The organism is Curtobacterium sp. LFS084 (genome assembly GCF_047977705.1).
Lineage (GTDB): Bacteria > Actinomycetota > Actinomycetes > Actinomycetales > Microbacteriaceae > Curtobacterium.
Map to the genome: position 1 here is coordinate 1 of NZ_JBFPFM010000024.1, position 50,772 is coordinate 50,772.

General features: G+C 73.1%; 60 protein-coding genes and 1 pseudogene. 29 read left to right on the plus strand and 32 right to left on the minus strand.

The genetic code is table 11. The features are described from left to right. A pseudogene (locus ACNQOV_RS12565) lies at window positions 1–452 on the minus strand (hypothetical protein); the annotation flags it as partial. A 111-nt stretch (window positions 453–563) separates the two neighbouring features. On the opposite strand from ACNQOV_RS12565, the gene ACNQOV_RS12570 reads away from it, so the two are divergent. Then, on the plus strand, window positions 564–995 hold the full coding sequence (locus ACNQOV_RS12570) for a GNAT family N-acetyltransferase (RefSeq protein WP_022908232.1): 432 nt from the start codon (window positions 564–566) through the stop codon (window positions 993–995). Between the two features lie 25 nt (window positions 996–1,020). On the opposite strand, the gene ACNQOV_RS12575 is transcribed toward ACNQOV_RS12570, so the two are convergent. Next, window positions 1,021–1,548: an Lrp/AsnC family transcriptional regulator gene (locus ACNQOV_RS12575; protein WP_022908233.1), complete on the minus strand. Its 528-nt coding sequence runs from the start codon at window positions 1,546–1,548 to the stop codon at window positions 1,021–1,023. Between the two features lie 317 nt (window positions 1,549–1,865). Between ACNQOV_RS12575 and ACNQOV_RS12580 the strand changes: the two genes are divergently transcribed. After that, the gene (locus ACNQOV_RS12580) at window positions 1,866–2,276 is read left to right on the plus strand and encodes a phage holin family protein (RefSeq protein ID WP_402269207.1); all 411 of its coding nucleotides are present in this window, start codon (window positions 1,866–1,868) and stop codon (window positions 2,274–2,276) included. 9 nt (window positions 2,277–2,285) lie between these two features. Here ACNQOV_RS12580 and ACNQOV_RS12585 read toward each other — a convergent pair whose 3' ends face one another. After that, window positions 2,286–2,792 carry a hypothetical protein gene (locus ACNQOV_RS12585; RefSeq protein ID WP_022908235.1) on the minus strand — a complete coding sequence of 169 codons (507 nt, stop codon included), beginning with the start codon at window positions 2,790–2,792 and terminating at the stop codon, window positions 2,286–2,288. 37 nt (window positions 2,793–2,829) lie between these two features. Further along, a complete protein-coding gene (locus ACNQOV_RS12590) occupies window positions 2,830–3,219 on the minus strand; it encodes a DUF5997 family protein (protein WP_022908236.1) in 390 nt (129 codons plus the stop codon). Window positions 3,220–3,252: 33 nt separating this feature from the next. On the opposite strand from ACNQOV_RS12590, the gene ACNQOV_RS12595 reads away from it, so the two are divergent. Further along, window positions 3,253–4,014 (plus strand): LysR family transcriptional regulator substrate-binding protein, encoded by a 762-nt coding sequence (locus ACNQOV_RS12595; protein ID WP_416394819.1) that lies wholly within the window; start codon window positions 3,253–3,255, stop codon window positions 4,012–4,014. After that, a complete protein-coding gene (locus ACNQOV_RS12600; protein ID WP_416394821.1) occupies window positions 4,011–4,481 on the plus strand; it encodes a GNAT family N-acetyltransferase in 471 nt (156 codons plus the stop codon). The genes ACNQOV_RS12595 and ACNQOV_RS12600 overlap by 4 nt, the downstream gene beginning before the upstream one ends. Window position 4,482: 1 nt before the next feature. Here the strand turns inward: ACNQOV_RS12600 and ACNQOV_RS12605 are convergent, their stop codons facing one another. From ACNQOV_RS12605 to ACNQOV_RS12625, 5 genes are all read right to left on the minus strand, one after another. After that, the gene (locus ACNQOV_RS12605) at window positions 4,483–5,292 is read right to left on the minus strand and encodes a DJ-1/PfpI family protein (protein ID WP_083858046.1); all 810 of its coding nucleotides are present in this window, start codon (window positions 5,290–5,292) and stop codon (window positions 4,483–4,485) included. A 38-nt stretch (window positions 5,293–5,330) separates the two neighbouring features. Continuing rightward, window positions 5,331–5,948 carry a DNA-3-methyladenine glycosylase I gene (locus ACNQOV_RS12610; protein ID WP_022908239.1) on the minus strand — a complete coding sequence of 206 codons (618 nt, stop codon included), beginning with the start codon at window positions 5,946–5,948 and terminating at the stop codon, window positions 5,331–5,333. 40 nt (window positions 5,949–5,988) lie between these two features. Continuing rightward, a complete protein-coding gene (locus ACNQOV_RS12615) occupies window positions 5,989–6,396 on the minus strand; it encodes a VOC family protein (protein WP_416394892.1) in 408 nt (135 codons plus the stop codon). A gap of 183 nt (window positions 6,397–6,579) precedes the next feature. Further along, window positions 6,580–6,906: a hypothetical protein gene (locus ACNQOV_RS12620; protein WP_022908241.1), complete on the minus strand. Its 327-nt coding sequence runs from the start codon at window positions 6,904–6,906 to the stop codon at window positions 6,580–6,582. A 30-nt stretch (window positions 6,907–6,936) separates the two neighbouring features. Further along, window positions 6,937–8,607: a sodium:solute symporter family protein gene (locus ACNQOV_RS12625; RefSeq protein ID WP_022908242.1), complete on the minus strand. Its 1,671-nt coding sequence runs from the start codon at window positions 8,605–8,607 to the stop codon at window positions 6,937–6,939. A 137-nt stretch (window positions 8,608–8,744) separates the two neighbouring features. Here ACNQOV_RS12625 and aroQ point away from each other — a divergent pair, with 137 nt between their 5' ends. Continuing rightward, on the plus strand, window positions 8,745–9,188 hold the full coding sequence (aroQ, locus tag ACNQOV_RS12630) for a type II 3-dehydroquinate dehydratase (RefSeq protein WP_402269197.1): 444 nt from the start codon (window positions 8,745–8,747) through the stop codon (window positions 9,186–9,188). Between the two features lie 233 nt (window positions 9,189–9,421). Here aroQ and ACNQOV_RS12635 read toward each other — a convergent pair whose 3' ends face one another. After that, window positions 9,422–10,018 (minus strand): NAD(P)H-dependent oxidoreductase, encoded by a 597-nt coding sequence (locus ACNQOV_RS12635; protein ID WP_031263125.1) that lies wholly within the window; start codon window positions 10,016–10,018, stop codon window positions 9,422–9,424. A gap of 88 nt (window positions 10,019–10,106) precedes the next feature. Here ACNQOV_RS12635 and ACNQOV_RS12640 point away from each other — a divergent pair, with 88 nt between their 5' ends. Further along, window positions 10,107–10,568 carry an MSMEG_6728 family protein gene (locus tag ACNQOV_RS12640; protein WP_416394824.1) on the plus strand — a complete coding sequence of 154 codons (462 nt, stop codon included), beginning with the start codon at window positions 10,107–10,109 and terminating at the stop codon, window positions 10,566–10,568. A gap of 21 nt (window positions 10,569–10,589) precedes the next feature. Here the strand turns inward: ACNQOV_RS12640 and ACNQOV_RS12645 are convergent, their stop codons facing one another. The 7 genes from ACNQOV_RS12645 to ACNQOV_RS12675 form a co-directional block, all read right to left on the minus strand. Beyond that, a complete protein-coding gene (locus ACNQOV_RS12645) occupies window positions 10,590–10,880 on the minus strand; it encodes a hypothetical protein (RefSeq protein WP_416394826.1) in 291 nt (96 codons plus the stop codon). 272 nt (window positions 10,881–11,152) lie between these two features. Continuing rightward, window positions 11,153–11,419: a hypothetical protein gene (locus ACNQOV_RS12650; protein ID WP_416394828.1), complete on the minus strand. Its 267-nt coding sequence runs from the start codon at window positions 11,417–11,419 to the stop codon at window positions 11,153–11,155. 90 nt (window positions 11,420–11,509) lie between these two features. Then, window positions 11,510–12,649, minus strand: a complete 1,140-nt coding sequence (locus ACNQOV_RS12655; RefSeq protein ID WP_416394830.1) for a cysteine desulfurase family protein — start codon at window positions 12,647–12,649, stop codon at window positions 11,510–11,512. Between the two features lies 1 nt (window position 12,650). Then, window positions 12,651–13,541, minus strand: a complete 891-nt coding sequence (nadC, locus tag ACNQOV_RS12660) for a carboxylating nicotinate-nucleotide diphosphorylase (protein ID WP_416394832.1) — start codon at window positions 13,539–13,541, stop codon at window positions 12,651–12,653. After that, complete coding sequence (nadB, locus tag ACNQOV_RS12665) at window positions 13,538–15,157, minus strand: L-aspartate oxidase (protein ID WP_416394834.1); 1,620 nt, start codon at window positions 15,155–15,157, stop codon at window positions 13,538–13,540. Before nadB ends, nadC begins: the two co-directional genes overlap by 4 nt. Before the next feature lie 57 nt (window positions 15,158–15,214). Beyond that, window positions 15,215–16,486 (minus strand): quinolinate synthase NadA, encoded by a 1,272-nt coding sequence (gene nadA, locus ACNQOV_RS12670; RefSeq protein WP_416394836.1) that lies wholly within the window; start codon window positions 16,484–16,486, stop codon window positions 15,215–15,217. A gap of 16 nt (window positions 16,487–16,502) precedes the next feature. Next, the gene (locus ACNQOV_RS12675; RefSeq protein WP_402269183.1) at window positions 16,503–17,201 is read right to left on the minus strand and encodes an NUDIX hydrolase; all 699 of its coding nucleotides are present in this window, start codon (window positions 17,199–17,201) and stop codon (window positions 16,503–16,505) included. Window positions 17,202–17,305: 104 nt separating this feature from the next. On the opposite strand from ACNQOV_RS12675, the gene ACNQOV_RS12680 reads away from it, so the two are divergent. From ACNQOV_RS12680 to ACNQOV_RS12690, 3 genes are all read left to right on the plus strand, one after another. Beyond that, window positions 17,306–17,587 (plus strand): acylphosphatase, encoded by a 282-nt coding sequence (locus tag ACNQOV_RS12680; RefSeq protein WP_031263127.1) that lies wholly within the window; start codon window positions 17,306–17,308, stop codon window positions 17,585–17,587. Between the two features lie 181 nt (window positions 17,588–17,768). Next, window positions 17,769–19,247, plus strand: a complete 1,479-nt coding sequence (locus tag ACNQOV_RS12685; RefSeq protein WP_416394839.1) for an MDR family MFS transporter — start codon at window positions 17,769–17,771, stop codon at window positions 19,245–19,247. Window positions 19,248–19,290: 43 nt separating this feature from the next. After that, on the plus strand, window positions 19,291–20,538 hold the full coding sequence (locus ACNQOV_RS12690; protein ID WP_416394841.1) for a D-arabinono-1,4-lactone oxidase: 1,248 nt from the start codon (window positions 19,291–19,293) through the stop codon (window positions 20,536–20,538). Window positions 20,539–20,596: 58 nt separating this feature from the next. Here the strand turns inward: ACNQOV_RS12690 and ACNQOV_RS12695 are convergent, their stop codons facing one another. Continuing rightward, on the minus strand, window positions 20,597–21,088 hold the full coding sequence (locus ACNQOV_RS12695) for a 2'-5' RNA ligase family protein (RefSeq protein ID WP_416394843.1): 492 nt from the start codon (window positions 21,086–21,088) through the stop codon (window positions 20,597–20,599). A 153-nt stretch (window positions 21,089–21,241) separates the two neighbouring features. On the opposite strand from ACNQOV_RS12695, the gene ACNQOV_RS12700 reads away from it, so the two are divergent. From ACNQOV_RS12700 to ACNQOV_RS12710, 3 genes are read left to right on the plus strand one after another with little or no spacing between them, the layout of a single operon-like run. Continuing rightward, window positions 21,242–22,192 carry a MetQ/NlpA family ABC transporter substrate-binding protein gene (locus ACNQOV_RS12700; RefSeq protein ID WP_416394845.1) on the plus strand — a complete coding sequence of 317 codons (951 nt, stop codon included), beginning with the start codon at window positions 21,242–21,244 and terminating at the stop codon, window positions 22,190–22,192. Continuing rightward, complete coding sequence (locus ACNQOV_RS12705; RefSeq protein WP_416394847.1) at window positions 22,192–23,232, plus strand: methionine ABC transporter ATP-binding protein; 1,041 nt, start codon at window positions 22,192–22,194, stop codon at window positions 23,230–23,232. Before ACNQOV_RS12700 ends, ACNQOV_RS12705 begins: the two co-directional genes overlap by 1 nt. Further along, a complete protein-coding gene (locus ACNQOV_RS12710) occupies window positions 23,229–23,900 on the plus strand; it encodes a methionine ABC transporter permease (RefSeq protein WP_416394849.1) in 672 nt (223 codons plus the stop codon). Before ACNQOV_RS12705 ends, ACNQOV_RS12710 begins: the two co-directional genes overlap by 4 nt. Window positions 23,901–24,114: 214 nt before the next feature. Here the strand turns inward: ACNQOV_RS12710 and ACNQOV_RS12715 are convergent, their stop codons facing one another. Together ACNQOV_RS12715 and ACNQOV_RS12720 are read right to left on the minus strand one after the other, a co-directional pair. Beyond that, the gene (locus ACNQOV_RS12715; RefSeq protein WP_416394851.1) at window positions 24,115–24,891 is read right to left on the minus strand and encodes an endonuclease/exonuclease/phosphatase family protein; all 777 of its coding nucleotides are present in this window, start codon (window positions 24,889–24,891) and stop codon (window positions 24,115–24,117) included. A 246-nt stretch (window positions 24,892–25,137) separates the two neighbouring features. After that, window positions 25,138–26,544, minus strand: a complete 1,407-nt coding sequence (locus ACNQOV_RS12720) for an MFS transporter (protein ID WP_022908268.1) — start codon at window positions 26,542–26,544, stop codon at window positions 25,138–25,140. 156 nt (window positions 26,545–26,700) lie between these two features. Between ACNQOV_RS12720 and ACNQOV_RS12725 the strand changes: the two genes are divergently transcribed. From ACNQOV_RS12725 to ACNQOV_RS12745, 5 genes are read left to right on the plus strand one after another with little or no spacing between them, the layout of a single operon-like run. Beyond that, a complete protein-coding gene (locus ACNQOV_RS12725) occupies window positions 26,701–27,906 on the plus strand; it encodes an alanine racemase (protein WP_416394853.1) in 1,206 nt (401 codons plus the stop codon). After that, window positions 27,906–28,748 (plus strand): IclR family transcriptional regulator, encoded by an 843-nt coding sequence (locus tag ACNQOV_RS12730; protein ID WP_416394855.1) that lies wholly within the window; start codon window positions 27,906–27,908, stop codon window positions 28,746–28,748. Before ACNQOV_RS12725 ends, ACNQOV_RS12730 begins: the two co-directional genes overlap by 1 nt. Continuing rightward, window positions 28,745–29,722, plus strand: coding sequence for a sugar kinase (locus ACNQOV_RS12735; RefSeq protein WP_022908271.1), 978 nt, complete (start codon window positions 28,745–28,747; stop codon window positions 29,720–29,722). The genes ACNQOV_RS12730 and ACNQOV_RS12735 overlap by 4 nt, the downstream gene beginning before the upstream one ends. A 17-nt stretch (window positions 29,723–29,739) precedes the next feature. Further along, window positions 29,740–30,402: a bifunctional 4-hydroxy-2-oxoglutarate aldolase/2-dehydro-3-deoxy-phosphogluconate aldolase gene (locus tag ACNQOV_RS12740; protein ID WP_416394857.1), complete on the plus strand. Its 663-nt coding sequence runs from the start codon at window positions 29,740–29,742 to the stop codon at window positions 30,400–30,402. Next, window positions 30,399–32,009 carry an N-acyl-D-amino-acid deacylase family protein gene (locus ACNQOV_RS12745; protein ID WP_416394859.1) on the plus strand — a complete coding sequence of 537 codons (1,611 nt, stop codon included), beginning with the start codon at window positions 30,399–30,401 and terminating at the stop codon, window positions 32,007–32,009. The genes ACNQOV_RS12740 and ACNQOV_RS12745 overlap by 4 nt, the downstream gene beginning before the upstream one ends. A gap of 25 nt (window positions 32,010–32,034) precedes the next feature. Here ACNQOV_RS12745 and ACNQOV_RS12750 read toward each other — a convergent pair whose 3' ends face one another. Then, entirely contained in the window at window positions 32,035–32,424 is a 390-nt protein-coding gene (locus ACNQOV_RS12750) for a RidA family protein (protein WP_416394861.1), read from the minus strand. 249 nt (window positions 32,425–32,673) lie between these two features. Here ACNQOV_RS12750 and ACNQOV_RS12755 point away from each other — a divergent pair, with 249 nt between their 5' ends. Next, window positions 32,674–33,918, plus strand: coding sequence for a hypothetical protein (locus tag ACNQOV_RS12755; RefSeq protein ID WP_402269161.1), 1,245 nt, complete (start codon window positions 32,674–32,676; stop codon window positions 33,916–33,918). 91 nt (window positions 33,919–34,009) lie between these two features. Here the strand turns inward: ACNQOV_RS12755 and ACNQOV_RS12760 are convergent, their stop codons facing one another. The 3 genes from ACNQOV_RS12760 to ACNQOV_RS12770 form a co-directional block, all read right to left on the minus strand. Beyond that, the gene (locus ACNQOV_RS12760) at window positions 34,010–34,501 is read right to left on the minus strand and encodes a pyridoxamine 5'-phosphate oxidase family protein (RefSeq protein ID WP_022908277.1); all 492 of its coding nucleotides are present in this window, start codon (window positions 34,499–34,501) and stop codon (window positions 34,010–34,012) included. Between the two features lie 293 nt (window positions 34,502–34,794). Then, on the minus strand, window positions 34,795–35,418 hold the full coding sequence (locus ACNQOV_RS12765) for a hypothetical protein (protein ID WP_416394863.1): 624 nt from the start codon (window positions 35,416–35,418) through the stop codon (window positions 34,795–34,797). Between the two features lie 138 nt (window positions 35,419–35,556). Further along, the gene (locus tag ACNQOV_RS12770) at window positions 35,557–36,666 is read right to left on the minus strand and encodes an LLM class flavin-dependent oxidoreductase (RefSeq protein ID WP_416394866.1); all 1,110 of its coding nucleotides are present in this window, start codon (window positions 36,664–36,666) and stop codon (window positions 35,557–35,559) included. A gap of 148 nt (window positions 36,667–36,814) precedes the next feature. Here ACNQOV_RS12770 and ACNQOV_RS12775 point away from each other — a divergent pair, with 148 nt between their 5' ends. Next, window positions 36,815–37,723 carry an SDR family oxidoreductase gene (locus ACNQOV_RS12775; protein WP_416394868.1) on the plus strand — a complete coding sequence of 303 codons (909 nt, stop codon included), beginning with the start codon at window positions 36,815–36,817 and terminating at the stop codon, window positions 37,721–37,723. A 111-nt stretch (window positions 37,724–37,834) separates the two neighbouring features. On the opposite strand, the gene ACNQOV_RS12780 is transcribed toward ACNQOV_RS12775, so the two are convergent. From ACNQOV_RS12780 to ACNQOV_RS12790, 3 genes are all read right to left on the minus strand, one after another. Next, a complete protein-coding gene (locus tag ACNQOV_RS12780) occupies window positions 37,835–38,515 on the minus strand; it encodes an SGNH/GDSL hydrolase family protein (RefSeq protein WP_416394870.1) in 681 nt (226 codons plus the stop codon). A gap of 132 nt (window positions 38,516–38,647) precedes the next feature. After that, window positions 38,648–39,358, minus strand: a complete 711-nt coding sequence (locus tag ACNQOV_RS12785; protein WP_416394872.1) for an SGNH/GDSL hydrolase family protein — start codon at window positions 39,356–39,358, stop codon at window positions 38,648–38,650. A gap of 133 nt (window positions 39,359–39,491) precedes the next feature. Then, the gene (locus ACNQOV_RS12790) at window positions 39,492–40,280 is read right to left on the minus strand and encodes an NRDE family protein (protein WP_416394874.1); all 789 of its coding nucleotides are present in this window, start codon (window positions 40,278–40,280) and stop codon (window positions 39,492–39,494) included. Between the two features lie 65 nt (window positions 40,281–40,345). Here ACNQOV_RS12790 and ACNQOV_RS12795 point away from each other — a divergent pair, with 65 nt between their 5' ends. The 8 genes from ACNQOV_RS12795 to ACNQOV_RS12830 all read left to right on the plus strand — a co-directional run bounded on the left by ACNQOV_RS12795 (window position 40,346) and on the right by ACNQOV_RS12830 (window position 47,204). Continuing rightward, entirely contained in the window at window positions 40,346–41,665 is a 1,320-nt protein-coding gene (locus ACNQOV_RS12795; protein ID WP_416394894.1) for a bifunctional phosphopantothenoylcysteine decarboxylase/phosphopantothenate synthase, read from the plus strand. Between the two features lie 110 nt (window positions 41,666–41,775). After that, a complete protein-coding gene (locus tag ACNQOV_RS12800) occupies window positions 41,776–42,174 on the plus strand; it encodes a hypothetical protein (protein WP_402269145.1) in 399 nt (132 codons plus the stop codon). Beyond that, window positions 42,171–43,001 carry a YqjF family protein gene (locus ACNQOV_RS12805; RefSeq protein ID WP_416394877.1) on the plus strand — a complete coding sequence of 277 codons (831 nt, stop codon included), beginning with the start codon at window positions 42,171–42,173 and terminating at the stop codon, window positions 42,999–43,001. Before ACNQOV_RS12800 ends, ACNQOV_RS12805 begins: the two co-directional genes overlap by 4 nt. Further along, window positions 42,998–43,432, plus strand: coding sequence for a DUF1810 domain-containing protein (locus ACNQOV_RS12810; RefSeq protein WP_022907141.1), 435 nt, complete (start codon window positions 42,998–43,000; stop codon window positions 43,430–43,432). The genes ACNQOV_RS12805 and ACNQOV_RS12810 overlap by 4 nt, the downstream gene beginning before the upstream one ends. A gap of 112 nt (window positions 43,433–43,544) precedes the next feature. Further along, window positions 43,545–44,195 carry a GntR family transcriptional regulator gene (locus ACNQOV_RS12815; protein ID WP_402269141.1) on the plus strand — a complete coding sequence of 217 codons (651 nt, stop codon included), beginning with the start codon at window positions 43,545–43,547 and terminating at the stop codon, window positions 44,193–44,195. A 175-nt stretch (window positions 44,196–44,370) separates the two neighbouring features. Next, on the plus strand, window positions 44,371–44,832 hold the full coding sequence (locus ACNQOV_RS12820; RefSeq protein WP_022907139.1) for a MarR family winged helix-turn-helix transcriptional regulator: 462 nt from the start codon (window positions 44,371–44,373) through the stop codon (window positions 44,830–44,832). Window positions 44,833–45,117: 285 nt separating this feature from the next. Continuing rightward, window positions 45,118–45,981, plus strand: a complete 864-nt coding sequence (locus ACNQOV_RS12825) for a phospholipase (RefSeq protein WP_416394880.1) — start codon at window positions 45,118–45,120, stop codon at window positions 45,979–45,981. A gap of 74 nt (window positions 45,982–46,055) precedes the next feature. Then, a complete protein-coding gene (locus ACNQOV_RS12830) occupies window positions 46,056–47,204 on the plus strand; it encodes a low temperature requirement protein A (protein WP_022907137.1) in 1,149 nt (382 codons plus the stop codon). 103 nt (window positions 47,205–47,307) lie between these two features. Here the strand turns inward: ACNQOV_RS12830 and ACNQOV_RS12835 are convergent, their stop codons facing one another. From ACNQOV_RS12835 to ACNQOV_RS12850, 4 genes are read right to left on the minus strand one after another with little or no spacing between them, the layout of a single operon-like run. Beyond that, window positions 47,308–47,616 carry a hypothetical protein gene (locus ACNQOV_RS12835; RefSeq protein ID WP_022907136.1) on the minus strand — a complete coding sequence of 103 codons (309 nt, stop codon included), beginning with the start codon at window positions 47,614–47,616 and terminating at the stop codon, window positions 47,308–47,310. Continuing rightward, on the minus strand, window positions 47,613–48,245 hold the full coding sequence (locus ACNQOV_RS12840; RefSeq protein WP_416394882.1) for a hypothetical protein: 633 nt from the start codon (window positions 48,243–48,245) through the stop codon (window positions 47,613–47,615). The genes ACNQOV_RS12835 and ACNQOV_RS12840 overlap by 4 nt, the downstream gene beginning before the upstream one ends. Beyond that, window positions 48,242–48,796 carry an RNA polymerase sigma factor gene (locus ACNQOV_RS12845; protein ID WP_416394884.1) on the minus strand — a complete coding sequence of 185 codons (555 nt, stop codon included), beginning with the start codon at window positions 48,794–48,796 and terminating at the stop codon, window positions 48,242–48,244. Before ACNQOV_RS12845 ends, ACNQOV_RS12840 begins: the two co-directional genes overlap by 4 nt. A 9-nt stretch (window positions 48,797–48,805) precedes the next feature. After that, window positions 48,806–48,976 (minus strand): hypothetical protein, encoded by a 171-nt coding sequence (locus ACNQOV_RS12850; protein WP_416394886.1) that lies wholly within the window; start codon window positions 48,974–48,976, stop codon window positions 48,806–48,808. A gap of 98 nt (window positions 48,977–49,074) precedes the next feature. On the opposite strand from ACNQOV_RS12850, the gene ACNQOV_RS12855 reads away from it, so the two are divergent. After that, the gene (locus ACNQOV_RS12855) at window positions 49,075–49,740 is read left to right on the plus strand and encodes an MOSC domain-containing protein (protein WP_416394888.1); all 666 of its coding nucleotides are present in this window, start codon (window positions 49,075–49,077) and stop codon (window positions 49,738–49,740) included. Between the two features lie 15 nt (window positions 49,741–49,755). Here the strand turns inward: ACNQOV_RS12855 and ACNQOV_RS12860 are convergent, their stop codons facing one another. After that, the gene (locus ACNQOV_RS12860) at window positions 49,756–50,139 is read right to left on the minus strand and encodes an MmcQ/YjbR family DNA-binding protein (protein ID WP_416394890.1); all 384 of its coding nucleotides are present in this window, start codon (window positions 50,137–50,139) and stop codon (window positions 49,756–49,758) included. A 137-nt stretch (window positions 50,140–50,276) separates the two neighbouring features. Between ACNQOV_RS12860 and ACNQOV_RS12865 the strand changes: the two genes are divergently transcribed. Continuing rightward, on the plus strand, window positions 50,277–50,576 hold the full coding sequence (locus tag ACNQOV_RS12865; protein ID WP_022907130.1) for an excalibur calcium-binding domain-containing protein: 300 nt from the start codon (window positions 50,277–50,279) through the stop codon (window positions 50,574–50,576). The last annotated feature ends 196 nt before the right edge of the window (window positions 50,577–50,772 follow it).

The window sequence follows — 50,772 nt, forward strand, 5'->3', positions numbered from 1 at the left end:
GGTGCGGGTGCTGCCGGAGCGGGGCTCGACGACTGGGCGGAGGCTGGCGCGTGCAGGGCGGGAGCCGGCGCGTGCGCGGCGGGAGCGGGCGCGGCGAGAGCGGCGTGCGTCGGTGCGGCAGGGGCGGCGTGCGTCGGTGCGGCAGGGGCGGCGTGCGTCGGTGCGGCAGGGGCCGGAGCGGCAGGTGCGACAGCCGTCCGGACCGGATCGACGGCCCGCTCCACGGTGTGCCCGACCCCGCCGGCGACCCCGTGGACCGTGTCGCCGAGGCCGTCCACGGCCCCGCCGACCAGGCTGCGGTCGTGCGACTGCGCGGGCGTCGGTGCGGACGCCGCCGAGGCAGGTCGAGCCCCGAGGACGAGCGACAGCAGCACGAGGGCAGCCGCGATGCCGACGCCGAACACGACGTACCGGAGCACCACGCGCCAGGGTGCGCGCAACGGCTGGTCCATGCGCTCACCTCCTGATCTCGGCTGCGCACGTAGAGTGGTTGTCCGGCAATGTACGCCACTCGGTTCCGGATCGCATCCCGTTTCGGAAGAAATCGTCAGGAAAGGCCGGTCTTGGTCTCGATCTTCAACGCCCCCACGCGCAACCTGGACGTCGTCACGCTGCACGAGATCCTGCGCCTCCGGCAGGACGTGTTCGTGGTCGAGCAGGCCGCCGCCTACGCGGACATCGACGGCCGTGACCTCGAGCCCGGGACGCTGCAGTTCTGGGCGGGACAGGGCTCGGTCGACGCGACGCTCCGGCTCCTGCGAGAGGAGGACGGCACCGAGCGCATCGGCCGGGTCGCCACCGCGAAGGCCGCCAGGGGGCAGGGTCTGTCCTCGCGCCTGATGGAGGCCGCGATCGCCGAGGCACGCTCGGCGCGCATCGCGATCGACGCGCAGGCACACCTCGAGCAGTGGTACGCCCGCTTCGGGTTCGTGCGCTCGGGCGCCGACTTCAACGAGGACGGGATCCCGCACCTCCCGATGACCCGGACGCGCTGAGCCGCCCCGGTCAGAGGCTCCCGGGTCAGGCCCGCCAGCGCCGGAGCTCGTCGAACGAGCGGCCCTGCTGTGCACGGTCCGCGACGAGCCGTTCGAACACGATGTTCGTCTGCGTCGTCGCGACCGACGGGTCGCCGCTCAGCTCGTCGGCCACGAAGTCGCGCAGCTGCTCGGTCGACGTGCACGCGATGTGCACGAGGAAGTCCTTGTCGCCCGCGAGGAACGACACGTCCTGCACGACGGGCACCCGGAGCAGGCGCTTCGCGAAGTCCCGGAGCTCGTGGCGTGCGGCGGCGTGCACCCGCACCGAGACCATCGCCTCGATCGCGAAGCCGAGCCGGGCCACGTCCACGTCGGCCCGGTAGCCGCGGATCACCCCGGCGTCTTCGAGCGCCCGGACCCGCGTCAGGCACGTCGACGGTGCGATGCCGACCGCGGCGGCCAGCCGGTTGTTCGGGATGCGGGCGTCGGCGGCCAGGGTCCAGAGGATCCGCTCGTCGACCTCGTCGAGGCGCGGCACGGGGTCGGGGCGGCGGACGTGGCGATCGGACACGGCTCGACGCTACCGCGCCCCCGCACGACCGCGCGTCGACACGTCCGCGCCCCCACACGTCAGCGCGTCCGGCAGGCCCGCCAGCGCATGGCAGGACCGTGGTCTTCTCGGTGTGTGACCGTTCCGGTTCGTGATCCTCGGGATCCGCGAACCGGAACCGTCACGCGCCGGACGGAACTTCCCCGTCCGCGCCGCTCCTGAGAAGCCGCCGCTCCTGGGAACCCGCCGAACATGCGGACCGCCCCTGTGACGACCACCACCTCCGACGCGTCACCCTGGTGGGCGCGGACGATCGCGCCCCAGGAGCTGGAGACACCATGAGCACCGACCACGACGACACGACCACCGGCAAGCCGTCCTTCCGTGACACCGTCACAGCCGGGCTCGTGCAGAAGGCGCTCGAGCCGGTGCTGCGCGCCGTCCGCGACGAGGTCGCATCGGCACGACGTGAGATCGGTGAGCGGGTCAGCGGTGCGAAGTCCGGACTCGTGCTGACCGGCGTCGCCGTGGCCTTCGCGCTGACGACGCTCGTCCTGCTCGCCGGCTTCGTGGTGGCGCTGCTCGCCCTCGCGCTGCCCGTGTGGGCGGCGACCGGGGTCACGCTCGTCGTGTTCGCGGTCGTGACCGCCGTCCTCGCCGCGGTCGGGGTCCGGGGCATCCGTCGCGGTGTCCCGCCCGTGCCGACGGACACGATCCACGAGGCGAAGGACCGGATCACCGGGGCCTGAACGACGTCACTACATCGCGAGCGTCATGCCGACGACCGCGACGGTCATCGCGAAGACCTCGCCGCTCCGGACGGCTCGGCGGTCGTCCCGTGCCCACTCGTACCGGAGCAGCCACCCGCTGAAGGCGCAGTAGCCGATGACGCCCGCGCCGAGCACCGCACTGAGCGCGATGCCGTGCGCCGCGTGGTCGTCGGCGAGACCGGTGGCGTGCCCCATCAGGAGCATGCCCGACATCACGACCGCCGACAGTGCACGGTGGACGTCCATCGGCTCGGCACGGCGGCCGTCGGCGCGGCGGCGGCGCATGACCGGCAGCGGCGCGAGCAGGAGCAGCACCGTGGCTGCGAGGAGCGTCCACACCGCCCCGGCGTGCACGACGGGCAGGAGCATCGCGACGAGCATCACCGCCGCCGGCACGATCACGCCGGGGCGCGGTCGGTACCGGTCCCCCACGACGCAGCACACCGACGCGAACTGCGGCACGACGAGCATGGCGTCGGCGACGGTCTCGTGCACGGCGTGTCCTCGGGCGGCGGGGTGGTGCGGGGTCGGGTCAGTCCTCGGCGCGGGAAGCGGCCTTGGCGGCACGCTCCTGCTTCACGCGGGCGTTCTCCGCGTGCACCGCGGCCTGGGTCGCGCGCTCGCGGACGAGCCACTCGGGCTTCTGCTCGAGCAGCGTCTTGATCTCGGCCGTGGTGAGCGGTTCGTCGATGCCCGCACGGGTCAGCCCGGAGATCGACACGCCGAGCTTCTGCGCCACGACGGGTCGCGGGTGCGGTCCGTCGCGACGGAGGTCCTCGAGCCAGGTCGGGGGTTCCGTGCGGAGTTCGTCGAACGCGGTCCGGCTGATCGGCGCGTCCCGGAAGGTCTCCGGGGCGGCCGCCAGCAGGATGCCGAGCTTCTTCGCGGCCGTCTCGGGCTTCATGGTCTGTTCCTGCGCCATGGACACAAGGGTACGGCCCCTATGCTCGGTTGCATGACCGCGGCACTCACCATCGCCTTCGTGCCGGGGGTGTCCCCTGCGAAGTGGGCCCGCGTCTGGCGCGAACGCTTCCCCACGATCGAGCTCCGACTCCGCCCGATCGGCGCGGACGAGGTCGACGCCGCACTCGCCGGCGAGGCCGACATGGTCTTCGCCCGGGTCCCCGTCTCCGACACGCACAACGCCATCCCGCTCTGGACCGAGACCGCCGTCGTCGCGATGCCGAAGGACTCCCCGCTCGCGGACCTCGGCGAGGTCGACCTCGCCGCGACCGACGTCCACGTGGTGGACCCCGGCCCGGTGCCGGCCGACGTCGACGCCACCCTCGACCTGGTCGAGGCGAACGTCGGCGTGGCCGTCCTCCCCCAGTCGCTCTTCCGAGCCGCGAGCCGCAAGGAACTCGTCAGCCGCACGCTCGTCGGCTCGTCCGGCACCCGGATCGTGCTCGTCTGGCGCACCGAGGACGCGACCGACACGACCGAGGAGTTCATCGGCGTCGTGCGCGGACGCACCGCGAACAGCTCGCGGGGCGAGCAGGACCAGCCCGGAGGCGTGGCTCCGGACGAGAAGACCGGGTCGCGTCCGGCGAAGGGCGGCGGCAAGGCCGCACCGTCGAACGCGAAGACGGTCGCGAAGCGGGGCGCCACCAAGGGCACCGGTGGCAAGAGCGGCGGCGGGAAGAACTCGACCGGGCGCGGCCGCGTCCAGCGCGGCATGAAGGGCAAGCCGAAGCGCGGGTCGAAGGGCAACCGGTGACCGACACGCACCTCGTCCCGATGCCGACCGAGCGGCTGCCCGGCTGGCTCGAGAGCACGATGACCGAGTACGTCGCCTCCCGGATGCGCGCCGGCGAGACCCGGGAGCGCGCCGAGGCGAACAAGCAGGAGTCCCTGGACAAGTGGTTCCCGGACGGTGCGCCGCTGCCGGACCACCTCGTCTGGGACGTCACCGACGGCGCCGATGACGTCGTCGGGTACCTCTGGATCGGGCCGTTCGCCCCGGGCAGCGCCGAGTGGTGGGTGTTCGACGTCGAGATCCACGAGCCGTACCGGCGCCGTGGACACGCCCGCCGGGCACTCGAGCTCGCGCACGAGGCCGCCCGCGCACACGGAGCCCGTTCGATCGGCCTGAACGTCTTCGGCTACAACACCGGTGCGCAGGAGCTGTACGAGCAGCTCGGCTACGGCGTGACCGCGACGCAGATGCGTCTGCCGCTCGACTGACTCAGCGCATCACGGCCGCAGCGGCACGGGCGACGCGCTCGCCGCGGGAGTCCTCGGCGGCGGCCCGGGCGGCCGTCACCACCCGGGTGTCCGCGCGGACGGCGGAGCCGGCGTCGAACGGTGGCTGGGGGTCGTACTCGATCTGGAGCTGGATGGCCTCGGCCGCGGGGCGCCCGGCGAGCTCGGAGGCGAGCCACAGCGCCATGTCGATGCCGGCGCTGACCCCGGCCGCGGTGACGATCGCCCCGTCGTCGACCACGCGGTCGTCCACGGGCTGCGCGCCGAACGCCGCGAGCATCGGCTTCGACGCCCAGTGCGTCGTCGCACGCTTGCCGGCCAGCAGCCCGGCCGCGCCGATGACGAAGGCACCGGTGCAGACCGAGGTCACCCAGGTCGCCCGCTCGGCCTCGCGCCGGACGAAGCCGATCACCGCCGGGTCGAGCATCGCGTCGAAGGCTCCGTCGCCACCGGGGACCACCAGCACGTCCGCCGGGCTCGCGTCCGCGATGGTCGTGGTCGGCACGAGGGACAGGCCGCAGTCGCTCGGGACCGGGTCGAGGGTCGCCGCGACGTACTCCACGCGTGCCCCGGGGACGCGGGACAGCACCTGCGCGGGCCCGGTCAGGTCGAGCTGCGTCAGGCCCGGGAACAACAGGAACGCGATGCGGACCTCGGCGGGGTCGTGCGCCGGGGTGCGGGCATCGGCGTCGCCGGTCGGCTCGGGCGTCGGGACCTCGGCGTCGAGCGGCACCTCGACCACCTCGGACCCGACCGGGTGCACGGGGCGGACGCGCGGGTTCTCGGAGCTCATGGGGCGACCCTAGCCCTGCTCGCCCGGACCCGACGGGGTCAGGCCCAGACGCCGGAGGTCCCGCGCCGATGGCTGCCCACGAGGTGCGTGTCGACGATGCCCAGCGCCTCCATCAGCGCGAACATCGTGGTCGGTCCGACGAACGCGAAGCCGCGCTTCCGGAGCGCCTTCGACAGCGCGACGGACTCGTCCGAGGTCGTCGGGACGTCGGCGAAGGTGACCGGTTCCGGCGTCGCCCGGGGCCGGAACGACCACACGAAGTCCGACAGGCCGCCGTCCTGCCGCAGGGCGATCGTGGCGTTCGCGTTCGTGATCGTCGCGAGGATCTTCGCCCGGTTCCGCACGATCCCCGCGTCCGCCATGAGCCGTGCGACGTCGTCCTCGCCGAAGGCCGCCACCGTGTCGACGTCGAAGTCCGCGAAGGCCGCGCGGAACGCGGGGCGCTTCGCCAGGATCGTCCGCCACGAGAGCCCGGACTGGAACGCCTCGAGCGACAGCCGCTCGAACACGCCACGCTCGTCGCGCACCGGCATGCCCCACTCGGTGTCGTAGTAGTCGCGGAGCAGTGCGTCGCTCGACGCCCACACGGGCCGGGCGAGGCCGTCGTCACCCACGACGAGGTCGGACGGGGGTGCGGCGACGTGCTCGGAGCTCATGGCACCATCCTGGCCGTCGCCGCCGACACCCGTCCCCCGGTCATGCGGCGGGCGGGCCGTCCTCGACCGCCTGCTGGTCCATCCACACGTACTCCCAGCGGTGGCCGTCGGGGTCGAGGAAGCTCCGCTGGTACATGAAGCCGAGGTCCATCTCGGGGCGGTCCTCGGTCCCGCCGGCGCCGACCGCCGCGTCGACGATCCGGTGCACCTCGTCCTTCGAGGGGGCGCTCAGCGAGTTGATCACCTCGATCGTGTCCGCGTCGGCGATGGCCTTCGTGGTGAACTCGGCGAACTTCGGGTGGGTGAGCACCATGACGCAGATCGTGTCGCTCACCACGACGCACGCCGCGGTGTCGTCGCTGAACGCGGGGTTGATCGAGTAGCCGAGGGCCTCGTAGAACGCCTTCGATCGTTCGAGGTCGGCGACGGGCAGGTTGATGAAGACCATCGTGTCCACGGGAGATCCTTTCGTCCTGCCCAACCTGGCGCGCGCGGAGCCGGAGCGCAACCGTTCCACCGGCGAAGCAACCGGTCCGTGCGTCCCGGATCCACGCCGACCGCATGTGAGACGGACGGGAGGCGCGGTGCCAGCCGGCACCGCGCCTCCCGTCCGTCGATCAGCGCAGCCTGGTCAGTGGTCGCGGCCTTCGCCGGCGGCCTTCTGGTCCGCCTCCGCCTCGGCCTGGCCGATGATGTCCTCCGCCGGGACCGGGGCCAGCCGGTCCCAGAGGAAGAAGAGCAGCCCGCCGACGAGCATCGACAGTCCGACCCAGAGGTTGATGTGGATGCCGCCGGTCTTCTGCGGGTCGGTGTCCCAGTGGACGATGCCGACGATCGTGGTGATGACGCCGTAGACGACGAACAGGCCGCCGAGGATCCTGCGCAGGTCGAGTCGACGGGTGGAACGGACGAGGGCTGCCTTCTGCTCCTCGGTCATGGCGGTGGTGGTGTCGCTCATGGGAGATCTCCTTCGCGGGTCAGCGCGGGCCTAGAGGAACGGGAGGTAGAGGACGACGCACAGGATCAGTGCGACGGTGCCGAGCAGTGCCGGGGAGCGGTACCAGGCCGTGTCGGTCGCGACGGAGTCGCCGTGCAGGTCGATCTTGCCGACGCCGTACACGAGTCCTCCGAGCTCCCGCTCGTCCTTCGGCTTCGTCAGCATGGACACGACGAACCCGACGACCAGCACGGTGACGAACGAGATGATCGCGCCGTAGAGGGTCTCGGCGGTCGCGGTGGCGAACAGGTCCGGGTTGACGAGGTACGCGATCCACGTGACGGTCGGCGCCACGATGCCGAGGACGTACCCCCACAACGCACCGGCGGTCGTCATCCGCTTCCAGAGCAGACCGAGGATGAACACGGCGAACAGCGGCGCGTTGAAGAACGAGAACAGCGTCTGCATGTAGGTCATGATGTTCGACGCCTGCGCGGCGATGAACGCGGTCGCGATGCCGACGAGGACGCCGACGACGGTCACCCAGCGACCGGTCTTCAGGTAGTGCACGTCGGGCATGTTCGGCTTGATGTAGCGCTGCCAGATGTCGTACGTGAAGACGGTGTTGAACGACGACACGTTCGCCGCCATGCCGGCCATGAAGCTGGCGAGGAGGCCGGTGACCGCGACGCCGAGCACGCCCGTGGGCAGGTACATCTGGATGAGCTTCGGGATGGCGTCGTTGTAGTCGAGCGCGCCCGAGGCGAACTGGTTGCCGACGACCGCGGCGGCGATGAGGCCCGGGATCACGACGATGGCCGGGATGAAGAGCTTCGGGATCGCCGCGATGAGCGGGGTGCGACGGGCGGCGGACATGTTCTTCGCCGAGAACGCGCGCTGCACCTCGGTGAAGTTCGTCGTCCAGTAGCCGAAGCCGAGGACGAACCCGAGGCCGAGCACGATCGCGAGCCAGTTCGCACCGATCGGGTTGGTCACGTCGCCGAAGCCGGTGCCGGCCCACGCCTGCAGGTGCTGCACGCCCTGGGTCTCGGTGATGGCCTTCGACAGGCCGTCCCAGCCGCCGACGCGGTGCAGGCCGACGATCGTCAGCGGGATGAGCCCGGCGATGATCACGAAGAACTGCATGACCTCGTTGTAGATGGCGCTCGAGAGCCCGCCGAGGGTGATGTAGACGAGCACGAAGCCCGCGGACACGATGATCGCGAGCCACTCCGGCCAGCCGAGCATCGCCTCGATGACGATGGCCATCGCGTACAGGTTGATGCCGGCGATGAGCACGTTCGACACCGCGAACGCGATCGAGTTCACCAGGTGCGGGGCCTTGCCGAAGCGGCGGAGCATGAACTCCGGCACCGAGCGGACCTTCGACCCGTAGTAGAACGGCATCATCACGAGCCCGAGGAACACCATCGCGGGCACGGCGCCGACCAGGTAGTAGTGCAGGGTCGCCATGCCGATCTGGGCACCGTTGGCGGCCATGCCGAGGATCTCGGTCGCACCGAGGTTCGCGGACACGAACGCGAGGCCCGTGATCCACGCCGGCATCGAGCGCCCCGAGAGGAAGAAGTCCATGCTCGTCCGGACCTGCCGGCGGGCGGTGAACCCGATGCCGATGACCACCGCGAAGTACACGATGATCATCAGGTAGTCGACCCAGCCCAGATCGAGCCGGATCCCGTTGTTCGCTGCAGCGAGAACCATTCACACTCCACGTCGATGTGTTGCGATCGACAACTCTGCCGATCCGGACGGGAACGTTACACCGCTTTGTGACCGTTCACATAGCCGAGGCATGCATCGGCGCGCGTGGCGGCCACGGCCCTCGGTAGGCTCACCGCATGACCGAGCAGTCGCGCATCCTCGTCCTCAACGGCCCGAACCTGGACATCCTCGGTCGGCGCGACCCGGACCAGTACGGCACGGTGACGCTCGCCGAGATCGAGGCGATCGTGCACACCGAGGCCGCGGTGCACGGGCTCGAGGCGGACTTCCGGCAGACGAACCGCGAGGGCGAGCTGGTCGAGTGGCTGCACGAGGCGCTCGACGACTTCGCCGCCGTCGTCATCAACCCGGCCGGCTACGCACACACCTCGGTCGCGCTGCACGACGCGGTCGAGGCGCTGTCGGTCCCGGTGGTCGAGGTGCACCTGTCGAACACGTGGAAGCGCGAGCCGTTCCGGCACGTCGACCACGTCGCGACGGCCGCGACGGCCGTCATCGCCGGCGCCGGCGCCGACGGGTACCGCCTGGCGGTCGCGCACGTCGCGTCGCTCGTCGGCTGAGTCGGGTCCAGGAGGCGCGGTGCGGACCCGCTCCGCGCCTCCCATGCCGCGCGCGGCCGCATCCCGTACCCGGCACCCGGCGCCCGGCGCCCGGTTCTTCCCAGAACGCGCGCGATGGAACGTCGTTCCGGGCGTACTCGGTCGGAACGTTCGACCAGGTACGCCCGAATCGACCAGGTACGCCCGAATCGACCAGGTACGCCCGAATCGACCAGGTACGCCCGGACGGGGCGCTAGAAGTCGGCGGGGCGCCGGACGTCGGTCGTGGCGGCGGTGGCGAAGCCCCCGCGGATGAGCGGCAGCGCCCGCTGGACGGCCTGGTCGATGCGGAGCTCGAGGTCGACGTTCGCGATGTCGTAGCCGCCGTCGCGCTTGGTGAAGTCGCGCTCGTTGCCGAAGACGCCGATGGGCAGCGTGGTCGACTGGAAGAAGCCGAACAGCGGGCGCATCTGGTGCTCGACGAGCAGGGCGTGCCGATCGCTCCCGCCGGTCGCGGTGAGCAGCACCGGGGTGTCGACGAGGTCGTACTGCCCGATCCAGTCGAAGAAGAGCTTGAACGCACCCGAGTAGGCGGCGCGGAACGCCGGGCTGCCGACGACGAGGACGTCCGCCGCCTCGACGGTCTCGAGTGCGCGGCGGGTGCGGTCCGACATCGCCTCGCGGGACGGCGAGGCACCGAGGTCGGCGAGCAGCGGCCCGATCTCGATCGTCTCGGTGCGGGCGTCGTCGATCTCCTGCCCGAGGCGCGCCACCGTCGCCGCCACCAGGGTGGACGTCCGCGAGGGGTCCGAGGGGCTGCCACTGACGCCGACGACGAGTTCTCCGCTCATGGGGTCGATGCTCACACGACCGCGGTCCCGGCGGTCGGCGTGTGACGGCATGTGTCGGGTTCCAGGGGCGCCGCGTACCGTCCGCGCCATGCAGACGTTCCTGCCGCACCAGGACTTCCGCGCCTCGGCCGAGGCCCTCGACGACCGGCGCCTCGGCAAGCAGCGCGTCGAGACACTGCAGGTCATGCGGGCACTGACGCTGCCGGACTACGGCTGGCAGCACCACCCCGTCACGGCGATGTGGCGGGGCTACCGACCGGCACTCATGGCGTACCAGCGGGCCACCTGCGACGTCTGGACCGAGCGCGGACACGCCGACACGTGCCTCGCGAAGACCCTCGCGGACCTCGCGCTCGTCCCCGCGGACCTGGCGGCGTACGAGCGGGACGAGTACCCGGTGCCGCCGTGGAACGCTGACCCCGCCGTCCACCGATCGCACCGGTCGAAGCTCGTGCAGAAGGCGCCGGAGCACTACCGACCGCTGTTCCCGGACGTGCCGGACGACCTCGACTACGTGTGGCCGGGGACGGTCGCGCCGGTCACGCGATGACGACGAGCCTCCCAGCGCTCCTCAGGCGATCGGGGTCCAGCGACCGCCGTCACGGCGGGTGACCACGACGGACCGCACCTCAGCCGTCGTGCGCAGACCGGTCGCGGTGTGCTCCGCGACGGCCTCGGCGACGTCGTCGGACGGCGCCTCGAACCGGACGACGGCGCACGGGACACCGCGCAGTAGCCGGACGTCGCGGACCTCGACCACCACGAGCTCGGCGACGAGCCCGGCGGCGGTCGGCAGCACGGCATCAGGGGCGGTGTCGGCCGCGAGCGCACCGACGGCGAGGGTCACGCGGTACGAGGGCACGGGCCCACGCTAGCGCGCGCCGCCGCTGCCGCCGCGCACGAGCGTTCGGGCGCTCGTGCGCGTTGGCGCGGCGCACCCGGACCCGCCGTGGGCACAGGGGTTCCGGGCGTCGCACAGGGGAAGCGACGCCCGTGCCCACGACGGGTCACAGGTGCTGCGGAGCACGACGGATCAGGGGGTGCCGTGCCCCGCGCCGGACCGAGGTCAGGGGGCCTGGTCCGGCTCGTCGCACCGTGGCGTCCGCAGGGGGTCGGACGCGACGGTGCTGGTCCTCAAGGGTGTTCGGTGTCCTCTCGGTACCGGTCTGTCTCGGTCGGAGCGGGCATCGACCGTCGGGCCGCGGCGGGGCGGACCATGGGGAGCAGGCCGCTCCCGAGGGTCGCGAGGGCTCCGACGACGGCGATGAGCCCGAGCGGGGCGGTGCCGAGGTCGTGCTGCGCGGCCAGGACGAGCGCCACGACGGTCGCGGGAGCAGGGAGGAGCTGGACCGCCCGGAAGTGGTCCTCCTGCCGGACCCGAGTCGTCATCGCGTTTGCCATGTGAACACTCTGACGCACTTCGTCGGTCCGCAAAAGGGGGGACACCACCCCACTCATGGAGTAGAACGTCTAGTACACCCCTGGTGGGGCTCAAGCAAGCGCGCGGACCGTCCCGACCGCGGCCGCGACGGCGTCGACGACCACCGGGACGTCCGCCGTGGTGAGACCGGCGTCGAACGTCAGGCGCAGCGCCGTCCGGGCGACCTCGTCGGACAGGCCGAGCGCCGTCAGCACGTGCGAGGCCTCGGTGCTGCCGGCCGCGCACGCGCTCCCCGACGACGACACGACGTCGCGCTCCTCGAGCTCGAGCAGGACCGTCTCGCCGTTCACCCCGGGGAAGCAGAACGAGGCGTGCCCTGGCAGCCGCGCGGTCCGCGACCCGGTGACGAACGCACCGGGGACCGACCGGAGCACGCCGTCGAGCACGGCGTCCCGGGTGGTGGTCGCGGTCCGGGCCGCGTCGTCCCGGGTCGCGGCGACGAGCGCCGTGGCCGTGGCGACGCCGACGGCTCCCGCGACGTCCTCGGTGCCGGACCGCCTCCCCCGCTCCTGCCCGCCGCCGTGCAGCAGCGGTTCGAGCGGCACGCCGGACCGGACGGCGAGAACCCCGGTGCCCTTCGGCGCGCCGAGCTTGTGGCCGGAGACGGACACCGCGTCGACGCCGAGCACGTCGAGTCCGACGGGCAGCCACGGCGCCGACTGGACCGCGTCGGTGTGGAACCGCGCCCCGACGCCGTGCGCGACCTCGGCGAGCGCCGGCACGTCCTGCACGGTACCGATCTCGTTGTCGGCGTGCGCGATCGAGACGAGGGTGGTGTCCGGACGGAGCCCTGCCCGGAGGACGTCCGGCGTGACGACGCCCTCGCGGTCCACGGGCAGGACGGTGACGTCGAACCCGTGGAAGCGCTCGAGGTACCGGCAGCTCTCGAGCACCGCCTCGTGCTCGATCGCACTGGTGACGACGTGGCGTCCGCGCGGGTCGGCGAGCGCGATGCCCTTCACCGCGGTGTTCGCGCCCTCGGTGCCCCCGGTGGTGAACACGACCTCGGCCGGGCGGCACCCGAGGACCGCGGCGACCGTCGCCCGGGCGTCGGCGAGGCCACGTGCGGCGGCGTCGCCCACCGCGTGCGTGGACGACGGGTTGCCGAACGTCCCGGTCAGGTACGGCCACATCGCCTCGAGCACCTCGCGGCGGACCGGCGTCGTGGCCGCTCGGTCCAGGTAGAACACCTCAGACGCCGGCGGTCGCGGCGACGGACACGTCGATGTCGAGGCCGAGGTCGAGCGCGCGTGCCGAGTGGGTGAGCGCGCCCACCGAGATGACGTCGACCCCGGTGGCGGCGATGGCGGCGACCGTGTCGAGGGAGACCCCGCCGGAGGCCTCGACGAGGGCGCGCCCGGCGACGACGGCGATCCCGTCCCGGAGCTGGTCGGTCGTGAAGTTGTCGAGCATGATCGTGTCGACGCCGGCCGCGACGACGGGTTCGATCTGGTCGATCCGGTCCACCTCGACCTCGAGGTGGACGGTGTGGCCGAGCCGTTCGCGCGCCGTGGCGATCGCGTCCTGGATGCCGATGCCGCCGGCGAGCAGCACCGCGAGGTGGTTGTCCTTCGCGAGCACCGCGTCGGACAGCGACGTCCGGTGGTTGTGGCCGCCGCCGCACCGTACGGCGTAGCGCTCGAGCGCCCGCAGGCCCGGCGTGGTCTTCCGGGTGTCCACGATCCGGGCGCGAGTGCCGGCGACCGCCGCCACGAAGGTCGCCGTCGCGGTCGCGATGCCGGACATCCGCTGCGCGAGGTTCAGCGCGACGCGCTCGGCCCGGAGGACCGACCGCGCGGGCCCGGTCACCGTCGCGAGGACGTCCCCGGCGGCGAAGCGGCTGCCGTCCGGCGCGTGCAGCACCGCGTCGATCGTGGGGTCGACGGCGTGCATGACCTGGACGAACACGTCACCGCCGCTCAGGACGCCGGGCTCCCGCGCGGTGAGGGTCGCCGTCGCGGTGGCGTCCGCCGGGATGAGCGTCTCGCTCGTGACGTCACCCCAGGGGGCGTCCTCCTCGAGCGCGGTGTCGATGACGCGCCGGAGGGCGTGCGGCGGGATCGTGCCGGGGTCGACGGTCATGCGGGTACCTCCTGCGGGACGGCTGCGTGCTGGGCGACCCAAGCGCGGGACGCGGGGGCTGCGGGGTCGGTGTCGGGGTGGTCGGTGCGGGCGTGGGCGCCGCGGGACTCGGTCCGGGCCTCGGCGGCGACGGTGGTGATGCGGGCGAGGTCGAGGAGCGCTCGGTCCTCGAGGTCACGGACGCCGGTCGGTGCCGGGGCGACGAGGGCGGCCAGGTCCGCTCGCGCGCTCGCGAGACCGGTCGCGTCGCGGAGGAGCCCCACCCGGTCCGTCATGACGGACTGCACCGCCTGCCGGAGGGCGGTGCCGTCGGTCGGACGAGCCGCGCCTCCTGGCCGGGTCGGACGGGAGGCGCGGCTCGCCTCGACCGCACCGGTCACGCTGGTGACGGGGAGCGTCGCGTCGCCGCGGAGGCGGAGTCGGTCGGGTCGCGGGACGGCGAGCGCGTCCGCTGCGCGGACCGCGAAGACGAGGCCCTCGAGCAGGGAGTTCGAGGCGAGACGGTTCGCGCCGTGGACACCCGTGCAGGCGACCTCGCCGATCGCGAACAGGCCCGGCAGGCTCGTCCGTCCCTCGGCGTCGGTGACGATCCCGCCCATCGCGTAGTGGGCGGCGGGGGCGACCGGGACGCCCTCGCGGGTCCAGTCGAACCCGGCCGACCGGGTGGCGCGGGTGAGCCCGGGGAAGCGTCGGACGAGGAACGCGGGGTCGAGGCCGGTCGCGTCGAGGAGCACGGGCTCGCCGCCCTGCTCCCGGAGGGCGGCCGCGATGCCCCGGGCGACGACGTCGCGGGGGGCGAGCTCGGCGTCGGGGTGGACGTCCGCCATGAAGCGGCGCCCGCGGGCATCGCGGAGCACGGCGCCCTCGCCGCGGACCGCCTCGGACACGAGCCCGCCGCCCGCGACCGCGAGCCGGGTCGGGTGGAACTGCACGAACTCCAGGTCGGCCAGGACCGCACCGGCACGCCAGGCGGCCGCCTGCCCGTCGCCCGTCGCGACGAGCGGGTTCGTCGTCTCGCGGTAGAGGTGCCCGGCGCCGCCGGAGGCGAGCACGACGGCGTCGGCGTCGATCCGCCGCGGTTCGCCGAGCAGGTCGAGGACGTCGACCCCGACGACCGCGCCGTCGCGGACGACGAGGTCGGCGAGGCAGGTCCGTTCGAGGATCGTGACGTGTCGGCGGTGCAGGGCGCCGACGAGGGTCGCCTCGATGGCCGCGCCGGTCGCGTCGCCGTCGGCGTGCACGACGCGCCACCGACCGTGCGCGGCCTCGCGCCCGCGGGCGAGGTCGTCGCCGTACTTGTCGAGGCTCGCCGGGTCAGCGGTGCGGTCGAACGGCACCCCGAGGGCGAGCAGATCCCGCACCCGCGCGGGACCGTCCGTGCAGAGCACCTCGACCGCTCGGACGTCGGCGCTGCCCGCGGCGGCCACGTGCGTGTCGGCGATGTGGAGCGCGGCGGAGTCGTCGGCGCCGAGCGCCACCGCGACACCGCCCTGGGCGTACGCCGTCGCCCCGTCGGCGAGCGTCCCCTTCGTCACCAGGGTGACGTCGTGGCGGGCGCTCGCACGGATCGCTGCGGTGAGTCCGGCGATGCCGGAGCCGACGATGACGACGTGCACGGGTGCTTCCTCGGTTCTCCAGGCTCGGGGTTCAGGCTCGGGGTTCAGGCTCGGGGTTCAGGCTCGCGGCTTCGCGGCGAGCATGCGCTCGAGGGCGACCTTGGCGTCGGCCTGGACGTCAGCCGGCACGACGATCTCGTTGAGGACCTCGCCGTCGACGAGCGCCTCGAGCACCCACGCCAGGTAGCCCGGGTGGATCCGGTACATCGTCGAGCAGGGGCAGACGACCGGGTCGAGGCAGAAGATCGTGTGCTGCGGGTACTCGGCGGCGAGCCGGTTCACCATGTTGATCTCGGTGCCGATCGCGAAGGTGGTCGGCTCGGTGGCGGCGGCGACGGTCTTCCGGATGAGGTCGGTGCTGCCGGCGTGGTCGGCGGCGTCGACGACGGCCATCGGGCACTCGGGGTGCACGATCACCTGGACGCCCGGGTGCTCGCGGCGTGCCTGGTCGATCTGGTCGACGGTGAAGCGGCGGTGCACCGAGCAGAAGCCGTGCCACAGCACGACCCTGGCGTCCTGCAGGGTCTGGGCGTCGTTGCCGCCGAGGGGCTTCCGGGGGTTCCACATCGGCATCAGGTCGGTGCTGATGCCCATCGCCTTGGCGGTGTTCCGGCCGAGGTGCTGGTCGGGGAAGAACAGGACGCGCTGCCCGCGCTCGAACGCCCACTCGAGCACGGTGGCCGCGTTCGACGAGGTGCACACGATCCCGCCGTGCCGCCCGCAGAACGCCTTGAGGTCCGCGGCGGAGTTCATGTACGTGACGGGGATGACCGGCACCCGGCCGTCGGCATCGGGCTCGGTGCCGTAGACCTGCTCGAGTTCCGCCCAGGCCGCCTCGACGCTGTCGATGTCGGCCATGTCCGCCATCGAGCAGCCCGCGGCGAGGTTCGGCAGGATCACGCGCTGGTCGTCGCGGGCGAGGATGTCCGCCGTCTCGGCCATGAAGTGCACGCCGCAGAACACGATGGCCTCGGCGTCGGGCTTCGTCAGCGCGGCGTTCGCGAGCTGGAACGAGTCACCGAGGAAGTCCGCGTGCCGCACGACCTCGTCGCGCTGGTAGAAGTGCCCGAGCACCACGACCCGGTCGCCGAGGGTCGCCTTCGCGCGCTCGATGCGCTCGTGCAGCTCGTCGACCGGCGCGTTCCGGTACTCGTCCGGGATGACGCCCTGCCGGGGCGCGGAGGTCGGGATGACGTCGGACATCGACGACCCGGGTCCGTACCCGGGTCGGGCGTCGAAGTCCCACGTCGGCATCGCGAGGTCGGGCGTGCAGGTGCTGCCGGCGGCCTGACCGTTGGAGATCAGTTCGATGGTGGTGGCGATGGACACGGGCGTTCCTTCGGTTCTACGGCTTCTTGCCCTGCTGCAGCGGGCCGTTGTCCGCGTAGGCCAGGTCGGGGTTCGAGCGGTACAGCCGAGCCGGACGGTGCCGACCCCCGCTCGTGGTCTCGTCCGTCGGCAGGATCGCGTCGGTCTTCTCGACCTGACGACGGAAGTTCGCGGGGTCGAGCGCACGCCCGAGCACCGCCTCGTACACCCCGCGGAGCTCGGCGAGGGTGAACCGGTCCCCCAGGAACGCCTGCGCGATCCGGGAGTACGACATCTTGTTGCGGAGGCGCCAGAGCGCGTACTCGGCGATGCGGTCGTGGTCGAACGCGAGCGGCGGGTGCTCGTCGGCGAGGAACCACCGCACGTTCCAGTCGTCCGGCACCGTGCTCGCCTCGTCCGGGTGGACGAGGGCCCAGTAGACGATCGACACGACGCGGCTCGGTGAGCGGTCGACGTCGCCGAAGGCGTAGAGCTGCTCGAGGTAGCGCGGCTGGACGTTCGTGGTCTCGCGGAGGCGGGCGGCGGCGGAGTCCTCGAGCCCCTCGTCCGGCCGGACCCACCCGCCGGGGAGCGCCCATGATCCCTCGTACGGCTCGGCCACCCGGCGCACGAGCGGCATCCAGAGCGCCGGGGCGCCGGTGTCCGGGTGCGGGCGCAGCGCGACGATCACGGTCGAGACCGCGACGCGGATGGGGAGCTCGGCAGATAGTGTCATGATGACTCGAAGTGTTCGGGTTGCGATGACACTATCACCGGGTTTCACGAGACGGAAACAGCCACGAAAACTCCTGGTCGGACCGCGCGCCTACATTGAGCCGCATGACTACGGTGACGAGGATGCACGCCGTCGTGTCGGGGACGGTCCAGGGGGTCGGTTTCCGGTACTGGACCGCGCGGAAGGCCGACGGACTCGAACTCGCCGGGTACGCCCGGAACCTGTTCGACGGCACGGTCGAGGTCGAGGCGGAAGGGCCGGCGCCCGCGGTCGACGCGCTGATGACGTTCATCCGGACCGGGCCGCCGTCCGCCGAGGTGACCGACGTGTCCTGCCGCCCGGTGGTGCCGCACGGCGACGTGGAGGGCTTCGCGATCCTGCACTGATCCTCGCGGGACCGCGGCGCGTGGGAGCGGGACCGCCGCGCGTCGGAGCGGGACCACGGCGCGCGCCCGGCGGCGCGGATGTCGGACGGAAGCGGAATAATCGAATCCACTCAGGCGGTTGCCCTGTCTGCGCTCGTCGCGCCCCCTCGTCCCACCAGTCGTGATCCACCAGGAGCCCCGCATGACCCAGGCCGTCGATTCCGCACCCCGCACCGGGAGCGTCGCGCAGCCCTCCGCCGGCGAGACCCGACTCGTGATCGGGCTGCTGCTGGTCTCGGCGTTCGTCGTGATCCTCAACGAGACGATCATGGGCGTCGCCCTGCCGCGGCTCATGGACGACCTCGACATCAGCGCCGCGACCGGGCAGTGGCTCACCACCGGGTTCCTGCTCACGATGGCGGTCGTCATCCCGATCACCGGGTTCCTGCTGCAGCGCTTCAACACCCGGCCGGTGTTCGTCTGGGCGATGAGCCTGTTCTCCGCCGGCACCCTGATCGCGCTGCTCGCGCCGGGCTTCTCGATGCTGCTCCTCGGCCGCATCGTGCAGGCCAGCGGCACCGCGATCATGATGCCGCTGCTCATGACGACGGTGCTCACGCTCATCGAGCCCGCGCACCGCGGCCGCGTGATGGGCAACATCTCGATCGTCATCTCCGTCGCCCCGGCGATCGGCCCGACGATCTCGGGCCTCATCCTCAACGCCTTCTCGTGGCGGTGGCTCTTCGGCTTCGTGCTGCCGATCGCGCTCGCCGCGCTGGTGCTCGGCATGGTCAAGGTCCGCAACGTCTCGACGCCCCGGAAGGCGCCGCTCGACGTGCTCTCGGTCGTGCTGTCCGCCTTCGCGTTCGGCGGGATCGTCTACGGCCTGTCGAGCATCGGCGAGGCCGGCTCGACCGGTCCGCTCGTGCCGGTCGCGTCGCTCGTGGTCGGTGCCGTCGCCCTCGCCCGGTTCGTCGTCCGGCAGACCCGCCTGCAGCGCGCGGACCGGGCACTGCTCGACCTCCGCACGTTCCGGACGAAGGGTTTCACGATCCCGATCGTCGCGATGGGCCTCAGCTTCATGGCGATGTTCGGCACCCTGATCCTGCTGCCGATCTACCTCGAGCGGGTCCTCGGGCTCGACGTGCTGAACGTCGGCCTGCTCCTGCTGCCCGGCGGGCTCATCATGGGGCTGCTGTCCCCGGTCGTCGGGCGCATCTACGACCGCCGCGGCCCGCGGGTGCTCCTCATCCCGGGCGCGATCATCGTCAGCGCCGTCCTCTGGGGGCTCTCGACGGTGGGCGTGGACACCAGCGTGTGGTTCGTCCTCGGCGCCCACGTCGTCCTGAGCATCGGGCTCGCGCTCACCTTCACGCCGCTGTTCACCGCGGCGCTCGGCGGCCTGCCCCCGAAGCTCTACTCGCACGGCAGCGCGGTCCTCGGCACGGCGCAGCAGCTCGCCGGAGCGGCCGGGACGGCCCTGTTCGTCACCCTGCTCACCATCGGCGCCTCGGGTGCCGCGGCGGGCAGCGGCGCCGCCGGCCTCGCCGAGGCGACGGCGTCCGGCGTCCGGACGGCGTTCCTCGTCGGCGCGGTGATCTCGCTCTTCGGGATCGCGATGTGCTCCCTCGTGCGGCGACCGGCCACCCCGGACGGCGCCCCGGCACCGTCGATGCACTGACGGTTCCCGCCTCCGCCAGGCGGCGCGTGGCATCGTGGGCGACATGCGGTCGACGACGAGCGAGCTGAACTGGTCCGGCACGGTCACCTACACGGCCGAACGGGTCCTCCGTCCGTCGTCGATCGACGAGGCCGCCGAGATCGTCGCCCGCTCCCCCCGGGTGCACGGTCTCGGCACCCGGCACTCGTTCAACGACGCGCCGGACGCGCCCGGTGTGCTGCTCGACCTCACCGGCATCCCGGTCGACCTCGAGGTCGACGCGGGGAGGCGGACGGTCACGATGGGTGCCGGGACGCGCTACGGCGTCGTCGCGCCCGAGATCGACCGCGCCGGGTTCGCCCTGCACAACACGGGGTCGCTCCCACACATCTCGATCGCCGGCGCGATCGCGACCGGCACCCACGGGTCCGGCACCGCCCTCGGCTCGCTCAGCACCGCGGTCCGGTCGTTCGAGGTGCTCGGACCCGACGGCGCGGCACGGACGATCGACCGCGACGACCCGACGTTCGACGGCGCCGTGCTCCACCTCGGCCTGCTCGGTGTCCTCACCCGCGTCACCCTCGACGTCCAGCCGACGTACCGGATGCGCCAGGACACCTACGGCCCGATCCCCTGGGACACCTTCACGGCCCACGTCGCCGAGGTCCACGCCGCCGCGACGTCGGTCTGCTCGTACACGGTGTTCGGCGACGCGGTGACCGAGGTGCTGCTGAAGTCCCGCGTCCCCGACGGCGAGGACGACGTGGCCGTCCCGGACGACCTGTTCGGCGCGCCCCGGCTGCCCGGTTCGCCCGGCGACGGGCACCACACCGCCCGGGACGGCTCGGTCGGGCCGTGGTGGGACCGGCTGCCGCACTTCCCGATCGACTCCGTGCCGAGCCACGGCTCCGAGGTGCAGAGCGAGCACTTCGTCCCGCTCCGGCACGCCGGCGCCGCACTCGATGCCGTCCGGACCATGGCCGACCGCATCCAGCCGCACCTGCACGTGTGCGAGATCCGCACGATGGCGGCGGACCCGTTCTGGCTCAGCCCGACCCAGGGCGAGGACGTGCTCTGCATCGCGTTCACCTGGCAGAAGCACCCCGCCGAGGTCGCCCGACTGCTGCCCGACCTCGAGGCGCTGCTCGCACCGTTCGACGGCCGCCCGCACTGGGGGAAGATGAGCTCGCTCGACGGCGCCGCGATCGCGCCGGTGTACCCGCGCCTGCCGGACTTCCGCGACCTCGTCCGGGCCGCGGACCCCGACCGGACGTTCGCGTCCGCGTTCGGCGAGCGGATCCTGGGGACCTGACCCGCGCCTCCAGGCCGTCCGCCGTCCGCGGTCCGCGGTCCGCGGGCGCGTCGCCACCTCACCCGATCGGCGTGACGGTCCTGGACGCGCCGTCCCAGTGCCGGACCCCACCGATCACCAGCTCCTCCGGCAGCGGCGCGTCGCGGAGGGCGGCGACCGCGGCCGCGACGTCGCCGTCCCGGACGCGCCGCGCGAACGTCAGGTGCGGCGACCAGGCGCCGGGTGCGGTGGTGCCCGCGGCGCCGGGAGCGGCCCGGTGGACGGCCTCGTGGAAGGCGGCGAGCGCACCATCGACGACGACCGCCCGCGCGAGCACGCTCCGGCCCGTGCCTGCGGGGAAGAGCAGGACCCCACCGAGGCGGAGCCGCGACGGCACCGGCACGTCGAACGCGTCGGGGACCGCCAGTTCGTCGCCGGCGGCCAGCGTCACGTGCGGGCTGTTCGTGTCCGAGCGACCGAGGCTCGGCAGGTCCGCGTCGACGAGCGCCTGCCACGCCGCACGCACGGCGGCGTCCGACGACGGTCCGAGGACGAGTTCGAGGCTGCGCACCCTCCGAGTGAACCAGCGAGCCGTGTGACACGGATGTAACACGGCGGAACGCAACTCGCACCCGCCCGACCGGCCCGTCACACTCGACTGCACGCCGCGGACCACCGCGGCGTCCCCACAGCACCGCCAGCACCGCCCACGAGGAGCCCCGCCATGTCCGCAGCACCCGCACTCCCCGAGAAGCCGAAGGGCAAGCGCCCGATCGGCTGGATCGTCGCCGCCGCGGTGGTCGTCGTCGCGATCGTCGTCGCCCTCATCGTCGGGGCCGTCCGCTCCGGTGGCTCCGACAGCGGCGCCGCGGCCGGTGGATCGCCGAAGACCGTCACGATCGGCGTCGCGGACAAGTCGCTCTCGTACTGGGACACCTACACGAAGCTCGCGAAGTCGAAGCTCAACGTGACGGTCAAGCTGACGAACTTCTCGGACTACTCGCTGCCGAACCCGGCGCTGAAGGACGAGCAGCTGGACATCAACCAGTTCCAGCACATCCAGTACCTCGCCGACTACAACGTCACCTCGGACGACGACCTGCAGCCGATCGGCTCGACGGCCGTCTACCCGCTGCCGCTCTACGCGACGAAGTACGACGACGTCGCCGCGCTGCCGGCGGACGCCAAGGTCGCGATCCCGGACGACGCGATCAACCAGGCGCGGGCGCTCCTCATCCTGCAGTCCGCGAAGCTCGTCACCCTGAAGGACGGCGGCTCGCCCTTCTCGACGACCACCGACATCGAGTCGTCGAAGGTCGACGTCCAGCCGCTGAACGCCTCGCAGACCGCGAACGCCCTGCAGCAGGGCTCGGTCGCGGCCGCCGTGGTGAACAACAACTACGCCACCGCCGCCGGCCTGCCGATCTCCGACGCGATCTACCAGGACGACCCGTCGAGCGCGAGTGCGGCGCCGTACGTCAACGTCTTCGCGGTGCGGAACGCCGACAAGGACAACCAGACCTACCTCGACCTCGCGAAGCTCTTCCAGGACGAGTCGGTGCAGAAGGTCTTCAAGAAGGACCTGCCCGAGGCCGTCAGCCGCGACGAGAGCGCCGCGAGCCTGCAGGCCGAGCTCGCGAAGGTCGAGCAGGACGCGAAGGCGGCCAAGCAGTAGTGACGGTCCTCGTCGAACTCCGCGGCGTCTCGAAGCACTACCGCCGCGCCGACACCGGCGAGACCGTGGTGGCCGTCGAGGACGTCTCCCTGGACGTGCACCAGGGAGAGGTCCTCGGCGTCATCGGGTACTCCGGTGCCGGCAAGTCCACGTTGGTCCGGCTGGTGAACGCGCTCGAACTGCCGTCGTCGGGCTCCGTCACGGTCGCCGGGCAGGAGCTCACCGCCCTGCCGGAGCGTGACCGCCGACAGGCCCGCCGGAAGATCGGCATGATCTTCCAGCAGTTCAACCTGTTCCGGTCCCGCACCATCGCCGGCAACGTCGCCTACCCGCTCAAGGTCGCGGGTGTCGCGAAGGAGGAGCGGAACCGTCGAGTCGCCGAGCTCCTCGACTTCGTCGGGCTCCTCGACCGCGCGTACGCCTACCCCGAGCAGCTCTCCGGCGGACAGAAGCAGCGCGTCGGCATCGCCCGGGCGCTCGCGGCCTCCCCCGACCTGCTGCTCGCCGACGAGGCGACCAGCGCGCTCGACCCCGAGACCACGTCCGAGGTGCTCGGACTGCTCCGCCGGGTGAACCGGGAGCTCGGCGTCACCATCATCGTCATCACGCACGAGATGGACGCCGTCCGGCAGATCGCCGACCGGGTCGCCGTCATGGAGCAGGGTCGCGTCGTCGAGGTCGGTGACGTGTACGACGTGTTCGCGGACCCGCAGACCGGAGCGGCCCAGCGGTTCGTCCGCACCGCCCTGCACGACCGGCCCTCCGCCGAGACGATCACGCGGCTGCGCGAGCGTCACCCCGGTCGGCTCGTCACGGTGCAGATCACCGACGAGGCCGGACTGCAGAACCGCATCGACCAGGTCTTCCGGTCCGCCGGTGTGACCGCCGAGCTCGTCTACGGCGGGGTCGGGGAGATCCGGGAGCGCCGGATCGGGTCGCTGACCTACGAGTTGAGCGCGGCCGGTCCTGGTGCGGTCGACGAGGCCGTCGCAGCCCTGCGCTCCGCGGGCATCACCACCGACGAGGAGGGCGCGGCGTGAACAACTCGTTCCAGAGCGTGATCGACACGTTCGACGTCTTCGTCGCGTCGATCCGCGACACGATCGTGATGTCCCTGGTGTCGCTCGTCATCGCGGGCGTCATCGGCCTGGCGCTCGGGCTCGCCCTGTACGCCACCCGTCCGGGCAACCTGCTCGGCAGCCGGACGGCGTACACGATCCTCAACGTGGTCGTGAACCTCGTCCGTCCGATCCCGTTCGTCATCTTCCTCGCCGCGATCGCGCCGCTGTCCCGGGTCGTCGTGCAGACCACGATCGGCGTCCCCGCGGTGACGTTCGCGATCTCGCTCGCGGCGTCGTTCGCGGTTTCCCGGATCGTCGAGCAGAACCTGCTCGCGGTCGACCCCGGCGTCGTCGAGGCGGCGAGGGCCTCCGGTGCGCACCCGCTGTCGATCCTGCTGACGGTGCTCATCCCCGAGGGGCTCGGCCCGCTCATCCTCGGCTACACGTTCATCTACATCGGCATCGTCGACATGACGGCGCAGGGTGCGTTGATCGGCGGGGGTGGTCTCGGCGAGTACGCGATCACGTACGGGTCGCAGCGGTACAACTGGTGGATCGTGTACGTGTCGGTGGCGGCGATCGTCGTCATCGTCCAGCTCGGCCAGTTCATCGGCAACCGGCTGGCGCGGGCGACGCTGCGCCGCTGACGCGCGCAGGGCGCCCGGGAGGCGACCGCCTGGAGGGGGGGGGGGGGGGGCGGCCCCGGCGCGTCCTGTGCGTGCGTTCGTCGTGGACGCCGGCCGAGGTCGCACGTTCTGTCCCCTCCGCGTCGCGCGCGCGGCCGTTCGTGCGACCTCGGCACCCCACGCAGGGCGTGTTGTGCGACCTCGGCCCCCCGCGCGCGGCGCGGTGACGACCGGGTCAGGCGGCCGGGGACTCCACGGTCGCGACGGTGCCGGTCGCGCCCGGGTGCTCGTAGTGCGCACGCACGAGGATCGGCCGGTGGTCGGAGATGCCCGCGGGCAGGGTCTCGACGCCGGCGATGTGCAGCCCGACGCTCGTGGCGAAGTCGAAGTGTCCCGTGAACTTGCGGTAGCGCAGGTACGTCGGCTGGTCCGAGAGGGACAGCGCGAATCCGTGCTGCTCGATCTTCCGGCGCAGGTTCGTCTGGAACCACGGGTAGTTGAAGTCGCCGACCATGATCGCCGGAGCGTCGTTCGACAGGTCGCGGACGAACTGGTGCGCGGCCTCGATCTGCTTGCGGCGCAGGGAGTTCGTCGCCGTCAGGGGCGAGGCGTGGAAGGACGCGACGATGACCTCGGCGTCGACCTCCTTGTCGCGCAGGTGCATCGCGATGAGCCGCTCGTGCGCGGGTGCGAGGACCCGGTCGTGCAGCGACTTCTGCAGGGAGTGGATGCTGAAGTCCTCGACCTCGAACCGGTCGTCGCGCTTGTAGATCGCGAGACCGAGCCGGTTCGCCTTGGTCGACGCGGCGAGGGAGAGCCCGGCGATCGACGGGGCGAGGTCGTTGCTGTCGCACTCCTGAACGCAGATGACGTCGGCCTGGGACGCCTCGGCCAGGGAGGCGAGTTCGCCGTTGGCGGTGTGCTCGCGGAGGTTGTAGCTGACGACGCGCAACCCGGTCGGTTCCACTGCCGTCTCGGCGGTGATCGTTCCCTGCTGCTCTGGCGCGGCCATGCTGCCTTCCTGTTCCGGGCGGTTCGGGGCGCCCTGCCGCGGCAACCGTACTCGGCCATCGCGGACTGTTGCTGAGACTGTAGCGCGGCCTCGGTTTCGTGCGTGTGACCGCGGGGAAAACGGACGATGCGTCGTCGGCTCGTCGGCTCGTCGGCTCGTCGGCTCGTCGGCTCGTCGGCTCGTCGGCTCGTCGGCTCCTCGGCTCCTCGGCTCGCCGGTCGACGCCGGATGCGCGGGTCCCGGCCGTCAGACCCGCACCCGGCGAGCGGGTCGGACGGTCTCGCCGGCCGTCCGGCTCATCACCACGCCCTCGAGGCAGGCCACGGCGAGCAGCGCGGCGATGACCCAGAACGCGGCGTCGTACGGCCCGGACCCGCCGAGGCCCGACGCGGCCCGGATGACCACGGCACCGACGGCGACCCCGAACCCGGCGGCGGTCTGCTGCAGCGTCGACGAGAGCGTGTTCGCCGGGGTCATGTCCGCCTGCTCGACGTCGGCGAACGCGATGGTGTTGTAGGCCGTGAAGCCGACCGACCGCGCCGCGCCGCTCACGACGAGCAGCGCCGCGAGGAGCCAGAACGGGGTGTCCTCGGTCATGAACACCATCGCGACGACGCTCAGCGCCGCCACCGCGCTCGACACGACGATGACCGGCCGGTACCCGAACCAGCGGAGGAACGGCGTCGTCATGGGCTTGATGCCGAGGTTCCCGACGAAGACCCAGAGCACGGCGGACCCGGCGAGCACGGCGCTCCACCCCCAGGCGTCCTGGAACAGCAGCGGGAGGACGAACGGCACGGCGGAGACGGCCAGGCGGAACAGGCTGCCACCGGCGTGCGACACCCGGAAGGTCTCGAGCCGGAACGAGTCGAGCCCCATGATCGGGTGCGGCGCCCGGCGGAAGTGCCGGACCGCTAGCCAGCAGCACGCCGCCCCGACGACGCCCGACACGACGACCGCGAGCACCGGCACGCGGTCGAGGGCGAGCAGGGACGCCATCACGACGAGCGAGCCGAGCCCGAAGCAGGCGAGCAACGACCCGAGCCAGTCGAACGGGACGCGCTCGGACGCCCGCTCCTGCGGGACGAGCACGAGTGCGGCGACGAACGCGACGACCCCGAGCGGGATGTTGATGAGGAAGATCCAGTGCCACGTCAGGGTGTCGACGAGCACCCCGCCCACGAACGGCGCGATGATCGGCGCGGCGAGGGCGGGCCAGGTCAGGATCGCGATGGCCGTCACGAGCTGTTCGCGGCCGGCGCTCCGCAGGACGACGAGCCGTCCGACGGGGACCATGAGCGCACCGCCGAGTCCCTGCACGATGCGCCAGATCGTCAGGTCGACGAGTCCGGTGGAGAGGGCGCACAGGCCCGAGGCCACGGTGAACAGGACGATCGCCCCGGCGAACACCGTCCGCGAGCCGATCCGGTCGGTCAACCAGCCGCTCACCGGGATGAACACCGCGAGGGTGACGAGGTACGCCGTGATCGCGACGCCGACGGCGGCGGAGTCGACACCGAGGTCCCGTCCCATCGCCGGCGCGGCGGTCGCGAGGATCGTGCCGTCCAGGAGCTCCATGAAGAAGGTCCCGGCGACGAGCACGGCCACGGCCGTGCTCCCCCGTCGTCGTGTCGTCATCGTCGTCGTCGTCATGGCACGTCAAAGGCTATGCCCGATCGGTTTCTCCGACGTGCTCGGACGGCCCTGACGGACAGGCGTTCTGCAACGCAGAATGAGCAGGACGAGCGCGTTGCCACCCACACCCGGCACCCGGGAGCGTGGAGGCACCGCAGACGCACAGGAGGATCGATGACGACCACACCCGGCACCGTCACCACGAAGGGCGCTCCCGACCCGGCCGCCCCGACGGACCGGCACGTCCTCGACCACGCGCACCTGCCGGTGATGACGCTCCGCGAGTCGGCCCTGGCGAACAACACCCGGGTGATGCAGGCGTACGTCGAGCGCCACGGCCTGTCCTTCGCGCCGCACATGAAGACGCACATGGCACCGGCCCTCGCCGCCCGCCAGGTCGCCGCCGGCGCCTGGGGTGTCACGGTCGCGTCGGTCCAGCAGGCGATGGTCGCGTGGGAGCACGGGTTCCACCGGATCCTCGTCGCGAACGAGGTCCTCGACCCCGCCGGGCTCGCCTGGCTCGCCTCCCGCCGCGCCGAGGACCCCGCCGCCGACGTCCTCTGCTGGGTCGACTCCCCCGCCGGCGTCGACGCCGGTCGCGCCGCGCAGGACGCGGTCGACGGCGAGCTGCACGTCGTGGTCGAGGTCGGGTTCCCCGGGGGTCGTACCGGGGTCCGCACCGCAGGACAGGCACGCGACCTCGCGCAGTACGTGCACGAGGTCGGACTGACGCTGCGCGGGGTCGCCGGGTACGAGGGCGGCCTGCCGGACGTGGACGCCGCCCGCGCCTACGTCGACGGCGTGCTCGACATCGCTGCGGCCGTTCGCCCGCTGGTCGACGCTCCGCGTGCGCTGCTCAGCATGGGCGGCAGCGCCTGGTTCGACGGCGTGGTGGACGCGGTCGCGGACCGCCCGGACGACCTGGACGTCGTGCTCCGCTCCGGTGCGTCGCTGACCCACGACGACGGCTTCTACGCCGAACGCACCCCGTTCCACCGGCACCCGGACGAGGGCTCGCTGCTCCCGGCGATCGAGGTCTGGGGCCGGGTGACGTCGTGCCCCGAGCCCGGGCTCGCGCTGGTCGCGGTCGGCAAGCGGGACATCTCCTTCGACGAGGGGCTGCCGGTGGTCCGGTCCGTCCGTCCAGGAGGCGCGGCTGGCGTCCGTCCCGTCACCCCGGCCCCCGGGGCGGTCACCGTCACCCGCCTCGACGACCAGCACTGCTACCTCGCGCTGGCGGACGGGGCACCCGGGCTGACGCCCGGCGACGTCGTCGTGTTCGGCGTCTCCCACCCGTGCACCGTGTTCGACAAGTGGCGCCGGGTGACCGTCGTCGACGACGACGAGACCGTGCTCGAGACGATCGAGACGTGGTTCTGATGCGCGCCACGACCCCGGTCGCGCCGCTCGGCGACGACGCGCCGGCCCGCAACGCCGCCCTGTCCCTCCGCCGTGGTCTGCGGCTGCTCGACTGCATCGCCGACCGCACCCGCAACGGGGAGCCCTCGGTGTCACTGACGGTGCTCGCCGCCGAACTCGGCACCTCGAAGTCGACCGTGCTGCGGCTGACCGCGCCGATGCTCGAGAACGACCTGCTGCGCCGCACCCCGGACGCCGGCTTCACGCTGGGACTCGGCGCGCTGCTGCTCGGGCAGAGCTACCTCGAGGGCATCGACCTCCGCGCCGCCGCGGCACCGTTCCTCCGGCGCACCGCCGAGCGCACGGGGCTCACCTGCCACCTCGTCGTGCCGGACGGTACCGACATCGTCTACGTCGACAAGGTCGAGACGCGGGGCACCGTCCGGATGGGGTCCCGCATCGGCAACCGGCTGCCGATGCGGAACACGGCCTCCGGCAAGGCGATGGTGGCGTTCGGCGAGCCGGAGCTGCTCGAACGGGTGCTCGCGGAACCGGCCACCGCGATGACCGAGCACTCGATCGTCGACGACGACCGCTGGCGGGCCGAGATCGACCGGACGCACGGCCGCGGCTACGGCATCGACGACCGCGAGAACGAACCCGACATCCGCTGCGTCGCCGCGCCGGTGCTCGACCACGCGAACCAGGTCGTCGGCGCGATGAGCATCTCGGGACTCGCGTCCCGGTTCCCCGCCGCCGCGGTCCGCGAACTGGGTGACGGCGTCGTCCGGACCGCACGCGAGATCTCGGTCGCACTCGGCTCCTCCTCGGCGCAGCTCGCCCTGGCGAAGGGGACACGGTGACCGGCCGCGTGGTGACCTTCGGGGAGACGATGCTGCTCCTGACCGGCCCGGGCACCGGTGCGGTCCCCGACCTCGACCACATGCGGGTCGACACCGGCGGCGCCGAGAGCAACGTCGCGATCGGCCTCGTGCGCGCCGGCGTCCCGACGACGTGGATCGGCCGCGTCGGCACCGACCCCGCCGGGGACCGCGTCGCCCGGGACGTCCGGAGCGAGGGCGTCGACGTCGTGGCCGTGCCGGACCCGGACCGGTCGACGGGGATCATGATGAAGGAGCGTCTGACCGACGGGCGGACGCGGGTGACCTACCACCGCCGGGGCTCGGCGGGATCGGCACTGCGGGCGACCGACCTGCCCGACAGCGTCGTGGAACGTGCGGCGCTCGTGCACGTCACGGGCATCACCCTCGCGCTCTCGGACGACGCCCGCTCCGCCGTCGAGGCCGCACTCGACCGCGCCGACGCCGCCGGGGTGCCGGTGTCGTTCGACGTGAACCACCGGCCGAAGCTCATCGACGCCGTGACCGCCCGTGCCCGCTACCGAGCGGTCGCCGAGCGGTCCGCGATCGTGTTCGCCGGGGACGACGAAGCCCGGCTCGTGCTCGGGCTCGCCGACGACGAGGGCGACGACGAGACGCTCGCGCACGAACTCGCCGCCCTCGGCCGGGGCCGCGCGGTCGTGAAGCTCGGCTCGCGCGGAGCGGTGGCCTCCGTCGACGGCGTGTTCCTCCGGCGCCCGGCGACCCCGGTGCGCGTGGTCGACCCGGTCGGCGCGGGGGACGCCTTCGTCGCGGGGTGGCTCGCCGCGACCCTCGGTGGCGCCACGTCGACCGAGGCGCTCGACCGAGCCGCCGACGCCGGAGCGCTCGCCTGCACGATCGAGAGCGACTGGCGTCGCCCGGACCCGGCAGCACTGCACGACCCGACCACCCCCACGGACGTCGACCACGCCGTCCACGACCGCGTCGACCGCTGAGGCGAGGAACGAAGACCATGACGAACACCACCAGCACCGACCCGGCGACCGAGCCCCGCGCCCGGCACCGCCACGCCGCCGGGCCCGCGATCGCGATCCTCCGGGGTGGCACCGGCGACCACGTCGAGGACGTCATCGCGACCCTCGTCGACGCCGGCGTGCGGGCGATCGAGCTCACCACGAACACGCCCCGTTGGCGCGAGGGCATCGCCTGGGCGGCCGACCGCTACGGCACGGCGGCGTCGATCGGCGTCGGGACCGTGCTCGAACCGAGCCAGCTCGACGAAGCCGCTGCGGCGGGTGCCGTCTTCGCGGTGAGCCCGCACCTCGACGCCGACATCGGGGAGCGGGCACACGAGCGCGGGCTGGGTTGGTACCCGGGGGCCGCGACCCCGACCGAGATCGTCCGCGCCTGGCGACTCGGAGCGCGCGCGGTCAAGGTGTTCCCGGCCGCGCCGCTCGGCGGGCCCGCCTTCCTCAAGCAGGTGCTCGCGCCGCTCGACTTCGTCGACGTCATCCCGACGGGCGGCATCGGCGTCGACGACGCGTCCGACTACCTCGCGGCCGGTGCGGTCGCCGTCGGTCTCGGGTCCCCGCTCGTCGGGGACGCCCTGACGACCGGCGACCTCGACGGCCTCCGCACCCGCGCCGAGCAGCTCGTCGCGGGACTCGGCCGGTGACGACCGAGGTCCTGCTCACCGGCGGCGCGGTCGTCGACACCGACGGGTCGGCGCACCGGACGGACGTCCTCGTCCGCGACGGGGTGGTCACGGAGCGGGGGGACGCCGGCCGGATCACCGCCGACGCCGAAGCCACCGTGGTCGACTGCACCGGCCGCCTCGTCCTGCCCGGTCTCGTCGACGCGCACTCGCACGCGGGGTCCCTCGTTTTCGACGAGACCGTCCAGCTCGCGCTCCTCCGACAGGGCGTCACCACCATCATCACGGGGCAGGACGGCGTCGGACCGGCACCGGGCGACGGCTCGTACGCCGCGCGGTACTTCGCGGCCATCGACGGCTCCCACCCGACGTACCGCGGCGACGGCCTCGCGGGACTCCTGGCGACGTACGACGGCACGACCGCGCTGAACGTGGCGACCCTGGTGCCCGCCGGCACCGTCCGGCACGAGGTCATGGGTGACGACCCCGCCCCGGCGGACCCCGAGCAGCTCGATGCGATGCGCGCCCTCGTCCGGCAGGGCATGGCGGACGGTGCGGTGGGGCTCGCGACCGGACTCGACTACGTCCCCGGACTGCACGCGGACACCGAGGAGATCGCCGCCCTCGCCGCCGAGTCGGCCGCCGCCGACGGTGTCTACGTCACGCACATGCGCGGCGGCTACGAGGCGAACGCCGGCGCCGGCATCCAGGAGATCGTCCGGATCGTGCGCGCCGGCGGTGGGCCGGCCCACGTCTCCCACCTGCACGCCCCCGTCGACCTCGCCCTGGCCGAGCTCGCCCGGGCCGAGGCCGCCGGCGCGCCGCTGTCGTTCGACGCGTACCCGTACTCGCGCGGCTGCACCATCCTGTCGATGCTGCTCCTGCCTGCGGGCCTCGCGCGGCCGGGCACCGACGACCTCGCCAGAGCCCTCGCGGCGGACGACGGTCGTGCCGAGGTCCGGGCCGCCGTCCTCGACCGGGTCCTCGGGCGCGCGGACCTCGGACCGGGATGGGCCGAGCAGATCACGCTGTCGCACGTCCCTGCGCCTGAGTTCCACGCGCTGCAGGGTCGCACGCTCGCCGACGCCGCGGCGGCCACCGGAACGGACCCCGTCGACCTGGCGCTCGACGTGCTGGTCGACTCCGACCTGCAGGTCACCGTCGTGATGCGCGTCCCGCACCCGCGGACACCCGAGCAGCTGGCGGAGCTGTTCCGGTCCGGCGGACACACCGGCGGGTCCGACGGCATCTTCGTGGGGACGTACCCGCACCCCCGGGCGTACGGCACGTTCGCGCGGTACCTCGGCGACTACGCCCGACCCGGACTGCTGTCGTGGTGGGACGTCCAGCAGCACCTGTCGACCGTTCCCGCCGAGCGGTTCGGCCTCGGGCTGCGCGGGGCCGTCGCGCCCGGGTGGATCGCCGACCTCGTCGTCGTCGATCCCGAGCGGGTCCGTGCACGGTCCTCGTACGCCGAGCCGATGCTGCTCGCCGAGGGCATCGACGACGTCCTCGTCGCCGGGGTCCCCGTGCTGACCGCCGGTGCCCTGACGCACGCGACCCCCGGTGCAGGCATCCGTCGGACGACGTGGAGCCGTCCGGCGACTGCGAGCGCCGGGGGTCGATGAGGCTTCGCTCAGCGATCCGGGCGGGTCACTCCGCCGAGGGCAGCACCGCCACCACGTCGATCTCGACGAGGATGTTCGCCAGGTGCGACTGCACCGTGGTGCGGACCGGGTACGGCTGCGAGAAGTGCTTCGCGCACTCCTCGTTGAAGGCGGCGAAGTCGCGGTCGGAGTGCTCGAGGTGCACGGTCGACTTCACGACGTCGTCGAGGGTGGCACCGTGCTCGGCCAGGACGGCGGCGACGTTCGCGAGCACCTGGGCGGTCTGGCCGGCCACGTCGTCGGCGATCGCGCCGGTCGCCGGGTCCTGCGGGCCGAAGCCGGCGGTGTAGATGAAGCCGTTCGCGACGATGCCCTGGCTGTAGGGGCCGGCGGGCTTCGGCGCGGCGTCGGTCACGATGGCGGTCTTGTTCGGCACGGTGCTCCTCGGTGTCGATCGGGATCGTTCGGTCGTCGCCCCGACGGGCCGGCCGCGCCGTCGCGGCCGGAGGACGACGCGACCAGGCTAGGCGAGCGCCCCGCGCCGCACCCGACCCACCACCGGACGCGTTCCGTTCTGCACAACGCCAGTCGCGCCTCCCGGGCACGCCGTGAGGAACACCCAAGCATCGACCGTCTACGCTCGTACCGTGCCCTCTGCCCTGCCCGAACGCCGCGGAGCGCCGCGGTGAGTCGACTGGACGGGACCCTGACGGAGTCGATCGCGAGCGGACGCCGCCGGGTCATCGACCTCGCGACCGCGCTGCCGGCGTGGGCCGCGGTGCTCCTGGTCTGGACCGGAGGCCGCATCGTCTCGACGTTCTGGCTGGCCCTCGCCTACCCGCTCATCGGTCGCGCGCTGCCCGAGAACGCGATCTGGGGCAACGGCCACGGCTTCCTCAACTTCCTGACCGCGTGGGACGGGCAGTACTACGAGCAGATCTCGGTGCACGGGTACCCGACGAGCCTGCCGCTCGACGCCGCCGGCAACGTCGCACAGAACGCATGGGCCTTCCTGCCGGCGTTCCCCTTCACGATCCGGATGCTGACCGCGTCGACGGGGGTGCCGTTCGACGTCGGCGCCCCCGTGATCGCGCTGCTCGCCGGGCTCCTCGCCACGTACCTGCTGCACCGTCTCGTCCGCGACCGCGCGGGGTCGTCCGCGGCGATGTGGGCGGTGTTCTTCTTCACGTGCGGGCCGCTGTCGTTCCTGCTGCAGGTCGGCTACGCCGAGAGCATGTTCCTGGCGCTCGTCTTCGGGGCGCTGATCGCCCTGGAGCGTCGGCGGTACGGGCTGCTCACGGTCCTCGGCGTCGTCGCGTCGTTCACCCGGCCCGGGGCCCTCGCGATCCCGCTCGTCCTCGGGGTCGTCGCGCTGGTGCGGTGGATCCGTGCCCGGCGGACCGAGGGGGTCCGCTCGCTCGACGTCTTCCCCGTGGCGGAGCGGGTCCGGGTCGTCGCCGCTGGCCTCGTGATGGCGCTGGCCGGGTTCGCGTGGCCGGTCATCGCCGCGCACGTGACCGGGTCGCCGAACGCCTACCTCGAGACCGAGATGTCCTGGTGGGTGAACTTCATCGGCCGGGTGGACTTCCTGCCGCTCACGCCGTGGTTCCTCATCGCCGGCCGGTGGCTGGGCGTCGGCGGCATCCTCATCGTGGTGTTCCTGCTCGTGTCCTACCCGGTCTGGCTGCTCCGTCGGTCGACCCGTCGCCTCGGGTTCACGACCGTGGTGTTCTCGGCCGCGTACGCGCTCTACATCTTCGCGGTGTCGCTCCCGATGGCGTCGACCCCCCGGCTGCTCATGCCGCTCGCGCCGCTGTTCGGATCACCGGAGCTCGTGGCGAAGCCGTGGATGCGGTGGACCCTCGTGGTGTGCGCGGTGCTCGGGCAGCCGGTGCTCGTCGCCGTCCTCTGGCTGCTCGGCCCGCCCTGACGCGGCACACCCGGCGCCCGCGGTGTGCGGGGCCGGGTGCGTGCGGTCGGACGGGTCCGGCGGGCCGGGATCCGGTGCGTCGGTCGCTCGACTAGAGCTCGACCGTCCCGTGGTCGCCGGTGTCGGGCTGGCTCTGCTTGCCGATCGCGGCCTTGAGCGTCTGGACGAGGCTGCCGACCGGGCCGGTGTCCTGCGTCCAGTACTCGACCGAGTCGCCCTCGACGGTGAGGAGTCGGATCGAGGGGTCCTGGCGGCCCTCCGGGAACCAGGCCTCGGCGAACGGGGACCACAGCTCGTCGATGACGGTGTCGTCCTGGGTGACCGTGGCCGTGCCGGCGATCGACAGGTACCCGCCCTGCGACTCGATCGCCACGTTGACGTGCGGGTTGCGGGCGATGTCCTCGACCTTCTCGCTCCCGTCCTGCACGAGGAACCGGAGGGTGCCGTGGAACGCCTTGTCCTGCACGGCGAGGGGCCGGGCGTGGAGTCCGCCGTCCTCGCTCACGGTCGTCAGCAGTGCCGTTCGGGCTCCGTGGACGATGTCCGAGATGGCTGCGCGCTGGTCTGCCTCTGTGTCGGTCATGGTGCTCCTCTCGCGTCGTGCGCCCCGTTGTGCTCGACGTTCGGCCGGCCCTCGGGCGCTGTCCGTTCCGGCCAGTCTGCTCTGCGACGCTGAGCGCGTCCGGCGGACGGGCTGCGGAGCCGTGCGGGCGCAGTCGCGTGCGGGAGTGTGCGACAACACCGAGGTCGTACGACCTCGACGATGTCGCCGCCGCGCGCGTGCAACTGTTGCTCCCGCAAGGAGCGACTTCGCGGACGTCGTACGACAGCGACGATGTCGTTCCGGGTCGCCCCGCCCGCCCGGAGGCCCCGGCGTCAGACGGGCTCGCGGATCGTGGTCTCGACGTCGACGACCTGCGGGATGCGCGGCATCGACGCGAACCCGAACGCCACCGGCGGGTCGAGCGGCGCGAGCTCCCCGAGGGGCTCCCCCGCCCAGGTCCCCCGCACGCCCGTGACGTCGTGCGCCCCGGTCACGCCGTAGTACTCGCGCCGCCCGTTGCCCGCCGAGCCCGCGGTGCCCGATCCGGGCGCGACGAGCCGCGCGACCGGGTCGATCGCGGCGAGCCACCGGGGGTCGCGGGCGACCGGCTTCGGGACGATGCGCAGGATGCGCCCGAGCGGCGAGATGCCACCGACGTCGATCGAGGCCTCGAGGGCGCCGGCGGCGAGCTCGAGGCCCCTCGCGGTCCGACGTGCCGAGACGTCGACGACCGAGACGGTGTCGAAGCGGTAGGTGCCGGAGACGTAGGCGGCCACGATCTCGTCGGGCGCGAGCAGCACCGACGAGCCGTCGGGGAGCTCGAGGAAGACGTCCGTGAAGGCACCGAACGGCGAGCGTTCCCACATGCCGACCACGATGCGGACCCCGGAGGTCGTCCCGACGCCCATGATCCGACCACGGAACCGACGTTCGAGGGCAGCGGGGCGTGACGTCATGCCCTGGACCGTACCCGGCGACCCCGTGAGGGGCGCGGATGCGGCGAGCCGCGCCTCCCGGCCACCGCAGAGGCAGCCGAGCGCACCACCGGAGCACGGCCGGCTGCACCGCCGACCCGGGGCCGGCGACGCCGCGCGCTACGCGACCGGAACCGGCTCCGCGAGCAGCTCCCGCACCCGCGGCGCGACCTGCGTGCCGTACAGCTCGATCGACCGCATCATGTCGTCGTGCGGCAGGCGACCCGTCGCGTACCGCATGTCGAACCGCGAGACGCCGAGGATCCGCATGTTCCGCGCGATCTTCCGGGCGACCGTCTCCGGCGACCCGACGTAGAGCGAGCCGCCGGCCGAGAGCCCGGCCCGGTAGCCGGCGACGTCGAGGGGCGGCCAGCCGCGCTCCCGGCCGAGCTGGTCGGTGACGGCCTTGTGGTAGGGCCAGTAGCGCTCGGCGGCCTCCTCGTCGGTGGCGGCGATGAACCCGGGCGAGTGCATGGCGATCGGCTGCTGCGGCAGGTCGAGCTGCGCGAGCGCCTGGCGGTAGAGGCGCGAGAACGGGGCGAACTGCGCGGGCTGCCCACCGATGATCGCGAGGAACAGCGGCAGGCCGTACGACGCCGCACGGATGACGGACTGCGGGGAGCCGCCCACGCCGACCCAGGTCGGGATGGGGCCGTGCTCGAGCTTCGGGAAGACGTCCTGGTCGGTGAGCGATGCGCGCTTCGTGCCGGACCACGTGACCTTGTCGCCGCCGCGCAGGGCGGCCCAGAGCTGGAGCTTCTCCTCGAAGAGGACCTCGTAGTCACGCAGCTCGTAGCCGAACAGCGGGAAGGACTCGGTGAAGGAGCCGCGGCCGAGGATGACCTCGGCACGGCCGTCCGAGATCGCGTCGACGGTGGCGAAGCGCTCGTAGACCCGGACCGGGTCGTCGCTCGACAGCACCGTCACGGCCGAGCCGAGCCGGATCGTGCGGGTCGACGCAGCGATCGCGGCGAGGACGACCTCGGGCGCGCTCACGATGAAGTCGGCGCGGTGGTGCTCGCCCACGCCGATGAAGTCGATGCCGACCTGGTCGGCGAGGACGGCCTGCGCGACGACGTCGCGGATGCTCTGCGCGTCGGACTTGACGCTGCCGTCGGGGAGTTCGGTGACGTCGCCGAACGTGTCGAGGCCGAGCTGCACGGGGCCGATCCGCTCGGGTGCGGGCGGCGGCACGTCCGAGGGGCGGTCGGTGCCGAATGCGTTGCTCATGCTGTCCTCCTGATCACGACCGGCCTGGGCGGCCGGCGATGGACCGCGACCGACCGGTGGTGACCGGCTGGTCGGCATTTCCATGCGTTTGTATGAATCTACCACGCGCGCACCGGATCCGCACCTCCCGGCGAGTACGGTCGCGGGCATGCCCCAGATCCCCGACCAGACCGGCCGCCGCATCGTCGTCACCGGCGCGAACAGCGGAACCGGCAAGGAGACCGCCACGCGCCTCGCCGCAGCCGGGGCCTCGGTCGTCCTGGCCGTCCGCTCGACGGAGAAGGGTGACCGTGCCGCGGCCGACATCCGCGCCGCACACCCCGGCGCCGACGTCGAGGTGCGCGAGCTCGACCTCGCCGACCTCGCGAGCGTCCGACGCTTCGCCGCGGGCATCGTGGCGGACGAGCGGGCCCTCGACGTCCTCGTGAACAACGCCGGCGTGATGGCCCCGCCGAAGCGGTTCGAGACGGTGGACGGCTTCGAGCTGCAGTTCGGCACGAACTTCCTCGGCCCGTTCGCCCTGACGAACCTGCTGCTGCCCTCGATGCTCCGGTCCCCCGACGCCCGTGTCGCGACGATGTCGAGCCTCGCCGCGATCCCCGGCCGGATCCGGTTCGACGACCTGCAGTGGGAGCGCGGGTACAACGGCTGGCGTGCCTACTCGCAGTCGAAGCTCGCCGACCTGCTGCTGGCGCTGCACCTGCACCGGATCTCGGTCGAGCTGGACTGGCCGCTCGTGAGCACCGCCGCGCACCCCGGGTACACCCGGACGAACCTGCAGTCGGCCGGTCGGTCACTCGGCCGCTCGAAGCCCGTCCGGTCCAGCGACCGCGCGCTGCCCTTCACGCAGGGCGTCGAGCAGGGCTCCGAACCGCTGCTGTACGCAGCGGTCGGGCCGAACGCGGTCGGCGGCGCCTACTACGGACCGTCCGGTCCCTTCGGCCTGGTCGGTCCGACGACCACGGCGTCGATCCCCGGATCGGCGCGGAGCGCGGACCTCGCCCGGTCACTCTGGGCGGTCGCCGAGGACCTCACCGGCACGACGCCGCCGGTCTGACCGGCTCGACGCCGTCGGTCTGACCGGCGGATCGGGCGGGCATGGCGACACCGCGCACGTCCCGCCCGTCGGGTGGGCCCGGAGGCGCGGCGCACCCCCGCCCGTCGGGCGTCACAACCGCACGTGGTCGCGTCCGAGGGCGGCGGTCACCGCCGCCGCGATCGCGCGCTGGCCGCGCGCGGTCGGGTGCACGTCGTCCGACTGCATCCAGTCGGCGTGCCCCCGGAGCGGCTGGCCGACGTCGACGAAGGTGCCGCCCGTCCGCCGCACCGCGGACCCGAGTGCCGCGGACACCGCCGCGAGCTGTGCCGGTGGCGCCTCGTCCGACCAGATCGCGCTGAGACCGACGATGCGCGCTCGCGGCATCGTCCGGTGCGCGTCCGCGACGAGCTGTGCGGTGGCCCCGTCGAGCACGTCGTCGTCCTGCCCGAGGTCGTTCGAGCTCGCCTGCAGCACGACGACGACGGGGTCCAGCGCGGCCGCCCGGTCGAGGAGCTCGTCGTACGTCGCGGCGCACTGGTCGTCCCCCTCGACGAGCACTCCGGCGCCGTCGCACCCGAGGTCGGTGAGCCGCAGGTGGTCCCGCGTCGCGATGAGCTCCGGCCACGCCAGGCCCGCCGCCAGCCCGTGCCCGCGGGTGATCGAGTCCCCGATGACCACGACGCGTGACGGGACGCCGGCCGTGCCGGCGAGCGCCACCATCGTCGTGACGTCCGGCGAGCAGGCGGTCAGCACCAGCGCCGCCACGACGGCCGTCCCCGCGGCGAGGACGCGTCGGACGATCGGGGGCACGCTGCGACGGTAGGACCGTCGGCTGTGGCGCACCCGTCACCCGGGTGCGCGTCCGGACAGCTTCCGCCCGACGCCCGACGCCTGACGCCCGACGACCGCGGCCCAGCCCCGGCCCTGCCGGGCCCAGCGGCGTCAGAAGCGCACGTGGTCCCGTGCGAACGCGGCCGTCACCGCCGCGGCGATGGCCTGCTGTCCCCGCGCGGTCGGGTGGACGTCGTCGGACTGCATCCACGTCGGGTGTCCACGGAGCGGCTCGCCGATGTCGACGTAGGTGCCGCCGTCCCGGGCGAGCGCGTGCCGGAGCGCTGCCGAGATCGACGCGAGCTGGGTGGGCGGGGCGTCCTGGTCCCAGATCGCGCTGAGCCCGATGAGCCGCGCGTGCGGGAGTCGGCGGTGCACGTCCTCGACGACCCGGTCGGTCGCGCTCCGGACCTCGGCGGTGTCGAGCCCGAGGTCGTTCGAGCTGGCCTGCAGGACGACGACCTCGGGCCGGAGGTCGACGGCGCGCTTCACGAGCGTCGCGTAGGCGCTCGCGCAGTCGTCGTCGTCTCCGATCGCGGCGACGCCGGCGCCGTCGCAGGACAGGTTCGTGAGCGACCACCCCTGCCGGTCGGCGACGAGTGCCGGCCACGCCTCGGCCGTCGTCAGCCCGTGGCCGCCGGTGATCGAGTCGCCGATGACCACGACGCCGGTCCCGGCCGCGTCGTCCCACGGGGTGCTGGACGCCTCGGACGGTGCGGTTGCGCCGACCGCGCTCGACGGGCTGGCGGCACACGCGCCGAGCGCGAGCACGACGACGGTGGCGGCGAGCACGGCGAGCACGGTCCGGGTTCCGGTGGTCACGAACGGTGACGGTACGCGCACGGACCAAGGCCGGTGGCACGATCGCGCTGCGGGTGCGCTCAGGCGCGGTGCGCTCCGGAGGGACGGGCCGAGCGCTCAGGCGCGGTGCGCTCCTGAGGGACGGGCCGAGCGATCAGGCGCGGTGGAGCTCGACCGAACCGTCGAGGCGCCCCGGCTCGGTGAGCCGGGCGTGCTGCAGCACCGTGCGCGCGGGTCCGACGGCCGCCGCGACGATCGACAGCGTCGCGACGTGTCCGTCGTGCTCGTGCGCGTCCCGGAGGATCGCGTCCGGATCGTCCGCGGGCAGCGCGGCCGACTCGGCGAGCAGGCCGAACCAGCCGCTCCACCCGTCACCGGCGTCGACCCCGGCGTCGGCCGTCCGCAGTTCGTCGAGGGGGCCGAGCACCGGCGGTCCGACCGGCGCGTCCACGGCGCGGAAGGCCTCGAGCCAGCGCTCGATGCGCGGCGCCCGGTTGTCGTCCGGCTCGCCGTGCGTCACCATGTGCACGCCGGGGCCGAGCACGGTCGTCCGGACCTCGGTGCCGTCCCACGTCGTGACCTCGGCGCCGTCCGAGGTCGCACGGACGAGGTTGAAGGCCCGGGTCGTCGGCACCGTGCCGTCGTGTCGCGGCAGCACCCCGGCGACGGCGTCGAGCGGGACGACCCCGCGGGTGGTCCAGGTACCGTCGGCGCTCGCGACCGGTTCACCGCGGTTGAGCACCACGGCCAGCCCGGCCGCGTCGGAGGCCGCGAGCCACGCGCCGCCGGCCGAACGGTCGCGGACGCCGCGGATCGACGGGTCGCGGTCGGGCCACCAGGCGGCGGGCGGGTCCCACGGTCGCTCGGGTGACTCGTCGCGCAGGGCGAGCATGGTGACGGGCCACGCGGACCCGGGCTCGACGCGGACGACGACGGTGCACATGGGATCGATCCTCGCACGACACCCCGGGTAGCGTGACCGGTGTGAACGCAGCAGCAGAGCGCCGTCTGACCGTCGTCGTCGGGATCACCGGGGGCATCGCCGCGTACAAGGCCGTCGGGGTGGTCCGCGACCTGGTCAAGCGGGGCCACGACGTGCACGTCGTCCCGACCGAGGGGGCCCTGCGGTTCGTGGGGCTCCCCACCCTCGAGGCGCTGAGCCGCAACCCGGTGACCACGAGCGTCTTCGACGACGTCGCCGAGGTGCGCCACGTCGCGCTCGGCCGCCGGGCGGACCTCGTGGTGGTCGCCCCGGCCACCGCCGACGCCCTCGCCCGGATGGCCGCGGGGCTCGCCGGGGACCTGCTCGGCACCACGCTGCTCGCGACCGAGGCTCCCGTCGTGGTCGCACCCGCGATGCACCCGCAGATGTGGGAGCACCCGGCGACCCGCGCGAACGTGGCGACCCTGCGCGACCGTGGCGTCCACCTCGTCGGCCCGGTCGTCGGGGCGCTGACCGGCGACGACGCGGGGATCGGCCGGATGGCGGAGCCCGAGGACATCGTCACCGAGGCGCTCGCGGTGCTCGACGACCGCGCGGGCACCGACCGAGCGGGCACCGACCGAGCGGGCACCGAGCGGGCGGGCACCGACCGCGCAGGCGCCGAGCGGGCGGGCACCACCGGGGTCGCCGGGACCGGAGCCCGTGGCGAGCTCGGTGACCTCGCGGGCGTCCGCGTCGTCGTCAGCGCAGGCGGCACCCGCGAGCCGTTCGACCCGGTCCGGTTCGTCGGCAACCGGTCGAGCGGTCGGCAGGGCATCGCGATCGCGGCCGACGCGGCCCGGCGCGGCGCCGAGGTGACGCTGGTGAGCGCGAACGTCGAGGCGTCGCTCACCGCCGGGCTCGACGTGCGGGTCGTCGCCGTCGGGTCCGCGCTGGAACTCGCGGACGCGATGCACGCGGCAGCCGCCGAGGCCGACGTCGTCGTGATGACGGCGGCGGTCGCCGACTACCGTCCCCGCGAGGTGCGCGCTGAGAAGCTCAAGAAGGAGGCGCAGGGCGAGACCATGACGCTCGAGCTGGTGAAGAACCCCGACGTGCTGGCGGACCTCGTCGCGGCCCGCCGTACCGGGCAGATCATCGTCGGGTTCGCCGCCGAGACCGAACCGGACCGTGACGCCCGCATCGCGCTCGGACGGGCGAAGATCGCCCGCAAGCCGGCGGACCTGCTCGTGGTGAACCACGTCGGCTGGTCGTCGGGGTTCGAACGCGAGGAGAACGCCATCGAGGTGCTCGTCCCCGGCGGCGACGTGGTGCGCGAGGCGTCCGGCAGCAAGGCCGAGGTGGCCGCGGTCGTCCTCGACCTCGTCGCGACTGCCCTGACCTGAGCCCCGCACGCACCCGAGCCCCGCACGCACCTGAGCCCCGCACCGTCCCACACCGCGCCACCTGAGCGATCTCCGTGCGTGCCGGGCGCCGCACGGGGCAGCATGGGCCCATGCGACGACGCGAGCGCGCACGACGCGCCACCCGGACCGCCACCCTCCTCGCCGTCGTGCTGGGCGGGGCCGGCGTCACCCACTTCCTGCGACCGCGGGGCTACGACCGGATCGTCCCGGACGCCCTCCCGCCCCGGTTGACCACGCTGGCCTCCGGTGCCGCCGAGCTCGGGATCGCCGCCGGCCTGGTGGTCCCGGCCACACGCCGCGCCGCAGGGTGGGCTGCGGCGGCGCTGTTCCTGGCGGTCTTCCCCGCGAACGTGAAGATGGCGAACGACCTGCTGGACAGCCCGCGGTCGACGCGGGCGATGCGGCTCGTCTCGGTGCTCCGCCTGCCGCTGCAGGCTCCGCTCGTCGCCTGGGCCGTGCGCGTCGGCCGGCACGCGCCGCGGCGGTGACCGGGGCTGCGGCGGACCGCGCCGCCGGCCCGCTGCTGCACCGGCCGGTGACGGTGCACGCGTGGGAGGACGTCGTCTTCGCGCACTGGCGCCACGACCCCGCGTCGCTCGAGCGCCTGGTGCCGCGCGGGACCCGTCCCGACGTCGTGGACGGGAGCGCGTGGGTGGGCCTGACGGCGTACGTCTTCCGCGAGACCCGGGTGCCGCCGTTCCCGCCGTCGGGTCGGCTCGGCACGATGACCGAGGTGACGGTCGAGGTGCTGACCGTCGACGACCTCGGCCGCCACGGCGTCGCGTACCGGACGGTCGACACCGCGAACGTGCCGGCCATCGTCGCCGCACACGCGCTGCTCGGTGTGCCGTACACGTTCGCGCACGCACGGGCACGACGACGCGGCGACACCCTGTCGTACCGCTCGGTGCGGCACCCGGCGCGGTCCCTGCATCCCGTCCGGTGGCTGCGGGCACGGCACGGCACGACGGGCGGGGACGGTGCGGTGCGCTCGGGGGACGCGGTGCGACCGGGAGGCGCGGTGCGGCCCCGGCACGATGCCACCGTCCGGGTCGTGGCCGGCGAGGTCGTCGACGACCGGCTCGCGACGGAGCTCACGACGCGGCAGGGCATCCATGCCCGACACCTCGCGCAGACGATCTTCTGGCAGCGACAGCACCCGCCCCTGACGATCCGGTCGGCGCGGCTCGAGCGCCTCGCCGGCGACCTGCCGGACGCGGTCGGGGTGCCGGGGCTGCTCGGCCGCGATCCGGACTCGCTCCTCGTCGTGGACGGCACCACCGTCCGCTACGCGTGGGGCGACGTGGTGCGGTGAGCGAGGACCCGCACGACCTCGAGCGGTTCGTCCGCGCCCAGCAGGGGGTGTTCGACACCGCCGTCGCCGAGCTCGGCCACGGCCGGAAGTCCTCGCACTGGATGTGGTTCGTGTTCCCGCAGCTCACCGGCCTCGGCCGCTCGCCCACCGCCCAGCAGTACGCGCTCGACGACCTCGGTGAAGCCCGGGCGTACCTCGCCCACCCCGTCCTCGGCCCCCGGCTGCTCGAGGCGTCCGCCGCTGCCCTGGCAGCACCGGCACGGTCGGTCGACGAGCTGTTCGGCGGTGTCGACGCAATGAAACTCCGGTCGTCGATGACCCTCTTCGCCGAGGCCGCGACGGACCCCCGGCCGTTCCGGGCGGTCCTCGACCGGTGGTTCGGCGGGACCGCGGACCCGGTGACGCTCCGGCTGCTCCGACCCCACGACTGACCCGCTCCGGGCCGGGCGGGACACCGTTCACATATCAGGTACGGTGAACGGTGCGCCCGCACCCACCGGTGCCGAGCAACCGACCCGATGCCCCGATCCCGGAGGAACCCGCATGCCGGTCCCCAGCAGTGCACCCACCGAGCACCAGCTGCTCCGCGACACCGTCCGGCTGAAGATCCACGCCGCGATCATGGACGGCACGCTGGAGCCCGGCGAGCGACTGAACGACGACGAGCTCATCGCCTGGCTCGGCGTCTCCCGCACCCCGATCCGCGAGGCCCTGAGCCAGCTCGCCCGCGCCGGCCTCATCGAGATGGCACCGAACCGGTACACCCGCGTCACCACCCCGAACCCGGCCGAGGTGGTCGAGGCGCTGCAGACCCTCGGCGTCCTGTTCGGCGGGGTCGTCCGACTCGCGGTCCCGCGGCTCGGTGCGGGCGCGAAGAAGAAGATCCTCGCGCAGCTCGACGCCACGATCGCGGACTACGAGGCGCACGACGTCGCTGCGGTGAACCGTGACGCCCTCGCCGTGTTCGCCCGCTACGTCGAGGAGTGCGGCAACGAGAACCTCCAGCGCGTCTGCCGGGACACCATGGACGGTCTCGCGTTCCGCCTGCGTCTGCCGAACCTCGACGAACTCGTCGACTGGGACCGGATGACGGCGGACTTCCGACGACTGCGCGAGGCCACGGCGTCCGGCGACAACATCGAGGCCGAGCTCGCGACCGAGGCCATCCACCTGCTGCCGGGCGAGAAGCGCTGACCTCGCCTGAGTCCCCGTACAGGAACACGCCCGTCCCGCACTCGCGAGGCGGGCGTGACCCGTTCCGGACGGTCCGTGCCGGAGCCTCGCCCAGCCGCTCGTCGCTCCCAGTCACACGGCCCGGCGAGCCGGTAGCATCGCCCCGACCACCCCGTCGACCGCCACGGAGCACCGCATGAGCCACCGTCAGCCGGACCGCACCGAGATCGCCTCGCGCCTCGCCGCCGCGGTCGGCCGGATCAACCGACGGGCCCGGTCCGACTCGGCCGCGCTCGGGTACGGCATCGTGTCCGCGCTCGCGACGATCCAACGCGAGGGACCCCTGCGCCCCGGCGACCTGTCGCGGATCGAGGTCGTCACGAAGCCGACCATGACCCGCATCCTCACCGAGCTGGAGCAGCGCGGGTTCATCGAGCGCGAGGCCGACCCGCGGGACGGTCGCGCCTTCATGGTGACGGCCACACCAGAGGGTGCCGCGGCGGTCGAACAGGCACGGTCCACGCGCACCGGCATCGTCGCCGAGCTCATCGCCGACCTCCCCGAGGCGGACGTCGACGCCATCGCCGCCGCACTCGACGCACTCGAGCGCGTGGCCCAGGGCGAGCGCACCCAGGAAGCTCACACCTCGGCTCCGTGATCCGGTCGTTACCGAACCGTTACCAACGGGTGGACGGACGGTTCTGCCAGCCAAACTGGACGCTGTGCCCAGCAACACCGGTCATCGTGGCGGCTTCGCCCAGCGGCGGCCACCCCCACGGCCGCACGTCGGCGGACGGACGGGCCCCACACCACCGTCCGGTCCTCCCCCGGCTCGCGAGCCCCTGACGACGGACGTGGACTCGTCCACCCCTGCGCGCTCCCCCATCCCCCGCACGCAGCGTCACGCGGCACGCACCCCAGAGTCGGCCGACCACCGGAACCGATGACAGGACGCAACACCGACCTCCCGACCACCACGGCCTCGACCAGACGTGAGGCCCTGAACTCCCCCACTCGGCGACTCCGTCGTGCGCTCCGCCGCCCCACCACGCTCATCGTGGGCGGAGCCGCCGTCCTCGCCGTCGCCGGAGGCATCGCCACCGTCGGCACGCAGCCCGCGATCGGCGAGGCCCTCGGCATGCCGACCGCCAGCGCCACCGCGGCACCGGCCCTCGCCGGCACCGCCCTCGACCGGGCGCAGGCCGCAGCGACCATCGCCACGGCCGAGACGGTCGTCGACGCGGCGAACGACAAGACGGACACCGCGACGCTCGAGCGCCGGATCGACGCACTCGACGACTACCGGTCGCTCTCCGGCGCCGCGCTCACCTCGCGGATCTCCTCGACGGTCGACGCCACCACCGAGGTCGCGGACGCCAGCGCCGTGCAGGACAAGCGCGACGCCGACGCGAAGACCGCCGCGGCCGCCGCCGCGAAGCGCGCCGCAGCCGAACGTGCCGCCGCAGCCGAGGCCGCTCGGAAGCAGGCGGCCGCGAACACGGTCGCCGGTGCGAAGGCGACCGCGAGCTCGATGGCCTCGTCGAAGTACGGCTGGGGTGCCGACCAGTTCCGGTGCCTCGACAACCTCTGGACCAAGGAGTCCGGCTGGAACTACCAGGCCGTGAACGCGAACGGCGGGGCGACCGGCATCCCGCAGGCGCTCCCCGGCTCGAAGATGGCGACGATCGCCTCGGACTGGCAGACGAACGCGACCACCCAGATCACCTGGGGGCTGCAGTACATCAACGACGCGTACGGCACGCCCTGCGCCGCGTGGGCGCACTCGCAGGCGTCGAACTTCTACTGAGTCGACGCGCTGCACCGACGATGAACGACCCCGGGTCCTGCACCCGGGGTCGTTCGTCGTGTAGGCATGCGCACGTGACCACCATCGGACTCCGCCGCATGGCGCCGCGCGACCCCACCGAGGACCACCGCGCCGCCAGTCCCCTCGAGCTCCTCTTCGACCTCGTCTTCGTGGTCGCGGTCGGGTTCGCCGCGACGAACCTGCACGAGATCGAGGTCGAGGGGCACGTCTCGTCCGCCGTCCTCGCGTACGCGTTCGTCTTCTTCGCCATCTGGTGGGCGTGGATCAACTTCACCTGGTTCGCGACCTCGTTCGACACCGACGACTGGCTCTACCGGGTGATGACGTTCGTGCAGATGGCGGGGGTGCTCGTGCTCGCCGCCGGGGTGCACGCCGTGATGGTCGAGGGGTCGACCACGATCGTGGTGCTCGGGTACGTCGTCATGCGGCTCGCGCTGGTCGGGCAGTGGCTCCGGGTCGCCGTCTCGTCGCCGCGGTTCCGGCGGACGGCGCTCCGGTACGCGGCGGGGATCGTCGTGGTCCAGGTGCTCTGGGTGCTCGCCCTCCTCCTGCCCGACGACGTCGCGCTCGGCGTGGTCCCGGTGCTCGTCCTGCTCGAGGTCCTCGTCCCGCCGTTCGCCGAGGCCGGCGCGCAGACGACCCCGTGGCACACCCGGCACATCGCCGAGCGGTACTCGCTGTTCACGCTCATCGTCCTCGGCGAGGGGCTCGTCGCGTCGGCGAACGCGGTCATCGACGGCATCGCGCACGCCGACCACCTCGGCTCGCTGCTGGTCCTGGCCGCGTGCGGGCTCGTGATCGTCGCCGGACTGTGGTGGATCTACTTCTCCCGCGAGCAGCACGACCGCATCCGCTCCCTGCCGACCGCGCTCGTGTTCGGCTACGGCCACTACCTCGTCTTCGCCGCGGCCGGAGCGCTCCCCGCGGGCATCGAGGTCGCGGTGAGCGCGGACGCGGGCGAGGCCGACCTGTCGCACGCGACCGTCGCCGCGACGATCGCGGTGCCGGTCGCCCTGTTCGTGCTGTCGATCTGGGCGTTGGCGCTCCGCCCGTCGCTCAGCCTCCGGTGGAACGTCGTCGTCGTGGTCCTCGCCGTCGCGGTGCTCGCGAGCATCGCCGTCCCGGCGGCGTCCCTCGTGACGACGGCCGTGCTCGTCGCCGCGGTGGTCGTCGTCCTCGAGGTGGCCGACCGTCGGCCGTGACCCGACGCCGGACCCGCGGGTCCGTGCCGTGGACGGCACCCACTGCAGGACGGGAGGCGCGGTGCGGGCCCGCACCGTGCCTCCCGTCCCTCAGGAGGGAACGTCAGCCGACGCGCGCGATCCGCACGTCGACGCGGCTGAGCGGCAGGCCGTGCGCGGTCGCGGCGTCGAGCGCCGCGAGGTGCGCCGCACGCGCGGTCTCCGGGGCCGGCACGGAACCGTCGGTGCCGATCACGACGCGGAGCACGTCGTCGTCGAGGACCACGTGCGCGACCGAGGCGCGGGACGCGAGGCGCTTCGCCGCGTCGACCGCGCTGCCGAGCGTCGGGCGTGCGCGGTACAGCTCGGCGACCCCGGGGACAGCGAGGACGGCGGCCTCGATCTCGGCGAAGGTCTCGTCCTGGGTGCTCATGCTCGGTCCTCCTCGGCGTCGTCGTCCGGCTCGTCGGTCGAGGGTGGCAGGAGGTCCCGCACCACGACGTCCACGGACGCCACGACGAGGTCCGTCTCGGTCGCGAGGACCTCGGCGACGGTCTCGCGGATGTCCGACGCCACCCGCTGGATCGTCGACCCGGCGCGGACCGCGATCTCGACGACGACCCGGACCGGCGCGCCGAGCTCGGTGACGTCCCCCTCGAGCGTGCAGCGTGCGATGAGGGCGTCGGGCACCGCGTCGCCGGCGGTGCGCACGAGGGAGCGGATGGCCCCCTCGGTCATCACGGGACGCTCGGTGGGCGCCACCGGACGGAGCGGGACGTCGCGCCCGGCGCGGGCCTCGAGCGAGATGTTGGCGAGCACGCCGCTGATCCACGACTCGTCGGCCGGGGCCTCCTGTTCGGCCGCGGCCTCGAGCGAGCCGAGCGACGACTGCCGGAGCCGCACGATGGCCGCGAGGGCGTTCTGGCACGCGGCGGAGTGGTCGATGCTCGGGTCGGCCGGGTGCATCCCGGCGTCGAGGTAGTCGGCCAGCTCGTCGATCGTGTGGCCGTCGAGGTCGTCGGGTTCGAGGGAGTCGAGTCGGACGGGATCGGATTCGGTCATCGCCATCCCTCCATGAGACGGATCATGTTCTTGCGCGCCCGGGACAGCAGGCCGCGGACGGTCGAGGGCGGGAGGTCCAGTTCCTCCGCGATCGCTTCGTACGAGTACTCGAGCACTTCCTTCATCAGCCACGTCCGCCGTTGCGCCTCGGGGAGTTCCGCGAGCGCGGTCTCGACCGCTTCCTCGCGGGAACGGGCCTCGGCCACGCGGTCCGGAGCGTCGTCCGACGGCGCCTCGACCTCGAGCTCGGTCACGTCGTCGTGGAAACGACGGGCCCGGATGCGGTCGATGCACTTCCGGCTGAGGATGCGCATGAGCCACGCCTTGACCCGGGCGCCGTCCTCCAGCGTGTCGAGCTGGTTCCAGGCGGTGATGAACGTCTCCTGCACGACGTCGTCGAGTTCGTCGGTCGACCCGAGGGTCCGTCGCGCGTAGGCGCGGAGCAGCGGCGTGTGCCGTCGGATGAGGACCTCGAACGCCCGGACGTCGCCGTCGGCCGATCGACCGGCGAGGACGCCGTCGTCGAGGTCGGTGAGGGGCTGGTGGGGCACGGTCTCCTTCTACCGGTGCGGGGTCGGGGATTCCTGTGTGTGCAGGACCTTCATCGGTCCGACGGGTCGCGCCGCCAGCGATCGGATGCGGACCTGCGCCAGGACGTGCTCGTCCCCGACACGGACGGGTGCCGGACGCACGGCGTGCGCCGGGTGGGCAGCGGGTGCGGTTCGGGTCATGGTGGGTTCCTCCATCGGTGTCGTCCACCGATGGGACGGGGCGGACACCCGGATCGTCACACTTCTCCGCACACGAGAACTGCGGCAGGCTTGTGGGCATGTCCCTCGTCACCGCCGTCTGCCGCGTCGACCGCCTGCTGCCGGACTCCGGGACCATCGGCGTGACCGCGATCGACAAGCGTCCCGTCGACGGCCCCGTCCGGATCCGCCCGCTCGGGTTGTACGCCGACGTGCAGGCGGACCGGAAGCACCACGGCGGCGCGGACCAGGCGGTGTACGCCTACGCGGACGAGGACGCGGCGTACTTCGCCGACCTCCTCGACCGCGACGTGCCGCCGGGGCTGTTCGGTGAGAACCTGCGCACCTCGGGCATCGACGTCACCGGCGCCGTCACCGGTGAGCGCTGGCGGATCGGCGAGACCCTCGAGCTCGAGGTCACGATCCCGCGCATCCCCTGCGGCACCTTCGCGCGCCGGATGCGCGTGGACAAGTGGGTGAAGCGGTTCACGGAGGAGGGCCGACCGGGCGCGTACCTCCGCGTGGTGCGGTCCGGGCCGGTGTCCGCCGGTGACCCCGTCGTCGTCACCCGTCGGCCCGACCACGGCGTCACGATCGGCCAGCTCTTCCGGGGGCTGACGCCCGAGCAGGCCGAGGCGGTGCTGGCGTCCGGACACGGTCCGGGGCCCGGCGGCCCGAGGACGGGTGGGCTCGCACCGAAGGTCGTCCGCGAGGCGTCGAAGGTCCTCGCGCGGACGACCGCCTGAGCGGAGCGCCGACCGTCAGCCCTGCTGCGCGCGGCGCACGGGGTCGATCGGGCGCTTCGCCGCGGGGAGCTTCGCCACGACGAGGTCGTACGCGTTGCCGACGAGGTCCTCGACGAGGGTCTCGTCGATGCCGTCGCCCGGCGACAGCGTGATCCAGTGCTCCTTGTTCATGTGCCACCCGGGGGTGATCTCGGCGTGGTCGCGCACCAGGGCGGCGCCGTGCGGTGGCGCGCACTTGAGATTGACGATCGGGACGTCCCGGAGGACGGACGTCATCACGAACATCTTCCCGACGACCTTGTAGACCAAGGCGCCCTCGCCGAAGGGCTGGGTCTCCACCACCGCGGGCAGCCCCATCGCGGTGCGGATCGCGACCTCGTGCAGCATCTCGCCGTCCATGCGCCCCAGCATGCCCCGGACCGCCGACGGCGCGCCTCGGACCGGGCTCGCTGTCGACGCACCTCGGACCGGTCTCGCCGTCGACGCGCCTCGGACTGGGGTACCCGGTGCCGCCATCCTCGAACTATCCTCAGTCCGTGCACATCACCCGAACCCTGAGCATCGCCGCCGCCACCGCCGTCCTCGCCGCGACCGCCGTCGTCGGCGGCACCTCGACCGCCGAGGCCGCCCCCACCGTCTACAAGAACTGCACCGCGGTGCAGAAGGTCTACTCGGGCGGGATCGCCAAGAAGTCCGTCACGAAGAACCGGGTGACCTCGGCCGGCAAGGTGACGTACCGCGCGCTCAAGGGCACCGTGAAGAAGGACGACGCGCTGTACGCGGCGAACAAGAAGCTCGACCGCGACGCCGACGGGATCGCCTGCGAGAAGAGCTGACGCAGCGCGGTCGCGCCGCCGCGGCCGCGCGCCGCGCGCTGCGCGCCGCGCTCCCCGCGACGCCGAGACTCGGCCCCGGGGGGCCAGTGGCCGGGGCCGGTGCCCGGCCTGGGGGCCCCCCGGCGGGCTGCGGCGGCGCGGGGGGCCCCCCCCGCGGGGCGCGGGGGGGGGGGGCGCGGGCGGGCGGGGGGGGGGG

Bases quoted from the DNA above. Each gene is read 5' to 3' on its own strand.
- ACNQOV_RS12775 (WP_416394868.1), top strand. From the start codon at position 36,815: ATGCCCCAGATCCCCGACCAGACCGGCCGCCGCATCGTCGTCACCGGC.
- ACNQOV_RS12580 (WP_402269207.1), top strand. From the start codon at position 1,866: ATGAGCACCGACCACGACGACACGACCACCGGCAAGCCGTCCTTCCGT.
- ACNQOV_RS12680 (WP_031263127.1), top strand. From the start codon at position 17,306: ATGACTACGGTGACGAGGATGCACGCCGTCGTGTCGGGGACGGTCCAG.
- ACNQOV_RS12730 (WP_416394855.1), top strand. From the start codon at position 27,906: ATGCGCGCCACGACCCCGGTCGCGCCGCTCGGCGACGACGCGCCGGCC.
- ACNQOV_RS12725 (WP_416394853.1), top strand. From the start codon at position 26,701: ATGACGACCACACCCGGCACCGTCACCACGAAGGGCGCTCCCGACCCG.
- ACNQOV_RS12715 (WP_416394851.1), bottom strand. From the start codon at position 24,891: ATGGCCGCGCCAGAGCAGCAGGGAACGATCACCGCCGAGACGGCAGTG.
- ACNQOV_RS12835 (WP_022907136.1), bottom strand. From the start codon at position 47,616: ATGAGCACCCAGGACGAGACCTTCGCCGAGATCGAGGCCGCCGTCCTC.
- ACNQOV_RS12860 (WP_416394890.1), bottom strand. From the start codon at position 50,139: ATGGACGGCGAGATGCTGCACGAGGTCGCGATCCGCACCGCGATGGGG.
- ACNQOV_RS12770 (WP_416394866.1), bottom strand. From the start codon at position 36,666: ATGAGCAACGCATTCGGCACCGACCGCCCCTCGGACGTGCCGCCGCCC.
- ACNQOV_RS12760 (WP_022908277.1), bottom strand. From the start codon at position 34,501: ATGACCGACACAGAGGCAGACCAGCGCGCAGCCATCTCGGACATCGTC.
- ACNQOV_RS12720 (WP_022908268.1), bottom strand. From the start codon at position 26,544: ATGACGACGACGACGATGACGACACGACGACGGGGGAGCACGGCCGTG.
- ACNQOV_RS12615 (WP_416394892.1), bottom strand. From the start codon at position 6,396: ATGGTCTTCATCAACCTGCCCGTCGCCGACCTCGAACGATCGAAGGCG.
- ACNQOV_RS12675 (WP_402269183.1), bottom strand. From the start codon at position 17,201: ATGACACTATCTGCCGAGCTCCCCATCCGCGTCGCGGTCTCGACCGTG.
- aroQ (WP_402269197.1), top strand. From the start codon at position 8,745: ATGACCGAGCAGTCGCGCATCCTCGTCCTCAACGGCCCGAACCTGGAC.
- ACNQOV_RS12595 (WP_416394819.1), top strand. From the start codon at position 3,253: ATGACCGCGGCACTCACCATCGCCTTCGTGCCGGGGGTGTCCCCTGCG.
- ACNQOV_RS12815 (WP_402269141.1), top strand. From the start codon at position 43,545: ATGCCGGTCCCCAGCAGTGCACCCACCGAGCACCAGCTGCTCCGCGAC.
- ACNQOV_RS12685 (WP_416394839.1), top strand. From the start codon at position 17,769: ATGACCCAGGCCGTCGATTCCGCACCCCGCACCGGGAGCGTCGCGCAG.
- ACNQOV_RS12590 (WP_022908236.1), bottom strand. From the start codon at position 3,219: ATGGCGCAGGAACAGACCATGAAGCCCGAGACGGCCGCGAAGAAGCTC.
- ACNQOV_RS12635 (WP_031263125.1), bottom strand. From the start codon at position 10,018: ATGAGCGGAGAACTCGTCGTCGGCGTCAGTGGCAGCCCCTCGGACCCC.
- ACNQOV_RS12800 (WP_402269145.1), top strand. From the start codon at position 41,776: ATGCGACGACGCGAGCGCGCACGACGCGCCACCCGGACCGCCACCCTC.
- ACNQOV_RS12700 (WP_416394845.1), top strand. From the start codon at position 21,242: ATGTCCGCAGCACCCGCACTCCCCGAGAAGCCGAAGGGCAAGCGCCCG.
- ACNQOV_RS12740 (WP_416394857.1), top strand. From the start codon at position 29,740: ATGACGAACACCACCAGCACCGACCCGGCGACCGAGCCCCGCGCCCGG.
- ACNQOV_RS12850 (WP_416394886.1), bottom strand. From the start codon at position 48,976: ATGACCCGAACCGCACCCGCTGCCCACCCGGCGCACGCCGTGCGTCCG.
- ACNQOV_RS12610 (WP_022908239.1), bottom strand. From the start codon at position 5,948: ATGAGCTCCGAGCACGTCGCCGCACCCCCGTCCGACCTCGTCGTGGGT.
- nadC (WP_416394832.1), bottom strand. From the start codon at position 13,541: ATGACCGTCGACCCCGGCACGATCCCGCCGCACGCCCTCCGGCGCGTC.
- ACNQOV_RS12625 (WP_022908242.1), bottom strand. From the start codon at position 8,607: ATGGTTCTCGCTGCAGCGAACAACGGGATCCGGCTCGATCTGGGCTGG.
- ACNQOV_RS12650 (WP_416394828.1), bottom strand. From the start codon at position 11,419: ATGGCAAACGCGATGACGACTCGGGTCCGGCAGGAGGACCACTTCCGG.
- ACNQOV_RS12820 (WP_022907139.1), top strand. From the start codon at position 44,371: ATGAGCCACCGTCAGCCGGACCGCACCGAGATCGCCTCGCGCCTCGCC.
- ACNQOV_RS12605 (WP_083858046.1), bottom strand. From the start codon at position 5,292: ATGAGCTCCGAGAACCCGCGCGTCCGCCCCGTGCACCCGGTCGGGTCC.
- ACNQOV_RS12640 (WP_416394824.1), top strand. From the start codon at position 10,107: ATGCAGACGTTCCTGCCGCACCAGGACTTCCGCGCCTCGGCCGAGGCC.
- ACNQOV_RS12765 (WP_416394863.1), bottom strand. From the start codon at position 35,418: ATGACGTCACGCCCCGCTGCCCTCGAACGTCGGTTCCGTGGTCGGATC.
- ACNQOV_RS12790 (WP_416394874.1), bottom strand. From the start codon at position 40,280: ATGTGCACCGTCGTCGTCCGCGTCGAGCCCGGGTCCGCGTGGCCCGTC.
- ACNQOV_RS12825 (WP_416394880.1), top strand. From the start codon at position 45,118: ATGACAGGACGCAACACCGACCTCCCGACCACCACGGCCTCGACCAGA.
- ACNQOV_RS12690 (WP_416394841.1), top strand. From the start codon at position 19,291: ATGCGGTCGACGACGAGCGAGCTGAACTGGTCCGGCACGGTCACCTAC.
- ACNQOV_RS12855 (WP_416394888.1), top strand. From the start codon at position 49,075: ATGTCCCTCGTCACCGCCGTCTGCCGCGTCGACCGCCTGCTGCCGGAC.
- ACNQOV_RS12620 (WP_022908241.1), bottom strand. From the start codon at position 6,906: ATGAGCGACACCACCACCGCCATGACCGAGGAGCAGAAGGCAGCCCTC.
- ACNQOV_RS12840 (WP_416394882.1), bottom strand. From the start codon at position 48,245: ATGACCGAATCCGATCCCGTCCGACTCGACTCCCTCGAACCCGACGAC.